Raw genomic sequence first — 57,671 nt, forward strand, 5'->3', positions numbered from 1 at the left:
GTGGGATGTTCCAATATCAACGAGGTTAAAACTCTTGCGAAAGAAGGGAGCGCTTCCAATCCGCTGTCAGAGGAAGAAATAGTTCATCTTAATGACATATTTAAGCCTGAAACAAAACGACTCGCCTTCTACCGTGGTATGGTATAATTAATAACCTATAGTTTCAGGAAGATTATAAAGAGAACATATGGAACCGACAAAAATAAAAATGGGAGAAGAGGTAGTAGAGATCCCTAAGATTCCCTATAGCTCTAAGATTGCCGGGAAAGACTACTGCCAGATAGAGATAGAGCTATAAAATCATGGCAAGCCTTAAAAAAACTCAGAAAGATAAAATAATTAAACCGCTAAAGGCTTTCTTCCAGGACCGTGACGAAGTGTCAATGGCATTTCTTTTTGGTTCAAGGGCAAGAGGGACATCATGCAGGGAATCAGATGTCGACATTGCCGTATATTTTACTCCCCGTGAAAAACGTATTGAGATTGAGGAACTTGCTTCCAAGTTCAAGGCTGAAGATGAAATATGGTCAGAGCTTGAAAAAATACTCAAAAAAGATGTTGACCTTGTAGTATTAAACCGCGCTTCGGTTACAGTTGCCGACCTTGCCTTGAAGGGGATTCCAATCCTTATAAAAGACAGAAAGACTTATCTTCATTTCATGCTCCGTGTCAGCAGGCAGGCTTCGGATTTGCGCGAATTGATCAAGGACTACTGGCGTTTGAAGGAGAGTATGCATTCATGAAAAAACTTCGAGAGGAAGACAAGGAGCTTTTTATAAGATATGTAGATTTCATCGAGGGAGAGATGGAAGACTATCCATCTTTTGCCGGGCTTGATTGGGAAACTTATGAGAGCAAAAAAGAGGAAAGAAGAAATGTTGAAAGATGGATAGAGAATATAGTCAACTCCTCAATTGACATAGCAAAGCTTATCCTTGTATTTGAAAAGAAGAGAATCCCCCAGACCTACAGGGAAATTCTTCATGGCCTTGGAAAGACAAAATATTTTGACAGCAAATTCGGCGAGAGGATTTCCAAGTGGTCCAAGCTTAGAAACATCCTGGCACATGAATATCTTGATATAAAATGGGATGTCATAAAGGAATTCATTGATGGAAGCGAACCTGACTACAAACATCTTGTCAGGGTTGTAAAACACAGCCTCCTTGATAATAAGATAGATAATAAAATCGATAATAAGCTTGATAATAAGGATAATAAGCAGGATAAATAATCGTGGGATTGAGAGTCTAAGGCATTAACAGGCACTGTTTAAAGCGTTTTACTGTTGTTTTCCCTTTTTCTTCCTGATAATAAAACACCCTCACAGTTAAAAATTTAAAAAAGAATAATGATATGCATAAGATTGTTGTAAATTTAAAAGACCGAACCTACCCGATTCATGTCGGCACCGGTATATTGAGCCATGCAGGAGAGATAGTTGCCTCCTTTTCACCGCACAAGGTTATGGTAATAACTAATCCTCTGGTGCAGAGTCTTGTCGGAAATAAGCTTCAAGCATCACTGCAGAAAGCAGGATTAAAGTTTTGCAGGACTGTTGTTCCTGATGGCGAGCGCTACAAAACACTTTCCACGGCAAAGCGTCTCTATGATGAAATGATAAAAAACGGAATCGAAAGAGATTCCATGGTAATTGCACTTGGCGGAGGGGTTATCGGAGATCTTGCAGGTTTTGTGGCATCTACATTCATGCGCGGCATACCTTTCATACAGATACCAACAACACTTCTTGCGCAGGTTGATGCAAGTATCGGGGGAAAGGTTGCTGTTGATCATCCGGCAGGGAAAAACCTTATAGGTTCTTTTTACCAGCCAAAGGCTGTAATTATAGACTGCTCTGTTCTTGATACGCTCAATATAAAGGATTTTAAGAACGGGCTTGCAGAAGTTATAAAGACTGCCGCTATCAGGGATGAAGGACTTTTTTCATTAATTGAAAAAAATCTTGCGCTGGTTATTTCAAGAGATTCAGAGATGCTTCAGGACGTGGTAAGGCGTACGTGCAGCCACAAGGCGAAGGTTGTTTCAACTGACGAGAGAGAGGGAGGGATTCGTGCCATATTGAACTACGGGCATACATTCGGACATGCCCTGGAAACTCTGGGCGGCTACAGCCGTCTCAAACATGGTGAGGCTGTGATGGCCGGAATGATACTTGCTGCAAGGTTAGCTTTACAAACCGATGTTTGCAGCCATGAAACTGCATTCAGGCAGGAGAACCTCATAAGGCGCGTGGGATTAAACAGAAAAGTTTTTTCATTCAAAGCCGGTGATGTAATGGGGACAATGTCCACGGACAAAAAGAAGAAATCAGGAAATATCCGGTTTATATTGACAAAGAAAATAGGCTCTGCGATTATCGCCGGAGATATACCGGCAAAGGAAGTCCTTTACGTACTTAAAAATTTCACAAAATGATGAAACCATTACCGATTGCAAGCGACATAAATCTCCAGATTGAAGCCATTAAAAAAGGTTCTGTTGAGATAATTGAAGAGCCTGAATTAATTGAAAAGATAAAAGAGTCCATCCGTACCGGTGTACCTCTCAATGTTAAGGCCGGCTTTGATCCCACATCAGCGGATCTCCATCTTGGGCACACAGTTCTTCTCCATAAGCTTAAAACATTCCAGGACCTTGGCCATGTAGTCACATTCATAATCGGAGATTTTACTGCTACGATAGGTGATCCGTCTGGCAGAAATGAGATGAGAAAGCCCATTACGGCCGAGCAGATAATGGAGAATGCAAAGACTTATAAAGAGCAGGCTTTAAAGATTTTACGGCTCGAAAGTACAAATCTCGTTTATAACAGCTCATGGATGGATAAGCTTACATCAAGAGACCTTATAGAGATTGCGGCAAAGCACACCGTGGCACGCATGCTTGAACGCGATGATTTTTCCAAACGCTTTGCCGAGCAGCGCCCCATAGGGATACATGAGCTGATGTACCCGATAATTCAGGGTTACGACTCGGTGGCAATAAAGTCTGACGTTGAGCTTGGCGGGACAGACCAGAAATTCAATCTCCTCGTGGGCAGGAATCTTCAGCGCTCGTATGCGCTGCGTCCGCAATCGATAATTACCATGCCTATACTTGAAGGGCTTGACGGTGTAAACAAGATGAGCAAAAGCCTCGGCAATTATGTGGGGATCACCGAGAGCCCAAAGCAGATGTTCGGCAAAATCATGTCCATATCAGATGAGCTGATGTTCAGGTACTATGAACTGCTTTCAGACATGAGCATTAAAGACATTGAAAAACTAAAAAATAGTATCTCTTCAGGGAATATACATCCCATGCAGGCAAAACAGGATATTTCCCGCGAAATAGTGAAACGATTCCACGGCGAAGATGCTGCTACTTTTGCAGAACGCGAGTTTATCACCCAGTTCCGTGAAAAGAAAACCCCTGAGGAGGTTCCGAGGGTAATCATATCTTCGGCCGGAAGCGAGGGGATAGGGGTTTGCAAGTTATTAAAAGAATTAAATGCGGTCTCATCCACATCAGAGGCAAGAAGAAAAATACAGGAAGGAGCTGTCAGGATTGGCGGAGAAAAGATAGAGGATGAAAACCTCATACTCCCCTGTAAAAATGAGATACTGATTCAGGTTGGTAAAAAAAGATTTTACATGGCAGTATTTGAGGGATAAAATATCTCTTGCATAAATAGGCAGTTATCAGATATTGGTGAAAAAAAAGCTTAACCTTATTTTCTATGAAAAAAATTGAAGCAATTATAAAACCTTTCAAACTTGATGAAGTTAAAGAAAGCCTCGGAAAGATAGGCGTCAAGGGAATTACTGTTACAGAAGTAAAGGGATTTGGAAGGCAAAAGGGGCACACTGAGCTTTACAGGGGTGCCGAATACGTAGTTGATTTTCTTCCCAAGGTGAAAATGGAGATGGTGGTAAGCGACGATGTAGTTGATAAAGCCGTCGAAGTGATAGTTGCCGCAGCAAAAACCGGAAGAATCGGTGATGGGAAAATATTTATAATGCCTGTTGTTGAAGCTATAAGAATCAGGACAGAAGAAAGAGGGGACGACGCCCTTTAAAGGGGACGCAACCCTTTTTTTCTGTAAGATCAAAAAAACATAAAACTCACTGATATAATTTCATGGCCTAAAAAGGGTTGCGTCCCCTTTTAGTTTTCATCTGAGTAAGTTCGTTAAGAAGTGATGTTCTATTATCTGCACGCATCAGCAGTTCCCCGATCAGAAAACATCTTACTCCGGAATTTTTAAGCCTTTTTATGTCGTTTATTCCCCTTATTCCGCTTTCGCTTATTATTATTTTGTCTCTGGGTATGTAGGGGACAAGTTCTTCAGTTGTTTTTAAATCAACTTCAAGGGTTTTAAGATTACGGTTATTTATTCCAATTATTTTTGCCCCTGAGTGGAGAGCCTTGTTAAGCTCGTCTTTATTGTGAACTTCTACAATTGAGTCCATTCCCATTCTTTCACCTATATTCCTGAATCGCTCAAGTTCCTGCAATGATAGAAGCGCTGCAATAAGAAGGATAGCGTCAGCCCTGTATGACCTTGATTCGTAAACCTGGTATTCGTCTATTATAAAATCCTTTCTAAGTATTGGAAGGGTGATTCCCTTTGCTACAAGATGCATGGTATTTAGGCTGCCCTGAAAATATTTTTCCTCGGTAAGAACAGAAATGGCGGCGGCTCCTCCTTTTTCGTAAGAGCGGGCTATCTCAAGAGGGCGGAATTCCCGTGATATTTCCCCGGCGCTGGGCGATGCCTTTTTTATCTCAGCTATTATCCTTACAGGTGTTTTAGTGGAAGAAAGCGATGCGGAAAAGCCAAAAAGAGGATTACACTTATCGATGAGCCTTTCAATGCCATTAAGAGGGACAGAACGTTTTTTCTCCTCCAGTTCAGCTTTTTTTATTCCCTTTATTTCCTCAAGAAAATCCAAGCAGAAACTCCGTGGTGGTTAATGACAAGTAGAGCAGTTAGATGACGGACATCCTGTGCAGGAAGGGCCTCCTGAAGAGCCTGTAAATTTTCCGCCACATGACATTCCGCATACCGACATCTTTTTATTTATATTACTCCCTTTACAATGGGGGCACTCTATTTTGCTTCCGCTTCCCATTACAAGCTGTTCGAAGTCTCGCTTGCAGTCAAGGCATTCAAATTCATATACAGGCACTTTAATCCACCTCCCATTACTTCTTTGGAATTTTTTTCCAGTCCGACAGGAATTTTTCAATACCAAGATCTGTCAGTGGATGTTTGAAAAGCTGATCTATTACCGCAGGCGGGATTGTAGCAACATCACATCCTGCAAGCGCCACATCTATAACATGGAGGGGATGCCTGATACTTGCTGCTATTATCTGGGTCCTGAAGCCGTAGTTATCGTAGATTGTCCTGATCTGTTCAATGATGTCAGCTCCTACATGGCTTATGTCGTCAAGCCTCCCAATAAAAGGAGAAACATAGGTTGCTCCTGCCTTAGCAGCAAGCAAAGCCTGGGAAGCTGAAAATATAAGGGTCACATTTGTCTTTATTCCCTCTGCAGTAAGTTTTTTAACCGCCTTCATCCCTTCCCGTGTCATAGGAATCTTTACTACGATGTTTTTATGGATTTTTGCGAATTCCCTGCCTTCTTTTATCATTCCCTCAGCATCTTCGCATACAGCTTCTGCGCTTATTGGTCCGTCAACTTCCGCTGAGATTTCTTTTAACACTTCGACATAGTCTCTTCCTTCCTTCGCTACAAGGGACGGATTTGTCGTTACCCCATCAAGAATACCGATGGCATTTGCTTCTCTTATTGCTTTAATATTTGCAGTATCTATGAATATTTTCATTAAATAGTCTCCACTATTTTAGTTTTCTGTTATTGTCTCTACAAAAATTAGTTAAGCCAAACAACACAGCATGTCAAGGATATTTAAAAACACTATTCCTCATCCTTGACTTTCAATTTGAGTGCTCCTATGTTGGTTTAAATTTCACCTTATTTAAAAATGACATCACAATTGAAATTAGTCAATGTAGCAGTGGATTTCCCGGTAAGGCATCTTTATACATATATTGTACCGGATGATTTGAAAGCTAAAATAGGAGAAGGGAGCCGTGTCATGGTTCCTTTCGGGAAGAGGGAGCTTACCGGATATGTGGTTAGCTTTGCTGATAATGAGGCAGCTGTCAAAGAGTTTAATCTGGACCATATCAAAGCTGTTTCTTCTGTCATAGATGAGTTACCGATAGTAAATAACAATCTTATTGCTCTGTGCCGCTGGGTTTCTGATTATTACATTGCACCTCCTGGTTTTGTATACAAGTGCGCTTATCCGGCAGGTACTAATATAGTTTCCCGCATGGAAGTTTGCATAAACCCCGAAGGGCAAGATAACAAATCTACTCTCTCCACTAATGAGAAATATCTACTTTCAACGCTTAAGGCTGATGGGAAGACAACTGTAGCTGCATTGAATAGCAAACTCAATATTAAGGACATATATCCGCTTGTAGCAAGACTTAAAGCAAAAAATCTTATAATAACAAGCTCACGGTTCTCGCATCCTAAAATCTCGGAAAAGCATGAATCTATAGTCCGTCTGAAGAGTACCGGCAGCATTTTCACAAATGAAGAAGAGAGAATCAGACTCACCGGAAAACAGCTTCAATTTATCAAAATGTTGACTGAATATGGTGAAACAGAGCTCAAAGAAGCCTGTAAAAGGTGCAAAGTGCAAAGTGCTACGGTGAAAAAACTGGCAGAAAAGGGGCTAATCGAAATATCAAGTCGTAGAGTTTTTCGTTCCCCACGCATGGAGCATGATCCTGATTATGTAAATGCCCATGAACTTATTCCAGCACAAACATCTGCAGTAAAAACTATAACAGAGGCAATATCTGCCAATTGCAGCAAGGTCTTTCTTCTTCACGGAATTACGGGAAGTGGAAAAACAGAAATATATATAAGATTAATAGAAAACGTCATAAATTCCGGGAAAACCGCTCTAGTCCTTGTTCCAGAGATATCTCTTACACCGCAGATTCTTTCCAGGTTTCATGCACGTTTTCCCGGGAAAGTGGCCGTTCTTCACAGTGCATTATCTTCAGGAGAAAGACTTGATGAGTGGTATAGGCTGAGCGAAGGTGCTGCAAGCATTGCAATAGGAACAAGGTCAGCAGTATTTGCACCTCTTAAAAACCTGGGGCTTATAGTTGTGGATGAAGAACACGACCCTTCGTATAAGCAGGAGGAATCCCCATGTTACAATGGTCGGGATATCGCCATAAAACGGGGTGAAATCGAATCTTGTCCTGTCGTGCTTGGTTCTGCTTCGCCATCAGTTGAGTCTTTTTATAAAGCACAGAGAGGAGAATATATCTATTTGCATCTTCCGGATAGAGCAACCGGATCTCAGCTTCCTTCAGTTGAAATCATAGACATGAGAAAAAAAAGAAAGAGCCTTATCTCCGAGGAGCTTGAGGAAAGAATCCGTAGTGCAGCAGAAAATAGAGAGCAGGTAATTCTTTTTTTAAACAGACGTGGCTTTTACAGAATTTTTCACTGCACCGAGTGCGGAATGGTTTTAATGTGCCCGAACTGTTCTGTCTCGCTTGTACATCATCTTCCAGATAACATGATTAGATGCCATTATTGCAATTACTCTGTCAATGTTCCCGCAACATGTTCTTTCTGCGGTAAAAATGCCATGAAGGGTATTGGTCTCGGAGTACAGATGCTTGAGGAAGAGGTAAAAAGCAAATTTCCAGAATTAAGGATACAGCGTTTTGATAAAGACTCCACAAGAAAGAAAAATTCATTTTCAAATATCTTATCTGCCTTTAAAGCAGGGACTATCGATATTCTCCTTGGAACACAGATGTTGTCAAAAGGACATGACTATCCCCGGGTAACCCTTACAGGGATAATACTTGCAGATCAGGAAATTAACTTCCCTGATTTTCGTTCAAATGAGCGTGCATTTCAAACATTGCTTCAAGTATCGGGACGAAGCGGTAGAAGAGAGCTTCCTGGCAAAAGCATCATTCAGTCCTATAAACCGGAACACTACGTACTTCAGGCGCTAAAGGAACATGATTATAAATGTTTTTTTGAAAAAGAGATAGAATTCAGGGAAAAACTTGGATATCCCCCTTTTTCACATCTGATAAATATAGTTTTCAGCGGCAAAGAAAGGGAAGAGACAAGAAGATTATCAGAAAAATTCTCTAATATTCTTCTGCTTGAAAAAACAAGAGGAGATGTCTTAATAATTGGTCCTGCTGAACCTTTAAGGTGGAAAGTCAGAGGGAAATACAGATGGCAGGTAATTGTAAAATCTCAGGAAAGACTTTCAGGGGTTGAGTCAGTAAAAAGAGCCCTAAATAAATTCCCATTATCTATGAGAAATATTGGAATTTTTATTGATGTTGATCCGGTAAATCTAATTTGATGATCTTTTAAGCAGATAGTTTGTATAGCTCTGAATCAAGCTGCTGGAATTCAAAGGGTTTTAGAATAAAGGGGTTGGAATTATTTTTCAAAAATTCCAATGTTTTTTTGTTAACGCTGTCTCCGGTCATGAATATAATTCTTTGAGCAATTGGAGGAAACATTTCCTTGACTATGGAATAAAATTCTTCCCCTCCTATTCCGGGCATTCTCATATCGCTTATGACAAAATGATATTGGTTTTTCCCCAACATCTTAATTGCTTCCCTCCCATCATGCGCTTCGTCAACATCATAGTTTTTACGTGAAAGGTATTCTTTTACACATAAACGCACATCATCCTCGTCATCAACGACAAGAACTTTTCTCTTGGAATTGTTTTTTATAACTTCGTATGGGGTAGTCTCCTCGCTTGATTCGGCTTCTCCTTCCAGTATAGGGAGTTCCAGCACGAAAGTCGCTCCTTCTTTTTTATCATTCCTTGTGTATATTTTACCATCATGTTCGGATATTATTCCGTAGCTTATTGAAAGTCCAAGTCCTGTTCCTTTCCCTACTTCTTTGGTTGTAAAGAACGGGTCGAACATCCTTCCAGCTATTTCGCTCGAAATTCCAGTCCCGTTATCTGAAACTAATATTCTAATTTTGTTTTTTCCTGATTCCTGTATTACATCTGTACTTATTATAATATTTCCAGAATGACGTTTTGCCTCTGCTATTGAGTGTTCAGAATTAACCATTAGATTAATAAGTACTTGCTGAATCTGTATTGGATCTACTACCGTCATAGGGAGGCTTTTCATAAGTTCAAGATTAACTTTTATATTGTTAGCTTTGAAATCGTATTCACGCAACTCAACTGTCTTTGTAATTATATTATTTATATCTGTAAAAACTCTCTCAGGTTTCTTTTTACGTGCAAAGGTAAGCAGATTGCCTACTATCTTGGCAGATCTTTGTGCCTGATCCAGTATTCTTTCTATTTTCTTTTTGACCACGTTATCCAAGTTTGATTTAAGAAGCAGCTGTGAATACCCTACAATCCCGGCGAGAGGATTATTTAGTTCATGAGCAACCCCTGAAACAAGTTGACCTATGGAGACCATTTTTTCTGATTGTATAAGCTGATTCTTAAGTTTTTTCTCCTCAGTGATATCTCTTGTAATATGAAGAATGGCAGTTGTTTCGCCTTCTGCATTTATAATTGGAGATACGGAAATGAAGAAATTTTTGTCAAGTTTTTCGTTGTATATTTCAACAGTTTCAGTTTGTTTACTTTCCATCATTAAACTTTGTGGACACGATTTATGATAGTTTGAAATTTGATGGAAAACTTCATGGCATTTTTTCCCTATAATTTCTTTAGGGTCTTTCCCAAAGAAATCAGCCAATGATTTATTAACCTTTATAATCACTGAATTTAAACTTATGATAGCAACATGGTCACTTACCGCATCAAAAGTCATTTCCCATTCTTCACGTGATTTTTTTATTTCTTCGAAGAGCATGGAGTTTTCTATTGCTACACCTATCTGTTCAGCAATAGGCTTAAGTTTTTCAAGATCTTTGTTTGTATAAAAATTTGCAGTTCTATGCCCCAGGTCTATAGTACCAACTATTTTACCTTTACTCCTGACAGGATACGTAATGTAAGATCTCACTCCTTTTTTTAAGAGCAGAGAATCTTCAAGGAAAAAATGTTCTTTTTTTGTATCTCTTCTTAAAAAAGGTTGCCCGGTTTCAATGACTACGTCCATAGAAGTATTTTTTCTATCAAATAACTGTTCACTGTTTATTTTGAATGAATTTTCAGTCACTACAGCAAGAACTTTGAGCATGAGTTTTTCTTTTTCAGATGGAATGACTAGCGCCATCCTCTCGAAATCAACTATATTTTTAATTTCCGAAGAAAGTTCACTGAATACATCCCTTACATCGAGACTTGATGCAAGGATTCTTGTTATTTTAAAAATAGATGATATCTGTTTCCTGCTATCGTTAAGCGATTTCATCAATTTGAAATTCTGGATACTGATACTTATATTTTTACACAGAAATTCTATTGATCTTACATCTTCAGTTGTAAAGTCATCTTCATATTCAGATCCAATGGTCAAAACTCCAATGATTTTTGACTCAAACCAGAGAGGAATATATAAAATCTTTTTTACGCCATGCTCAAATAGAAAGCTATCTTCAAGATACAATTTGTTTTCTTCTTCTCTTATGTCCCTTACAAGAAAAGTACCTTTCGATATTACATGTTGCAGAGATGTCTTTTCGATTGGAGTATTTATTTCACTTCCGGTTTCAGGGCTAATTCCAATGCCATTGAGGCAATATACGTCTGATACAATTTCCCCTTCATCATTCAATACCCAAACCGCTCCACCTTTATAATTTATTAAGCGGTTTAAATATTTTCCTAAGTACCCCACTATCTCTGTCAAATCAGTACATCTATTTATGCAACCAAGGAACTCGTTTATGTATTCAAGGCCTTTGTTTTGCTGGAGTATTTTATTTTCTTTACTGATTATATTTTCATTTAATTCCTTAAGTTTTTTTATAATCAGTTTATTTTCCCCAGTAGTTTTAGAATATCCTGATTCCCTGCATTCTCCTTTTTTCATTTTTTCAATGGAATCCAAAACCTCATTTAGTTCACTTGATGAGATTTTTTTCATAACCAAAACAAATATGATATTAAGCATGATGAAGAGGAACATCGTTATGGCTTTTTGAATGGTGAAATATCCTTTTGAGAAAATGCAAATAGCGGCTATTGAAAACATAAGAAGAAAGAAGATTGTCATTCCATATGAGCTAAAGAAAAAATCCCTTAGTTTTTTCCAATTATTTTCCATTATCTCAGTTAATAGTTTGATTATAAAATATAATTTATTTGCCGGAATTTATGGTCAGGTGGCCTTTTTTTCTCGGATGGGAATATATCTGCTTGACTATTATTTTCCTATCAATATGATTTCCAGCGAAAATACATTGAGATAAAGGATAAATGATGAACTCTAAAAAAGATCTTATCATCATAGGAGGCGGACCCTCCGGGCTCATGTCAGCGCTGACAGCTTCAAAGATTGGACTTTCTGCTGTACTTATTGAGAAAAAACATGATATTGGAACATACAAGCGTTCATGTTGTTCAATGCTCCTTACTGAGCCGGGAATGCATGGAGATTATCTTGCATTTAGAGATAATACTATATGTTTTCTAAAAAATGATTTCTCCGTAAAGTATACGGGACGTTATGCTGACCTCTGGCAGAGTATTAGGATTTCTCCATCGGGTAATACATTGAAGCTTGGCAAGCGGGCATATCCAATCGCAAAAGTAATAGACAAAGCGCAACTCCAAAAGGATTTATTCAATGATATTGATACATCAAAAGTAGACATTATTACAGGTACGGTTGCGAGCAATCTTGAACAGGATGATAAAGGGGTAAAAGTAAAAATAACTAATAATGGAAAACAGAGCTGGATTGAAGGGAAAATAGCGCTTGTATGCGATGGTGTTAACTCACCAATTGTCAATAACCTTGGATTAAATAAAGAGAGAAGACACTTCTTTACCTCTAAAGTGGTATCGTATGTCCTTGCTAATACCCACATACCTTATCCAAATTCATGGATAACATTTATGGGAAAATCAGCTTCACCTACTGGTGCAATATATATGCTTCCAAAGCCTATTGGTAATGGTGAGAGCGATGTATATGAGATTAGTCAAGGTTTACCTCTTCTTGGTAAACTTGATTACAGCGCAAAATGGTTATTAGACAATTTTCTTAAGAATAGCAGATTTAAAGAATGGTTTGCTGATGCTAAGATAATTGATGTTCACGGTACAACACATATCATGCGTTCACCTTTAAGTGATCCGAGATATGGTAAAGCACTTTTTGTGGGCGATAGCGCTTCCTTTATGGAGGTTGACAACCAGGGAGCCTTGATGTGCGGATATCGAGCAGCGCATTCAGCATTGTCAGAAATTGAAGGGGGAAACGGCTTTGAGCAATATAAAAAGTTCTGGGAAGCTTCTTTTGAATTTAATAATGAAGCTCTTCTTAGTCCTATAATCAAAGGTTTTGGATTAAGCGCCTTTAGTGATGAAGAAATAAACTATCTCTTTTCTCTAACAGAAGGGGAAAGATACGACGGCTACGTAAATCATTTTACGATTGGTAAACTTATCCTTGGGATTTTTGTTGGGAAAATGAATAAAATAAAAGCTGAACGACCTGATATAGCTGAAAAGTTCAACAAGTTTCTAAAGCAAATAAATGAATGATTAAATTAGTGTTCACTTTGAAAGCATTTTAAGACAAAGATTAGTTGTTAACATAGTAACCTGAGAAAGAGGTTTTAAATTATTCCCTATAAGGCGGCTTCTGCATATTTCCCTTACCATTCCAAACATGGCTCTTATGACAAGCTCATCATCCAGGTCTTCCCGGAAAATCCCTGATTCCTTCCCTTCCCTGATTATTTCTTTTGTTGTTTTGTAGAGTGTTCCTGTTTCACCATATTCAGGCCTCATAAGTATATCTACTTTTTCAGGGAGATCTTGGAACACTATCTTAAATAGAGATTTGTTTGCTTCCAATTCCATAAAATGAAATTCTATAATTTTTTTAATTTTTTCTTCCGTGGTGCGACAATTTTTTAAAGTATTTAGAAACTTCTTGATAAAACTCTGCATTTTTTCTTCAAAAGCCTTAAGAAAAAGTATCTCCTTGCTCTCAAAGTAATGATAGATAGTTCCTTCTCCAACACCTGCTTCAGAAGCAAGATCTGCTGTTCTTGTTTCATGAAACCCTTTTTCAGCAAAAAGCTTTATTGCACTTTCAATAATTTTTTCTCTTTTCGTCTTCACCCTGTTCATCCGCTTAAAATTTCTGAACAAATAATAATTGCTATTCAGACAAAGTCAAGAATTTAACAAATAATACCTAATTCACTCGCTTATTACATGCATATACTCGTTGACATCTCATTTTTAATTGATAAACAAATCGCTAAAAGTATATATGATGAATGGACAAATAAAAAGATTTAAAATGGGAGATGTATAAAATGTACGGATGGACAGGAAATATTTTAAGGGTAAATCTTACCACTGGCACATTGACAGAGGAAAAGCTTGATCCGAAAATTGCGAGAGACTATATTGGCGGCCGCGGGCTTGGAGTATATTACTTGAACAAAGAAATGGATCCTCGTATTGAGCCCTTTTCCCCTGAAAATATGATGATAATGGCTGTTGGGCCCCTGACCGGAACCAAGGCACCAACGGGTGCAAGATATATGATAATGACCAAATCGCCCCTTACCGGTTCTCTAACTTGCTCAAATTCAGGGGGAAAATTCCCTAAGGAGATGAAGAAATCCGGATTTGACGCTTTCATATTTACCGGGCGAGCTGAACAACCGGTATATCTCTGGGTTGATAATGGTAAATATGAGCTTCGCCCTGCAAGCCACCTCTGGGGGAAGACAGTGAACGAGACAACAGACATTTTAAATCGCGAAACAACATCTGATGCTAAGGTTGCCTGTATCGGGCCAGCCGGTGAAAGACTTGTTCTGTTTGCCGCTGTAATGAATGATAAGGACAGGGCAGCTGCGCGTTCTGGAGTGGGAGCCGTAATGGGTTCAAAGAACCTGAAAGCCGTCGTGGTAAGAGGTGAGAATGATATTCCTATCTATGATGAGGTAAAATTCAAGGAGCATCGCGCAGAAGTCCTTCATAAATTTAAAGAAGCCAACAAGGATTCTCCCCCAGTGCTTCGACTGTATGGAACTTCATATGGAGTTGCTTCAAACCAGAAGGTTGGAACTCTTCCTACTAAGAATTTTCAGCAGGGTATATGGGAAAAGTGGGAAAAGGTTAGCGCCCAGACAATGGTTGACAATTTCCTTGAAAAACCAAAATTCTGTGCAGATTGTCCAATTGGATGCGGCAGGGGAACAAGGGTAAAAGATCCTGAATTTGAAGGTGAAGGAGAGGGCCCGGAATACGAAACGATTTATGCTTTCGGACCGGATTGCCTTAATGACAATCTTGCGGCAGTGATTAAAGCAAACTATATCTGCAATGACCTGGGAATGGATACTATTTCTATGGGCGCAACTATTGCCTGCGCTATGGAACTTTATGACAGGGGGTATCTGACTGAAAAGGATATTGGACAGCCGCTGAAATGGGGTGATGCTAAAGCAATTGTTGAATTTACCAGGAGGACAGGATACAGGGAAGGGTTTGGAGATATTCTGGCTCAGGGCAGTTACAGAATGGCAGATAGGTACGGTCATCCCGAACTTGCAATGGTGTCGAAGAAACAGGATTTGGCAGGGTACCATCCAAACGGGATCCAGGGAATGGGACTTGCCTATGCAACCTCACCCATCGGTGCATCCCATATGCGCGCCCAGACAGCCTATTTTGAGGTATTCGGAGTGCCGACCGTTATCGATCCTCAGAAATGGGAAGGCAAACCAAGGCTCGTGAAGATACACCAGGACATGGCATCAGTCCTGGACTCTACAGGAGTATGTTACTTCTTTGCGATTCGCTATTATGTACTGCCTGTACTTGAGGTAACTCCGGAGGGGTTTTGCAATTTCCTGAATGCTGCTACCGGTGCCGGATACACAATAGAAGAAGTTGAAAAAGCAGGCGAACGTATCTTCAACGCCGAGAGGCAGTTCATGGTGAAGGCCGGATTTTCGCGCAAGGATGATTCGCTACCTGACCGGCTCGTCAAGGAACCAATGCCTGAAGGACCAGCCAAGGGGCTCGTGGTTCACCTCGATGAAATGCTTGATGAGTATTACAAGCTTAGAGGATGGGACCAAAACGGCATTCCCACTATTGAAAAGCTAAATGAATTGGGGCTAGCCTGACTCCAAATCCTCAGTTTGGACAGGAATTAACGACATGAAGATAAGGGTTCATCTTTTTGCATATCTTGCAAAGTATGCGCCAGAAGGTGTGAAGGATTTCACTATAGAGCTTAAGCCCGGTGCTTCTGTGGAAGATATTATTAAGTATCTTGGCATACCACCCACAGAAGGCAAGATTATAATCGTAAATGGAAGACATAGTGGTGAAGATACACCTCTGAATGAGAATGATGAGGTTGTGTTCATGACTCCCGTAGAAGGCGGATAACTAAAATATTCAATTAGAATTTAGGATTATAAAACTTAAAAGGAAAGTTCCCATGATTAAAGAAATAGTTCAAACCTACGCCTGTTCGAAATGTGGTTTATGTATTGCCGCTTGTCCTGAAAAAGCTATCTCCCTTAGCGGAGATTATTCTCCCTATGTTGATGAAAAATGCACTAATTGCAGAATTTGTCTTGAAGTCTGCCCTAGGAGTGAACTTCCTTTTAACGAAATAAAGAAAAATCTCAATACTGTAAACTTCCCTAAGTTTGAAGAAGAACTTTTGGGTCCTTATAACCGGATAGTACTTGCAAAGACCTGCAACAATGAAATACTGAAAAGATGTTACAGCGGTGGAGTGACAACAGAGTTCCTGTGTTTCCTTTTAGAAAAGGGATATATTGATTCAGCACTTTTGACTGACCGCGAGCATGATCTTTCCTTTTGCGGACATCCTGTCCCATTCATAGCAAGAACCCGCGAGAATATAATAAAATGCGCAGACACAAAACCCTGTGTTAATCCCATTTTAGCTTCATTGCCAGTTGATGGTGATCGAGTAGCATTTGTCGGAGTATCGTGCCATACGGAGGGGATTAGAAAAGCGCAGTGGCTTGCAGAACATGGAGATAAATCCAAGGAAATATGCAAGCATTTAATCGGGAATATAAGCTACGTCATAGGATTGAACTGTTTTTTCTCCTTCGGTAGAAACGGAGTAGATCGCCTGCTTGCAAAGGTTGGTCTCAAAGAAGAAAATATTGAGAAGTTTTTTAACTGGAAAGGAAAACCTGTTGCAAGAATGCATGGCGGAAAAGAAATAGTTGATTTTGGAGATGAAGGAGATTTTTCAAACTCAAACTTAGGATGTTTTCTCTGTTATCCTTCATATTCTGCAAAGCTTTCTGATATAACTTTTGGGAAATGCATCAGCGAAGAATGGGGCTGGAACGATGTTATAGTAAGAAGCGAAAAATGTGACAGTATTATTTCTGAGATGGAAGAAAAAGGCCTCATTACTATCAAAGCAGCTGGAAATGAAAAAAGTGAGATTTTAGAAGCTCTTCTTGAAGCAAATGTTTTTGAGGTAGATGCAGTTGGTTACGGAGGTTTCTTAGACACCGGAAAATTTGAAGGAAGTCTTCCAGGCACTTCCCCTATGCCTCAGCAGGAAGGAAGCTCTATAAAGGGAATCAATAGAATAAGACTAATCCAGGCAGTAAGGCGAGATTCCTTCTATAAAATAGCAACAACAGAAAGAAAAAAAAGGGGAATTCTAAATCCTATTTTAAAGTAAGCCTAAATCCTCAGGGAGATAACCATGATATTGCTTGCAGGTGCTACGGGACAGCTGGGAAGTGCTGTTTATAACGCTCTAAAAAAAGAATATGGAACTAATTTCAAATGTCTGGATATAAACGCTGACAAACTTGAGGTCTATAAAAATGAAGGAATCCCGGTCTTCTGTAACGATCTTTCTGATATTGAAGAGATCAAAAAGATTCTCCAAGATGTTGACTCCGTAATAAGCGTTGTCGGGCTTCAACGGGAGACTGAAACTCTATCACATATGGATGTAGACTATGGAAGAAATAAAAATTTACTGCAGGCTGCACTAAAAACCGGCGTCAGGCATTTTGCTTATGTAAGCGCGCTGCAAACGCGCGAAGATGCACCGCGGAAAGTACACAAGGCAAAATGGCTTATGGAGGAAGAACTTAAAAAAAACGGGATGGATTATACAATTTTCAGGCCTTCAGGTTTTTTTACAGATTTCATCCATTATTTCGGGAAGAAATGCAAGGATAGTAATTCATTTACTCTTATAGGAAGCGGCAATATGAAAATTCAGCCAATAAGCATTGACGACCTAGCCATGTGTCTTGTCATGTCATCTAAAACCCCTGCTGCAAAAAATAAGATATTTGTTATCGGCGGACCGGAAGTTATGACTCTGAATGAGTTAATAGAATACTATGCTGAATTTTTCAGCAAGAGGATAAAAATCCGACATATCCCGATGGGTCTTATGAGATTTTTTGCAGCTTTGACTTTTGACAAAGTAATTTCAAGAGATTTCTTAAAAAGACTTGAAACTGACAGTATCTGCGATGTAACGGCAGTCAAAGAAGCATTTAAAATAAATTTTACATCGTTACGCGATTATATAAGGAACTTTGACTGGTCAAAAATATGATTTATTGTTTTAATAAAAAGATTGGCTAATGAATCAGTATCGGATTTTTAGGATAACTGCAGTGATCATCATCCCTATAGAATCTATAATGACATCATGATAGTTTCCCTGCCTGCCTTTTATGAAGAGTTGATGAATTTCATCGCTTGTTGCTAACAGTAGAGAGATTATAAATGAAAAACAAATGGTGTGACTAATGCTGTTATTTTTTCTCTTTTCAGGTTGTTGAGATTTGTAAATCGCATTAAAAATGAGGAAAGAAAGAATTGCAAATTCTATCATATGAGCTCCCTTGCGCAGTATAAAATCGTAAGGAAGATCTGATTTCAGGCTGGGCTGATTTGAAAGAAAGAAAATTACTTCGTACCAGATTATCACCGGACCCCAAAGCCTTATAAAATTCCAAAATTTATTTTTCATTAAAGACTTTCTTTATATTGTATGGCATCCACTTTGTCCCAGTGATCCTTCTGTAAGTTTCAATATGAAAGAGAGCCTCGTTTTTCCTGCCACTTTCAATATAAATAAGCGAGAGATTAAAATGAGCAGCTGGGTTGTCCGGAGACAGATAGAGTACTGATTTAAATATTTCTTCACCTTTGATTATATCCCCAGATTTTCTATATGATATACCCAAGGCAATCATACCTTCTAAAGACATTGGAAAAGATTGATGATAATTTTGGAACGCATTGATTGATGCCTTTAAATTTCCAACAGTCTGATAATTCAAGCCGAGATTGAAATAATAGACTGGGTCGTATATAGCTGCTTTTGTGTAATAGGTTACAGCTTTCGTAAAATCAAGTTTACTTTCTTCTATTTCCCCAAGGTGAAAATAACATTCAGCACAGGATGGATTAAATCTTGTTAACTGTAAAAGAATTCTGCTTGCATTATCCCAATCTCCCCTTTGTTTCAGAATCATTGCATTAGCTAATGTTTCATCAGCAGCATATACATTCCAAGAGCTGAGCAGCTGAGCGAGCAGGAATCCCATAATAATCAGTTTTACATTGCTAAGTTTTTTTTCCAGGTTCCCTCCTCCTCATTATTACACATTCCCTGTTTTCTCCTACTTTAACAAGTTTAGACTGTATCAACTCATCAAGATCTCTATCAAAGTCCTTTTTTCTGAAGATATAATATTCATCATAATTATTATTTGTATGATATAGCCTGTATGTAAGCTGAAATTTGTGATCAATCCTTAATATCCTGCGTTGCGAGTAAAATACGAATGAGGGTTTAAAAAACTTAAAAAAAACTATTTCACTTTTCCCAATAGCAGAACTTTTAAGTGTAAGAGCTAATTTCTTGTTAGATTTGAATTTTTCAAAAGCATCAACATTTATAACAGCTCCTAGAAAAATAAATACCACGAGAAAAACCTGCATATAAAATATAGCCACTTTTTTATTCTTGTATGTCAGAAAAACTAAAACAATAAACCAGATATTGAGACTTATCAATGTCCATATCAAAGCGGTTAAACCTATTGCGTCTAAAACAATTACTACTATATTAGGAAAAAATTTAAGGATTATCAAAGCAGATATATCAAAACTTAGAAACAATGCAAAAATGGCATATATTCCCAAGGTTATTCCTTTATCTTCTCTGCGCTGAAAACAATCTTTCCAGCACTTCCCGGCTATCATAGCAAGAGGTGGATAAATGGGAAGTATATAGTTTGGCAGCTTTGACTTTGAAAGAGAATAGAAGACAAATATAGCACAAGCCCATGCAATGAGAAATTTAAGTTGCCTTGAGTCTTCGGTCTGATTACTTATACTTTTTGTTGCCTGAAAAGGCAGAAAAAAAATCCATGGGAAAAAACCACCGATAATTACCGGTATATAGTAAACAATGCTACCGCTTCTTTCATGGACATCTGTAAAATACCTCATGATATTTTCATAAACTATATTTTCATACAAAAAACCCGGAGTTTTAATTGAAGAAGCTACGTACCACGGCAGGATTACTAACAGTGTAATCAGTATCCCTGTTGGTTTAAAAAAAACTTTTATTGATTCGAATTCTTTGAAAATCAGTATATAAAAAAAAATTATAATTCCAGGGACAATAATTCCCAGAGGTCCCTTTGACATAAACCCTAATCCAAGTGAGATAAATAATATTACCCGATGTATTTTACTATATGGAGAATATTTCCCAGTTGTATTAATAAATGAAAAAACAGAAAGGGTAATAAAAAAAGCAAGAGTCATGTCTGTTACTATTGAGTGAGAAAGCGCAATAAACTCTATACTGGTAAGAAGGATGATAAGGGAAAGTAATCCAGTTTCAAAACAGAAAAAATTTTTTCCAAGTGCGAATACAAGATATAGTAATCCGGCTCCAAATAGTGTCGTAACATAACGTGGAGCATAATCAGCCATTCCAGTTAAATTAAAGGCAATTGCAGAAAGCCAGAAATAAAGAGGAGGTTTTTTATTATATGCTTCATAGTTTAGATGCGGAGATATGTAATCCCCTGATTCAATCATTTCCCTAGCTATCTCCGCATATCTCGCTTCATCAGGGTCCCATAAGTCACGGGATGACAATCCAAAAAAAAGGAGAAATATGGCAAATAATATTGTCCCTGATAGGAAAAGTTTTTTTTGTGAAGACGTCATTTATCTTTTTTTCGCTAAGCGATTAATTGTTAATTTTAGAAGTAAAGGTTATTTAAGATTCTGCGAAATCTAAGATAAAATATTATTACCGTCAATGTAAATTAACTTAAAAAGTTTTTCGTCATGACATTGACGTTGTTGTCAAAAGATACCCGTAAAAAATTGCCGCAAACTATCAATATGTTCCTATTAACAATTTGTTATCCAACGAATGGAAGAAGGTCTGGCTGTCAATATATTTTATATCTTTCCACAATATATCTTAGTAAATCAGTAAGTTAAAGATTGCTATTCAAATTTTATTTATCTCGTTGCTAAAAAACTGATTCTCTCTGGCATAGTAATTGCGTAATCAATAAAGATTTTTTTAACAACTATGAACAGGAGGCCATGTAACCATGAAGATTATGATAGTAGACGATTCATCGGTTATGCGAAAAATAGTAACACGAACAATCAGACAAACCGGTTTTGAAATAGAGGAAATAGTTGAAGCATCTGATGGACTGGATGCATTGGAAAAACTGAAATCTTACACAAGCGATTTGATTCTCTGTGACGTTAATATGCCAAACATGAATGGGTTAGAATTTGTAGAGAAGGTAAACGCTGAAAAAATCGCACCTGAGAGTGACATTATTATGGTCACGACTGAAGGAGGAATAGACATCGTAAACAAGGCTGTGGAAAACGGCGCCAAAGGATTCATAATCAAGCCATTTACTCCAGAAGATTTCGTCGCCAAGGTAAAACATTTATGCAAGAGGTGGTAAAATTCACGCTGCCGATGAAACCCTTAAAAGAAAGCGCATAATATATGGAATCAATTATATCGCTTATGTCAGAAACTGCAGTTGAGGTGCTTAAAAAAATGGCTTTTTTAGATGTAGAACACATAAGGAATGATGAACCCATTTCAAAAGCTATAGAAAATGTCCACATGTGTTCAATGATCATGCTCGACGGTACGTTAAAAGGCTCTATCGTTTTTCATTGCTCTGATAAACTTGCGAAACAGGTGACATGCGCTCTTTTAGGGGAAGATATGGCAAATGACATAGCAGATATGGATATAAAAGACGCAATAGGTGAAGTTACAAATGTAATTGCAGGAAATGTTAAAAACAAGATTTCGAATTTAGGTCATAGCTTTTCTCTTTCTTCTCCTAAAGTTTTGGAATGGGGAGAATATGTGATCGAACTTAAGACTAAAGCACGCCAGGGGATTATGGAATTTACCTCGGGAAAAGAAACTTTTTTTATTGAGTTGTTATCAAGTAATGGGTCTCACGATTAGATAAACAAAACATGTGAAAAGTGACATGGCCAATCCTGTTGAGAAAATAAAAGAAACTATTGATGAAATCCTTGACTCTGTTGAGAATGAAATAGTTACTATTTTCAATGCATTGTTTGGAAAGCTTGTCAGTTGTTTTCTAGCAGGTGTGTCAGTTACAACCGCCAAGGAATTCCTCGATCCACGAAAAGGTAAAAAAAGCTTCCTTATAGATCTTAATACTAATGAAGAAATAAAGGGAGATATCTTTATCTGTCTCGACCACAAAGAAGCTTGCTGGGTTTCAGCAATTATGAATGGCCTTGCTGAATCAATGGCAGATGAAAAAGAAAAAAGCGGCCAATTTGATGAAAATGATATTGATGCTGTTTCAGAAGTTGGCAATCAATTAGCTGGAAAATTGAATTTTGTCCTCAAGCCTATTGCCAAGAAAAAACTACATTTTATTAAAACCAGGCATTTTTTGACTGAAGAGATGCAGGGAGAAGACAATAAAATACCTCTTGATGAAGAAGAAACTGTAATTATCCCTAAATTCTCTTTTTCCTCTGAGGGGAAGGAAATAGGATTTATTTATGTAATGTTCCCGGTAAACTTTGCTTCCCTGATGGTTGGGATACCTCTCAGTGGCGACACTCAAGAAAAAGATAATGAAAGTGAATCTGCTAAATTAAGAAAGATAATCCTCCTTTGCCAGCAAATTGATAGCAAGGAAGAAGCACTTTATAATATGGTTGCAGATAAGTTTTCGGCAAGCTTTATTACCTGTAAGCTTAACTCTGCTCTTGAGGAAAACCCAGAAATTAAAGAAGCAGATCTGATTTTCGTCGACTCCTATGATGATCCAAACAGTGGGATAGACATATGTAAACAGCTTATAGCGTTAAAAAGCAGTAAAAAAAAATCAATAATTCTCAGTTCAAAAAATATAACAAAAGATCTTTTGCTCCAGGCTATATCTACCGGAATTTGTGACATCATAGTAAAGCCCGCTTCTACAAAAACAATTATGCAGAAAGTACAAGCGAATATAGGGTGAGGTTATGGCATTAAATATAGAAAAAATAAATGAGATTGTTAATCAGCTTTCAATATCTTTGATTTCTGAAAACGGCAATTTTTTTTCTATTCCGCAAGTTAAAGCAGAAATAATAGAACTTCTAGAGTTACTCAATGCAGGCACTACCCCTGAGCTGTCAAATATATGCAATGAGATTAACGCAGTTATTCAGAAAGCTTCAGAATGTAAGAGTAATAAAAATATAGGTGATCCGACAAAAAGAATTTCAGAACTATTAATAAGTCTTCAGAATCTGATTCTCTCAACTCCACACCGGTCAGACAGCGATATATCTAAAAAGAACACTCAATCATCTGGAGAGCCACATTTTGCCGTTCCAGAACATCAAAAAAAGGATGAAGAGATGCTTAATATACCTGATGACGAAAGAGAAATTTATGGAGATTTTGTTACAGAGAGTCTTGAACATATCCAACAGATAGAAAAAGGAATATTGGAACTTGAGAACAACAGTGCTGATGCAGAGATAATCAACAGTATGTTCCGTTGTTTTCATTCCATTAAGGGAAATTCCGGTTTTTTAAATCTTAAAGTGATGAACAATTTATCTCATAAGTGTGAGGGACTCCTTGACAAGCTCAGAAGCAAAAAAATGAACTATACTGAAGAGATTACAGATATTGTTCTTGAAGCAATTGACATTCTCAAGGGTATGCTCGGTGATATTGGTGCTGCGGTTCGCGATAAGCAACCGCTTAATTGTCACTATGAAATTGAAACATTTCTACAAAAAATAGAAGATGTTAAAAATCCTATCATTACTAAGGATGTCACTAAACCATCAGATGTAAATAAATCTGATTCTGCTGAGATTAAACAACCCCAGGAGGCCACTTGTGATGAATTCAATGTTAACTCTTTAGTTAATAGGGAAGAGGAAGAGTTTATTCATCTTCCAGAGGACTCTGATATTAGCCTGATTGGTGAATTTATAACAGAAAGCAATGATAATATAGCTGGTGCTGAGGCCGCTCTTCTTTCTCTTGAAACTCAACCTGACGACATGGAAGCAGTTAACACATGCTTTCGAGCTTTTCATACAATGAAGGGAACTGCCGGTTTTATTGGCATAAAACCTATGGCAGAATTTGCTCATCACGCTGAATCACTTCTCAGTCGTATCCGTGACCGCAAAATCTCCTATACTCCCGGATATGCAGATCTGGCACTGCGTTCGATAGATATGTTCAAGGAATTAATACAATCCCTACAGACTGTCTTAGGAGGAGAAACTGCAAGTAAACCTTCAGGCTACACTGAATTAATTCATGATTTAATGAACCCTGAATCTGTCACTGCAAAGAATTCTATGCCAGAGATTGTCACTCCAAGGCTCGGAGATATTCTTGTTGCTGATGGAAAGGCTGACCGGAATGAAGTCGAAAAGGCTGCGTCATCTAAGAGCGAAGAACCAATAGGAGTAAAATTGGTAAAAAATGGCGCTGCATCCCTTCAGGATGTTGCAGGTGCCATACGTAAACAACAATCTACTGCTGCTGGTGACAGCAACATTTCGGATACATCTGTACGAGTCAGGACAGACCGTCTTGACCGTCTCATAGATATGGTGGGTGAGCTTGTAATATCTCAGTCTATGGTTTCGCAGGATATAAGTGTAGCAGGCAATGGCTATCATGAGTTGTCAAAGAAAATTTCTCATACAGGAAAAATAGTAAGAGAGTTGCAGGATCTAACTATGTCAATGAGAATGGTGCCTCTTAAACCCACTTTCCAGAAAATGACACGACTCATAAGGGATCTTTCACGTAAGAGCGGAAAGATTGTCAATTTCATTACACAGGGTGATGATACCGAGATAGACAGGAATATGGTTGATGTCATTAACGATCCTCTTGTACATATGCTTCGCAATGCTGCGGACCATGGTGTTGAGTTGCCGGAAATCAGGGAAAAGAATGGGAAAGCAAAAGAAGGGACTATTTCTCTCTCAGCATACCATTCAGGCGGAAATGTTGTGATTGAAATTAAGGATGACGGCAAAGGAATTGACAGGGAAAAGGTAATTAAAAAAGCTGTTGCTGCCGGTCTTATTGACCCGGGGAAAAATCTGTCTGACAGCGAGGTGTTTAACCTTATATTTGAACCAGGCTTTTCTACAGCAGATAAAGTAACGGATATTTCGGGCAGAGGAGTTGGGATGGATGTAGTTAAGCGAGGAGTAGAGTCATTAAGGGGAAAGATTAATCTGACATCAGTTGCAGGCAAGGGAAGTACTTTTTCCATGTATCTGCCGCTCACAATGGCAATAACTGACGGTATGCTTGTTAAAGTAGGAAGCGAACGCTATCTCATTCCTACAGTGAATATTTCCATGAGTTTTAGACCTGATGCCAAACTCCTTTTTACGGTTGGTGAAAAAGGAGAAATTGTAATGCTTCGCGACAATCCTGTTCCAATATTCCGATTGCACAGTCTGTTTGGGATTAAAGGCGCAGTTGAAAATCCTTTAGAAGCATTGCTTGTTATCATAGATGACGGAAATCAACAGAATGCACTTCTTGTTGATGAATTATTGGGTCAGCATCAGGTTGTGGCAAAACCGCTGGGTAACTGGTTAGGACAGATCCCCGGAGTATCTGGTGGCGCAATCCTGGGAGATGGACATGTCGGATTAATTCTTGACTCATCAGATCTTATTGCGGCGGCAAAACAAAATAGTACTGCAAGTGATTGCAGATATGCAGCATAGATACTTTTTAAAATGACAAAATTTAAAGAGGGAAAGAAACATGTTAGGTGGAAATGAAGGGATAAATGAAAACCGAGATAAGGGATTTAATTCCGAAAAGGCTGCTGGCAAGTCTGGCGAAACAAAGAAATTTCTCAGCTTTTTTCTTGGAACAGAAGAATACGGAATAGACATTGTTAGTGTCCACGAGATCATTGGTGTATTACCCATAACTTCAATTCCATACACTTCAAATTTTATCAAGGGTGTAATTAATCTTCGTGGGAAGATAATTCCGGTAATTGACTTAAGGCTCAAGTTTGAAATGAGTGAAGCTGAATATACAGAAGAAACATGCATAATAGTTACCCAGTCGGAAAACTTACAAGTTGGTGTCATCGTAGACAAAGTATCAGAGGTTCTAGATATTTCACCCTCTCAAATTGAGGATGTGCCATCTTTTGGAATAAGAACAAATATTGATTACCTTTTAGGCATCTGTAACATCAGGGGAGGAGTCAAACTTTTGCTTGATATAGATAATGTACTTTCAAGCAAGGCAGCTTCAGCATAAATACATCGAAACATCTATAAAGAATAATTTTGGCAATGAATAAAAATGAATAAAATGGAGGGGAATAGTTATGTTGAATAGAATCAAATCAAGTCTGTCTATTAAAATTTGTACTCTCGTTGCCAGCGTTTTGACCATAGTGCTCGCGACAACCGGTTATTTCCAGATTAAGGACAAGGAAAGTATGTTTATGAACGACTTAATCGAAGAGTCCTCTAACATGACGTCAGTTTTAGATTCATCCCTACATCAGGGAATGATGAAGGCTGATATGGAAGGAATTGACGATGTGTTAAACAAGACAGGCCAGATAAAAAAAATAAAAAGGGCCTACATACTTTCATCCTCAGGCAAAGTTTTCAAATCTTCAGATAAAACACTGGTTGGGAAAACTGAAGGACAGTCAGCGATTGAAAAGATTAAAGGGACAAGGCAGAATTTTTTTGAACTAATGAAAACTTCTGACGGTAATCCTTATGTAATGGGATTAAGCGCAATTTCGACTGAAAAAGGGTGCATCGAGTGTCACGCAGAGTTTAAGGAAGGGGAAACAATCGGCTACCTTGGGCTTGATACATGGGCTATAGATAATTTCAAAGATCTTGAGGCGAGCACAACAAAGACCGTTCTTTCTTATGCGATTGCCGTTATGCTTCTCCTCGCTACAATAATTTTTATTATCAGGAAGTCTGTAAATCCTATTGTCAATATTTCCAGGGCCGCCAGCTTAATTTCAAAAGGTGACTTAAATCAGTCAGTAGATTTTCATTCTGATGATGAGGTAGGAGCTCTTGCAAATTCTTTCCGTGAACTCATCGATTACATCAAGAAAGTGAGCGATGCAGCAGATCAGTTAAGCAAGGGGAAACTGAAGATTGATATTGAGATGAAAAGTGACAAGGATGAATTAAATAAATCCTTTCAGCAATTACAGATAACCATGAATAATCTTGTTACAGAAATTGATCAGATGATCCAATGGGCTAAGGATGGAGAACTTCAAAAACGCGGTGATCCATCTAAGTTTGAAGGAGGTTATCGCAAATTAATAAAGAGCACAAATGAAATGCTTGATGCGGTAATCGAGCCTGTGAACGACGCCTCCAATGTTCTGGAGCGAATAGCAGAAAAGGATCTTACGGCGCAGATAACCGGAGACTATAAAGGTGACCATGCTAAGATCAAAAATTCTCTGAACAGAGCTGTTTTCAATCTAAGCAACGGGCTTGAACAGGTTGCTGTAGGAGCAGACCAGGTTTCATCCGCATCTTCAGAGATAGGAAGCGGAAGCCAGTCGCTGGCTCAGAGTGCGTCTGAACAGGCTGGTTCGCTTCAGGAGATATCGAGTAGTTTGCATGAGATAGCATCAATGACAAGACAAAACAGGGAAAATTCCAAAGAGGCAGAAGCCCTTTCTAGTGCAGCCAAGTCCAGTGCCAATAAGGGTGTAGAAAGCATGAAGCGACTCTCCGATGCCATTAACAAGATTAAGGCATCTTCAGACGAAACTGCAAAGATTGTAAAAACCATTGATGAGATAGCATTTCAGACAAATCTTCTTGCCCTAAATGCTGCAGTTGAGGCTGCCAGAGCTGGAGATGCAGGAAAAGGATTTGCCGTAGTTGCTGAAGAAGTAAGAAATCTTGCAATGAGAAGCGCTGAAGCTGCGAAAAACACTGCTGCCATGATTGAGGGTTCAGTGAAAAAGTCTGAAGATGGCGTTGTGATCAATAAGGAAGTTTTAGCCAATTTAGAAGAAATAAATGGGAACGTGACTAAAGTCAGTGAGGTTATGTCTGAGATATCTGTCGCATCAGAGCAGCAAAGTCAGGGGATAGAGCAGCTAAACACTGCTGTGGAGCAGTTAAACCAGGTTACCCAGCATAATGCGTCATATTCAGAGGAATCTGCAAGTGCAGCACAGGAACTTTCCGGACAGGCATCTGAAATGAAAAATTTAGTTAATAGCTTTAAACTTGGAAAGTTTAGCAACAACGATAGTACTGATATGGAAAATAATAGTAGAAGACTACGCACAACAGGGACAAGAACTGTAAGCGCAATGCCGGAACACCGAAAAACAGGAAGCTCTGCCAGCTCATCTGTTGACTTTTCTTCAGCAAGAACCAAGCACAGACTCTGGATTACAAGACTCAGGTCTTTTTTAGACGGCAAGGAATCGCTTACTGAGCAACAGATTGTCTCACATAAGGACTGTGACCTTGGAAAATGGATCTATGCGGAAGGCATTAAAAAATATGGAAACATTGCCCAGTTCCAGCAGCTTGAAAAAATACATGAGGATTTTCATTCAAAGATAAAGACTGTTAAACAGCATAGAGATTCAGGAGATATTCAGCTTGCTGAACAGGCTTTTGATAAAATGATGCCAATCTCTGAACATGTAATTTCTCTGCTTAATGATATTGAGCAGAAATTAAAATCTCCCAATTCAAGTACTGTTTCTCAACAGGGAGAGATGGAATCAGATGGTTTAGGAAAAATAGTTCCCATGCGTAATGATATGGAAAAAGCTTTCTTGCAGTCTTTTTAATGCTTAACGCTGTGTAACTATTTTGACTGGAATATTTTTCTGGGGACTTTTGGAGGAAAAAAATGAGCAATATTTCCGCAAACGAAACTGCACACAGTATTGCAACTTTTCATCTCAAAGAAGCCGAGTTTAAAAAAATTTGCAGGATCGTATACAGTGTATGCGGAATAGATCTGCACGAAGGGAAGGAAGAACTGGTAAAATCGCGCCTTTCTAAGCGCCTCAGGGCTTTGAATATAAATAGCTTTGAGAATTATCTTACTTTTATTGAAAAAGAGCCTTCAAAAAAAGAATTAAATTATATGGTAGATATATTGACTACCAATAAAACATATTTTTTCCGGGAATCTCAGCACTTTGACCTTCTTAAACAAAAAGTCATTCCAAAACTTGATCATTCAAAAATCAGGTTCTGGAGTGCAGGGTGTTCGTCCGGAGAAGAACCATACACTCTTTCCATTCTTTTAAGGGAAGAAATACCTGATATTGATAAAATTGATGTAAAAATTCTTGCTACAGATATATCCTCAAGGGTTCTCGAAAAAGCAAATTCAGCAGTTTATGAAAAAGAAGCCTTCAATGATCTTCCTCAGGCATATTTAAGAAAATATTTCACCAGCGTTGGATCTAACTCGCATCAGTCTTTCCGTGTAAATGAGAACATAATGAAAACAGTTTATTTTGCACAGCTAAATCTCATGGAACAGTGGCCCATGGCAGGAAAGTTTGATGTCATATTTTGCAGGAATGTTATGATTTATTTTGACAGACCTACCAGAGAAAAACTGATTAACCGTTTTTGGGATTACTTAGTTCCCGGAGGATATCTTTTTGTAGGACATTCTGAAAGCCTCACAGGACTTTCGCATCAATTTGGTTATGTTCAGCCAGCGGTTTATATTAAATCCAATTAAAATAAAGATATGAGGTTTTGTAGTGATATATACTGTTGGCATTGCTGATATGAAGATTTCGACTCAACATTCTGACATTATAATTACCTATGCTCTTGGAAGTTGTCTTGGAATTACAATTCATGACCCTGTGGCCTGCGTAGGTGCTATGCTTCATATCATGCTACCTACTTCTTCAATAGACATACAAAAGGCAGCACAGAATCCCTGCATGTTTGTAGATACAGGAGTGCCCAAACTTTTTAATGATTGTTACAAGTTTGGAGCGCGCAAAGAAAGACTTGTCGTGACAGTTGCCGGAGGCGCAAGTCCATTAAGCGTATCCGGGAATGATCATTTTCAGATTGGCAACAGGAACTTTATAACATTAAGAAAACTTCTCTGGCATAATGGAGCGCTGCTTAAAGCATATGACGTCGGTGGAACAGTTGCTCGTACCATGTCTCTTGAGATAGGGACGGGCAAAGTAGTTGTGAAACATAGTGGCGGCGAAACAAAAGTAATTAACATTGACGTCGAAGATTGCAACGTCGGAAGGAGAAATTAACCTTTATGCTAAACATACTGATTGTAGACGACAGCGCAGTTATGCGTGCAATGATAATCAAGACATTTAAGCTTTGTGGTATTCCCTTTGGTGAAATAATGGAAGCTTCAAACGGAAAAGAAGGGATAGATGTTATTGACACCAAGTGGGTTGACCTCATTCTTGCTGATATCAATATGCCGGTTATGAATGGCATAGAGATGATAGATAAAATACAAAAAAATCCTCAAACTGCAGATACTCCCATAATAGTGATATCAACGGAAAGCAGCCAACCCAGGATAGAAGCCCTCAAAAACAAGGGCGTACACTTTGTAAAAAAACCATTTACTCCTGAAATTCTGAGAGAAACCATTACAAATATTATAGGAATAAAATTCAATGGAAAAGATTGAAAATATATTACTGAATGCGGCTACTAATGCTTTTGAACAGTTATGCTTCATGTTTAGTTCTCCTGATGATGAAGATACTGAAAAAAATTTACGTACCTGGGTAGCGTCGATTGTGAATTTTTCCGGCCCATTTTCTGGTAAATTAATTGTAAGAGCGCACAAAGGGTTGCTTAATGTAATTGCTTCAAACATGCTGGGGGAAGAGGCATCAACAGCCAAACAACAGATAGATGCGCTTGGGGAAGTTTCAAATGTCATATGCGGAAGCGTTCTCCCTCAGATTGCCGGAGTAGCAGAGGTTTTTAATCTTGAAGCTCCGAAAATTCTTCAAAATTCTGAACCTGTATCACCTCAAAATGGAGAAAAAATGGTCTTTGTCAGCATGACTTTGGATGAGGGACGAGTTGAATTACAACTTTTCATTAAAGAGGGATTAGAGCTTTTAAAGGAGGTCTAATGTGATCCGTGTACTGGTCGTAGACGATTCAGCGGTTGTAAGGAAAGTATTGACTGAAGAACTTTCCAAATATGAAGGGATTGAAGTTGTCGGAAGTGCAATAGATCCATATATTGCTCGTGAAAAAATCATCAGCCTTCGTCCTGATGTCATAACCCTTGATTTGGAAATGCCAAGGATGGATGGCTTATCGTTTCTTTCAAAGTTAATGAAATTTTATCCATTACCTGTCATAGTTGTAAGTTCTCTTACACCTGAAAACAGCGCTACCGCGATTAAGGCTCTTGAACTTGGAGCAATTGATGTAATATGTAAACCTGGTTCTGCTTATTCCATACCCAATGTATCTCATCGTTTAGTAACTGCCATACGTGCTGCCGCAACTGCCAAAGTTGTCAAAATGCAGGATGTTAGCGAGAGCCAATCTTCTGTTGCATCGATAAGCGGATTTCAGCTTCAAACTACACATAGAATTATAGCTATTGGAGCATCAACTGGAGGAACAAAGGCAATAGAAGCTGTTCTGACTAAATTGCCTCCTACAACGCCAGGTATAGTTATAGTGCAACACATGCCTGAATATTTTACCGCAGGATTCGCAGAAAGACTTAACCAGATATGCAGAATGGAGGTAAGGGAGGCCAAGAACAATGACCCTGTTGTACCGGGCGTTGTTCTGATTGCACCGGGTAATTACCATATGGTTTTGGAAAAATCAGGTGCTCGTTATTTCGTAAAGATAAAAGATGGCCCCTATGTCCACTATCAGCGTCCAAGCGTGGATGTACTGTTCCATTCTGTTGCAGCTAATGCCGGAAGAAATGCAGTCGGCGCCATTTTAACAGGAATGGGGGCTGATGGAGCTCAGGGACTTTTGAAAATGAGAGAAAACGGAGCACATACTATTGCTCAAGATGAACAATCATGTGTTGTCTTTGGAATGCCAAAAGAAGCTATAAATCTTGGGGCAGCTGATGAAATAGTTCCACTGCAGGACGTAGCACAGGCATTACTAAATGCCCTGGTTGATAACGATAATATAAGACAGGTTAAGACAGCCTGAGAAGTAAAATATGTTTAAAAACTACAATAATGCGGAATGTAGCATGTATACCACTATATTCAAAGGAGGTAAAAAACCATGAGCAGACTTGATGAAATCATGGAGAAAGTAGATAAGTTACCTCCTTTTTCGAATGTTGTTGGCAGGGCAGCAGCCTTATTCAGCAACCCTGAAATAGAGCCAGAAGAAATAGTAGATGTAATTAAATTTGAACCTGCCATTACTGCAAACGTCCTGAAAATATGTAATTCTGCTTATTATGGCCTTATGAGAAAAGTAAGTTCCCTCAAGGAAGCAGCAACATATCTCGGGACCGAAGAACTCCTGAAAATTGCACTGGCAAACGGCATGGCTGATGTATTGAAAGACAATATAAAGGGCTATGATCTTAAAGAAGGGGAACTCTTTAAACATTCTATCGGATGTGCAATAGCATCCCAGTTGTTATCAAAAAAACTTTTTGTTCAGAATTCGAATATACTTTTTACAGGATCTCTTTTGCATGATATCGGCAAGCTCATCTTAAGTGAATTTGTAAATGAGGAATACAATAATATACATAGGATGGTTGTTGAAAAACAATGTTCATTCATAGAGGCTGAACGAGAGATACTTAACACAGATCATGCGGAGATAGGTGGTTTTTTAGCTGATGAGTGGAAATTTCCTGAGGAGCTCAAGGCAATAATAAAATATCATCATGAGCCTGCAAAAGGCCCTGAATCGCAGCAACAGAATATCGAAATAGTTCATGTAAGCGATCTGTTGTGTCTTATATCCGGGATAGGGATAGGATCTGATGGTATGGCTTACAGGGCATCGCTCCAGCAAATTAACATTATAAAGCTTATTGACAGTAGCCTTGAATCACTTATATGCGACCTTATTACAGAACTTGAGAAAGTGAGTACTTCATACAATCTCAGCAATTGAGCTGTTAACCGGATTTTTTTACTCTGGAAATCCCTCTACTTCTCTGCAGAACTCGTTGGCTCTTAGTCCCTGGGTCCTTACTAAATTTATCATATCAATTCTTTTTTGCGTAAACCATGCTTCACGCAAAGGCCTGTCGGATATGTTTGAGACCGGATCCACCCATGCTCCAGCTTCACAAGGACAAAGTATAATATTCCCGTCAGTGGTAATTGACATTTCGTTTTCTATGAAATAACAACTTCTGGAATCAGGTACGCAGGGAATTGCCTCTTTGTCTAAATCACCGCCTCTTAAACGATATGAAGGGAACTGTACCTTTTTTATCCCCAGCTCGTTAAAGAACTTTTTAAATTCCTCCCATCCTTCTGAAACCGTAATGGGAAGCTGTATTTTGGAAATCCAGACCTCTGCCGTTGAACCGGTCTTATGTTTGATATCCATAAACCTTTCTACATTCTCCAATACCACACTTAACGGCAGGCCTCTTATGTATTTATATAACTCGTGGTTTAACGTATCAATGGAAAAAACTATTATGTCTGTATTACTTTCGAGGAGCCTGTAAGCTCTTTCCTCGTTGAGCAGATAACCTGTTGTTGTTATCCAGTTTGCAATCCCTTTGCTATTAGCCCTTTTCATAAAGCCGTATATCCTGTCGTCACAAAGGGGATCGTTAATCCACTCCCAGTTTATAAAACACTCCCAGTCAATCTCGTCCAGGATCTTATCGATCATCCAGTCAGGCATCAGCTTGTTCTTGCGTGTTTGAAGAACCTTGCTTCTGGGGCACATTATGCAGTTAGCCGGACACTGAGTTGTCGTCTCAATGGAAAAGTATGCCGGAAGATGAAGTCCTTCCCATACGTCCTGACCTGGGTAACGGAGAATAGCGTTCTCAGCCAAAGCAAACTCCCTTTTCCAGTATTCTGTTCATGTCTGCTAACTCTTCATGCCTGTTAACCTGCTTATGCCCCTCATACCAGTATCCAAGCGTATTCCCTATCTCGGAAGCAACAATCTTAAACAATGCTTCTGAAAAATCTTTTTTTCCTATTTTTAATGAGTTATGATTTTCAAGAATATATTTCATGAGATTTTTCATTTGCTCATTAAAGTTAGAAAACATGTGGTTGTATTTGAATGGGTTGCCGCTGCCTTTATGTCCATTGGTACAATTAATTTCAAGGAGCAGATTTTTTAGACTTGCTTCATCACAGGCAGTACCATTGAATTTTCTTACCTTGTCATAGAAATTTTCTGTTGATTCATTTAACAGTTGAAGAAATGCCTTGAAATCATTGGGTGTTATGTTTGCCTGCGGTTCCCACTCAGAAATTGACATCTTTATTGTGTCATAGAGAACCCATGATTTATGGGCTATATCCCTAAGTGAAGATATATGGAGAGTTTCAAAATTGGGCACCTCATTTCCGAGAAGCTCTGTAAATGCCTTCATGCCATTGTAATTCCTCTTAAGGAAATAATCAGCATTCTTGTAGTGCCAGTGATATACCCCGCAGGAATAAAGAAATCCAAGGTGCTCTCCGTTCCGTGCCATTCTCATCCCTGCCTCGATGTCCTCGGCGTTTGATATTTTTTTAAATCCATATTTAAGGAGAGATTTCTTTGAATAACATGCACAAACATTGTCAATAAATGAGACTTTTCTCTTTAATTGCTCCGGCAGACAGTCAAAAGATTCTTTGTCCTGTAAATAGTATTCTACGTCCCTGTCAAATCCGTAGGAGTTATATGTTATATCGGTAATCCATCTGCTGTAAAGGTCGGCATCAGAATTTACCATCTGCCTTATTGAGAGAGCTGCAAGCTCAGGAGATGCCTTAAAAGTTTGAGCTATCTTGTATAACAGATAATCGCTGGCAGGAAGGGCATCATGTACCGTATAGAGGACATAATCGCCGCTTGCGTGTTCCGCTGCCAGCTGCCTCGTCGCACCATGATTAAAAGATTCCCTTGGTATCTGAACAATCTTTGCTCCATTCTTTGCAGCAACTTCCAATGTGCCGTCAGTGGAACCTGAATCTATAATAACTATCTCAACATCCTTCACCTTCTTTTGTTTTTTTATTTTATCCATAAGAGCTATAAATTGCTGCCCACCGTTCAATACTGGGATTACTATTGAAAATTTAGCATCAGCACAGCTGGCATCAGATATATTGCTTTTTATGGGATTGAATGTCATCAACTTGCTTAATGTCTTATTCAAAGTGGCACTTCTATTGAGGAATTTCTGATTTGTATGGTCCAAAAGATTATTCAATTCCCTGTTCTTTTCAAGCTCGCTCTGATAGCGTTTATGCATCATATCTATTATGCTTACAGTCCCATCAAATGCTTTAGCTTTAAAGATATAGTCGTCACTGTCCGCAGTTGACTGGCCATTTGCAGGTTCAACAGAATTAGATGTTTCTTTTTTATCCATTTTATCATCAGCGGCAAAAACAGAATCATCTACCATGATTTTTTCAAGAAATGAGTAGTCGACACCTTTTACCTTTGCAGCCATTTTCCCGCGGTTTGACATATCTTCCACAGAACCATCGCACATGATAAGGTTGTTTTTCTTATAGAAGTCAAAAAGAGTACTTCCCGGGACAGGAGTGTAAAGGGCCGGCGAATAATGGATAGGCTTGACTTTTAATACTCCAGCCACTGTCATTATATCATCTTCTTTATGCCAGCCTGTATCAGTGGGGATGCCTAAAATATAATTTGCCCAGATCTTTACACCATACTTGTGTAATATTTCTGTAGCCCTGAAATTGTCCTCGGGAGTTGCCTTCTTGTTAAACCATTTTAATATCCTTGGGCTGAAAGACTCAAAGCCAATAATAAGAAATGCAAGGCCAGAGCCTGCCATTTTTTCTATTAAATCCTCGTTCTTGCAAATTACATCTGCCTTAGAAGATGTAACCCATTTGAAACCGCTCTTTACAAAGCCTTTATCATGAAGAGCCTGCGTGAATTCTTCCACCCACTCGCGGGACATTATAAACTGGTCATCATGAAACATGGCAGACCTGATACCATACTTATCCCTAAGCATCTCTAACTCTGCAATCACATTTTCAACACTTCTTCCCCTGATATAGGAAATGCGTTTGCCATCCTTATCAAGCCTTGTGTAAAGTTGATGTTCTCCGGGTCCGCAGCAGAATGTGCAGTTAAAGGGACAACCTCTGGTATTCATAAGTTCAGCCATAGGGAGAGGGAAATGAAATTTTTTCAAGCCAAAGGGCTCGCAGTTCATTCTTACATCATAATCCGACCAGATCTCCCTGTCAGGAAACGGGATCTGGTTTAAATCAGGAGTTTTCCCCCAGGAATATTTCGGGAACTTTGATGGGTTTTCAATAAGCTCTGGAAAACTTATTTCACCTTCTCCCTGTATTACATAGTCAAAGGCGCCTGTCTTAAGACATTCCTCGGGAAACATAGTAGGGTGAATGCCACCCGCAACCCTCATAGCTTTTGGGAGGATGGCAGAGGCTATTTTTCCTGCTTCTACAGCTATTGAAAATTCCACAGAATGGATTGAAAATCCTATTACGTCAGGAGAATTTTTCTTTAACAAAGTCTTATATTCATCCCAGCCGGAAAGCATCCTGAAGTCCACAAGGAAAACCTCATGTCCTTTAGATTTAAGCGCTCCCGCCAGATAAGCTAGTCCAAGACGTATGAAAATACTGTCAGGAGATGGTTTTTTTAAATCAGCATCCCACGAACTATAGGCTAAGGCTGGATTGACTAAAAGAACTTTTGCCATTTTCCTCTCCAATATTTATAAAAAATTATTTTATCTGCGCGACGCTCACAGGAAGCATACGTGTTCTTTGGGTCTTGTGATATTCCATAATACCTGATTAAATGTGTTGCACCTGCACAATGGGATACAGTCATCAAAATCTATTTTTTCGCAGGCCTCTTTCCGTTCTTCCGAATTCCAAACCTCTGCAAGACTTTTTTCCTTGAGATCCCCGATACAATACTTTTCATAACCTCTGAGATGGCAGCAGATGTACATCTTGCCGGTTGCGGCAATAACCGTAGCAAACTGGTGGCCATAGCATTCCTTGTAATTCCTTCCATAATCTTTCGAGTTCATCATGTCGTATTTATGTTTTGAATGGAGGACATCAAAGGCATTGCCGCTGTATTTTATACATTTCGCAATTTCCCTCGTAACATCTTCCCAGTTGTATTCAAAATTTCCGCCGCGATGTATCTGCATTGGACGAAACTGGATATAGTCAACTCCCATATCTCTGCAAAGGATAGTTGCTTTTTCCAAATCACCGCTTGTCTCCCTGCTGGTCAGGTATCCTACTCCCACTGTGGCGTTGCTTTGTAATTCCTTTTTCATTCTTGTCAGCATTCGTATATTCTCTACAACCTTGTTAAAAGCATTTCCGTCCCTTCCATGCGTTTTCAAGAATACTTCAGGGGTTGCAGCATCAAGAGAAACCCTTATCCATGTGCAATTTTTCAGAAGCTTCTCTGCTGACTCTTCTTTTAGAAGCTGGCCATTTGTGATAAAACCGACATCTATACCTCTTGATTTTGCACGCTCGACTATATCAGGAGTATCAGGATGGCATAATGGTTCTCCGCCGCCGGTAAAAATCAATCCCCTTGCTCCTTCTTCGCCTAATTGATCTATAATTGATTCTGCCCTTTCCCTTGAAAGGGAATTACTGTCTGTAAGCTGGTAATAACTTACAACGCACTCCGGGCACTTGTGATTGCATACATTTGTCATATCTATTTCAACAGTAATAGGTGGAGGATTATCTCCATCTATCCATGCGCTGACCCTGTCCAAATGTTGCAGAATTTTCTCAGAACTGAACTGTTTTACATCATTAAGCTTTTCCTTAAGGTCGGGGATAAATTCTATGATGTTTTCTTTTTTTGGTGCTGCAGCGCCCTTCATAAAAAATCCTCCTTTTAATAAATAAAAATGCTCATAGATAAAAAATACCAAGCCTCTTTAAGCAATAATCCTGCCAAAGGTTTATTAGAAGGAGAAGGGATTATTATCAGACAATAACCATTTGATATTTATATTTTTTTTGAAGCGGTGCCTTTTTTCTCAATAGAGCATTCTTAAACAATTATTGTGGAAAAGATTGCCCATTGAGGAGAAAAATTAGCCTGGTGAAATGATTATCAGGAAATTGATTTCATGCTGAGTACTTCTTAAGATAGGGGAGCAAATTTACTTCTTCAGGATTTATCAACAAGGTACTGAAAAGAGTATATTTGAAGGTTTTTTATAAGGTTTTGCTCGACCTCCTTGCATACGGTATGTATGGGGCATGTTGCCTTCCTTTTGCATACATCTTCCCCGTTTACGCATATATTTATAAGTGGTAATGCTTCCATTGCTTTAACAACATCAAAAACAGTCAACTGACTAGGTGTTACGGCCAATGAATAACCGCCGCCTTTACCCCTCTGGGATTGCACGATTCCTTGTTTGTTCAGACGGTGCATTATTTTGGCAACAAATGGGCGAGGTATTTCTTCGTCGGCAGACAGGGCATCTATCCTGGAAAACCCTTTTTCCTGTTTTGACAGGTTTAAAACGCACCTTATTGCATAATCTGTATCACGCTTAATACGTAACATATATTATCTGTAAATAGCTAAAAAAACACAAAGTCAATATTTTTTTTAAAATATTTATTATTTTAGCCATTAATTCTTTTTGCCATACGGTCAAGATACCCGGAAAGCTTTAACTTTATAGACTGAAGAGTATCGAACTCATTTACAACTATGCGCTTAAGCATTAACCTGCTGTCACTGAAAGTATTCAGACCGAAAACTGTGGAACAGGTATTTTCATAGCCTGATGATGAAAAAACCTGTGCGTTAATATTTCTGAAGTATTTTTCTCCTCCAAAAGGCATGGCGAAGGACAATACTTTTTTTGATGTGACAGATTCGAGGTATTCCCTTGAATGAGTTAATTCTTTTTTGATCTCATCCTTTCCGAGCATGCTGAAATCAGCATGGGAATGACTGTGTGAGGCAACTTCAATAAAAGGAGAGGAAATATGTCTGACATCCTCTGCGGAAAGAAAATTCCTTTCAATATAACCGAATAGCATATTTACATTAAGAATCTTTTCAACAAGACTTCTTGTTTTTCCCTGATTATTAGAGGCAAGTATTGAAGTAATTGATCTTTTTAGCAGGAGATGATTTTTACTTTTAGTGATATGCAATTCATTAAGAAGCATTTCGAATGAATCTTTGTTGTTTAATGCAGCCTCAATATATATATATAATGGAATCGCATCCCCTGAAAGTATTCCCGTAGGAAGAAAAAATGTGCAGGGTATATTGCTTTTATCAACTAGAGGTATCACATTGCTGATTAATGATTTGTAGCCATCATCAAAGGTAATGGCAACAAAGGGTTTCCCCCCTTCTGAAATTTTGCAATTGGCAATATGATCTGCCACTTCAGAAAGCGGAACTATCCGGAAATATTTTTTAAGGAAAAAGATATGCGATTCAAAATCTTTTACCGTGCAGCTTACAGTCCCATCGTAATAAAAATTTTCATTTGAATCCTCGTCATTTTCATCAATTATCCTGTGGTAGGCAAGTATAGGAAAACAGCTCTTCTTGAGCTTTGAGAGAGAAGAATCAAGCATTTTCTGCTGCGTTTTCCCTTTGAGAAGGAAAGATAGTGCAGATGTAAGAATCCGTTCATTGTCTCTTAAGAATTTTGAAAATATCTCAATAGTATGTCCTTCCCATTAATTTATTTATTTTTTTTATGGTTTCAGCGCTTAAGACATTGTCATCTTTCCTGACAGCCTGTATTTTTTTTATACCATGAACCAATCCCTTTAAGTAATGCTTTAATGATGATGTACGCATACTTTCCAAAAATACAAAAACGCTCCATAAAAGACTATGGATAATGGCATAGCGGAGAGGCAGATATTTAAAAGCAACGTTAATTCTATTTTTTATGAGATAATATGAACGCTGACCCTCTGATTTTCCTGATGGCGACATAAAGTGTTTTATTTTTACGTCCGGTATAAAGAAAATATCTATTCCCTTTTCCATCAGTCTGAACGAGAAATCAAGCTCTTCGCAACCAAAGAAATATTCTTCAGGGAGTAGGCCTATATCTTCAAATATTTTTTTTCTGAAAGCGCAGGCTCCCCCGAAAAAATAGGAGCATGCTGTATCTGAATCAAGTCTTTTCCCGCGCCGGACAGGATAACCACCATGGTCTATATTCTTCCCTCTGCTCTCAGGTTTTATATCTTCAATCTTGAAACTAAGAGCACCGGCAGAAGGGTATCTGTCAAAAGATCTGATGATGTTTTGTATATCTTCATTAGAAGAAAAGCATGCATCATCATCAATAAAAATGACAAACTTTCCTGAAGAGTTTTTTATACCAATATTTCTTCCACCTGCAACCCCGGTGTTTATTTCAGATTTTACCTGTTTGAGATCCATTCCATTGAAAAGTGCAATCTGTTCATTGCTGCAATTAACACCGTTTTCAACAAGGATTATTTCAAAATCCTTAAATGTCTGGATTTTGAGGCTGTCTGCAAGGGAGTGGAGTTCTTTTTCCCGTTCCATAGAAGATATCACAACGACTATACTGATTAAAGGCATGGTATTCTTCTTTAAAAAAGTGAATAAAATACTAATAAAAGATTTTTATTTAGATTGCCAGTCCAAAGAGACATGGTAAACTTGTTTTTATTATTAATTAATAGCAATAGATATTGGCATCTTTAACATTTTATTGAAATGAAAACACAGACTAAAATTATTATCTTATTGTCCTTTCTAATATTTATCTTTATTTGCGGTCTGGTATCGCTGCAGTATTTTCAACTTCAGAAGGCAGAGCACATTTCTAATGAAAGTAAAATCTACAGAGAGAAGATGTTTGATAAAATCATCGATATTAAAGGCAAGACACTGGAAGGCTTTACCAATGATTATAGCTACTGGGATGGGATGGTAAGTCTGGTTTCACAGCCTTTGGATAAAAAATGGGCGTATGAAAATATAGATATTGTAATTCATAATTACAATGTTCAGGTGGTCTGGGTTTATACGAAAAATTTTTCCAATGTATATTCTACGAACAGTTTTAATGATGAAAAACTGAAGGGAAACCTCCTGTCTGAAGAAGCGCTGAAGAAAATCTTTAAAACAAATCTTTTCCCACATTTCTTTGTTAACACAAGCCGCGGACTAATGGAAATCAGGGGAGCCCCGATTCAGGCTACTGCCGACAGCAAAAGGGAAACAACTCCATCAGGATTTCTTATTGCCGGACGTTTATGGGATAGCATTTATATTAATGAAATTTCGGAGTTGGTGGACGGTTCTATAATACTCTCTGATTTTGCAGGTAATAAGAAGCAGGATGCTGACCATCCCAATGAACAGGATGTTATCGAATTTTCAAAAATATACAATGGATGGGATGGTAAACCCCTGGTATTCGTTAATGTATCTGCTAATTCCCATATAATGACAGAGATCAACCAATGGTCCAAAAATGTGTTTTTCATATTCATGGTCTTTTCTCTGGCTATTTTAATTATTATCCCTGCATTTATTATCCGCTGGGTTACAACCCCTTTGAATAAAATATCGCAGAGCTTGAATCAAGATGCCCCTGATGCAATTGAGAGTCTGAGGGAAGAAAAATCAGAATTTGGCAATATAGCAAAACTGATTGCAGAGTTTTTCAGACAAAGAAGCGAACTGAAGGCAGTTGTTAACGAGATGGAAATAAGAGTTCAGGAGAGAACATCTGAGATAGCGAAGGTAAATGAAAATCTCCGTTCTGAGATCATTGAGCGGGAAAAAGCAGAAGAGTTCATTAAAAATATCCTTGAAACCGTTGACGAAGGCTTCATCGTTGTAGACCGCGAGTACAGGATAATATCTGCAAACAATGCTTATATAAAACAGGCAAATATACCTTTGAAAGATATAATAGGCAGGCACTGTTATGAAGTATCCCATAATGTAAGCAGACCATGTTATGAGGAAGGTGAGGATTGTGCCGTCAGGCATACTTTTTCTTCGGGCAACCCACATACTTCCATCCATACCCACCGGGACAATGATAACCGCCCTGTTTATGTGGAAACAAAAACTTATCCAATGAAAAACGAGTCAGGAGAAATAATTTCTGCAATAGAAATTGTTAATAATATTACTGAAAAAAAGAAGCTTGAGGCTCAGTTGCGTCATTCTCAAAAGATGGAAGCAGTGGGCCAGCTTGCAGGAGGTGTGGCGCATGATTTTAACAACATACTTACTGCCATAATCGGTTACGGCACTATGCTGCAGAGGAAAGTTGGAGATAACAACACGTTAAGAACATATGTAGATACCATTCTTTCCTCAGCTGAAAGAGCAGGTAATCTTACCAAGAGCCTTCTTGCATTCAGCAGAAAACAGATAATGGAGCCAAAACCTGTAAACCTCAATCAATTAATAAATGAAGCAAAGAAACTTCTTTCAAAGCTCGTAAACGAAAAAATAGAGTTTAAGGTGACGCTTTCAGATCAGGATATGGTTGTCATGGCAGATAGCGGCCAGATAGAGCAGGTGCTGATGAACCTTGTAACGAATGCAAAGGATGCGATGCCTGACGGAGGCACTTTACAGATTACTACAGAGATTGCAGAAACTGAAGATGAGTATATTAAGTTCCCAGCCTTTATGAAACCCGGCAGATATGTTCTAATTTCTATTTCGGATACAGGTATTGGAATGGATGATGATACAAAGGAAAAAATATTTGAACCATTTTTTACTACAAAAGACCCAGGGAAAGGCACTGGACTCGGGCTGGCGATAGTTTATGGCATAGTAAAACAGCATAACGGTTATATAGAAGTTAACAGCGAATTTTCGCAGGGGACTACTTTTAAAATATATCTTCCGCTCATTGAATCCATTGCTGAAAAAAAAGGAGACAGTGCAGCATTATTACTGCCTAAAGGGAATGAAACAATATTGGTAGCAGAAGATGAACTCTCTGTAAGGGAAATTGTAAGAATGCTCCTCGAAGAACAGGGATATAAGGTAATAGAAGCTGTTAACGGCGAAGATGCGGTGAAAAAGTTCACTGCTAATAAAGACAGCATCGAGCTTATTCTCCTTGACCTTATGATGCCTCAGAAAGATGGCAGGACTGTTTATGAGGAAATAAAGAAGATAAGGCCGGGAATTAAGGCGATTTTTATGAGCGGTTATTCTGAAGAGACTGTCAGTATATCAGGGATTATTAAGGATAAACTGCACTTCATCCCGAAGCCGATTTCGCCGGAAAAACTTTTATTTAAGATACGAGAGGCAATTTCTGGTGATGGTCACCCTGCCTGATAGGTTTGCAGTTTCCCGGGCATAGCTTATCATTTCCTGACACTTCGGTTTAGTTTTTTACAGGTACGAAGAATCTTGGTTTTACAGGACCTTTTTCCCCTTCAGGAGTCTGCCAGACAAGCATGAATCTGGCGCTTCCGGACTTTTTTATTGATATATCGATCAGGTGGAATCCGGCATCAGCCTGTACGCTGTAAGTGCTGATACTATTTTCACTGCTTAAAGGATGTATCTTGGATTTGTCTATTGAAAATTCAATGTTGCCTTTGGACAAGAGAGCGAATCTGTATGTCCCGCTGGCAGGGAACAACAACATGGTATCTATGGATATTGATCTTATTTTTTCCGGTACAATCGGATTATCCCAGTAGCCTGTCATGGCAAGCCATATTTTTTCCGGATTATCGCTGTATTCTCGCTGTATTGACATTAATACTGATTTGCGTGAAGGTACGATTCTCCTCTCTTCGTCACGGATAATGTTCTCAATTGATTTGTAAACAGAAATAAGCTGTACCCCTTCGGATGAAACTGTGTAGTCAGGAATCATGTAATCATAGCAGAACCATTCAAGGCTTTTAAAAACTCCCTGTCTGCTGTTGAGCACCAGATAATCATAAGACTTGTTGAATGAATAGGCATCAGTCGTGCTGTATCCGTTTTCTATGAACGAACTGTCAATATATCCATTTTTATTATAAAATTTGAGCTGTCTTAATTCATCAGGCAATGCGCAATAAAGGATCTTCTTCCCTTTGTAACGCTCTTTGAGAACATAAAGAAAATCCTTATTGAAGGTATCTCCCCAGTAAGTAGTTTCAAGCTTTATCTTCTGCGCGCCACTTAACCCTCCGATCAAAATGTTATAGTATGAAAGTTCGTAGGGATGTATCATCAAGAGCGAGACAAAAGGGAATATGAGGAATAAAGAACATGCTGCTATTCTGTGCCATACTTTTTTCCCATAGCGGTCAACAATCATAGCGGCACCTATTCCGCTTAGTCCTGCAATAAAAGTAAATGCCGGAAGGAAAAGCCGCACACTATCATATTTTGGAATACCCGGAGACGATGCTGCGCCGAGCATCACTGCTGCATTGACGAGGAAAAGCAACATCATACTCATTTTCTGATCTGTAATTTTTCCTGATCTTTTCCCTTCTTTTATTATGTTTATAATACTTGCAATTGCCGCTATAAGCATTAATGGCGGAACAGTAAAAATGACCATGACAGGTACATAGTGCCACGGGATATCCCAGGATTTTAATTCGCCGAGATAATAGGTGAATTTAAAATTTGTTGAAAGATCTCCTATCTGGTCTTGCTCAAAACCCATGGCACGATTAAATGTATTGTGCCAGAGCCATGGCCATGAAATAATGAATACAGGGAACGTAAAAAAAGTCATTGAGAGGAAATTCATCTTTGCCCGTCTGTCGCGGGTAAGTATATACCAGATTACTAAAGCTGCCGGTATAAGAAGTGCATGGATCTTTGTAGAAAGAGAAAGCCCAAGCAGTATCCCTGTTGCAAGCGCCCACCGCCTGCTTTGAAGTCCGTAAACAAATGAGAAAACCGTTAGAAACCACATAGCTGAGATTGGGGTATCCAGGGCAAAGATATGCGCGTGCCCGAAGACATGAGGCATAAGTATTAAAGAGACGCTTGAAAGAAGGCCTGCCATTGCGCCAAAATATTTTGAAACAAGGAGAAAAAGCAGCATGCTCTCGATGGCAAAAAAAACTGCGGAAGGGAGTCGATATGCCCTGTATTCACCAATTACGTCTTTGAGGGAATACCATGAAAGCCCCCCCATGAACCTGGCAAGAGGAGGGTGCCAGTTTACCCTGTCTCCACCTTCTACAAGTGCGCCAAAATATTTGTCAGCAACCTCCTTAGAAGCAAAACTTAAATCTCCTCTTTTAATATCGTGCACTGCAAGTTTTAGCCAGTCTGTATAAAGCTTAGCCGCATCATCATTAATGTAGACCTCATCCCAGGATATTCCTATGTCAGTCAGGGTAAAAAGCACCGGCAGAAAGGAAAAAATAAAAACCAACAGTCCCGATATTTTCCTGTTTTCCCTTAACATGGCAGCAAGACTCTTCATTTCAATTTTATAATAGCGCCGTAGGGTGTAGCCTCAATCTCTTTATAGTTTTTGTCTCTTCTAATCTTCTCTGCTTCTATTGAGGCAACAAGCACTGCTCCTTTTTTTTGGAGGACACCGATGTTGCCAGATGTTACATCCTCTATATCAACATACCAGCCTCTTCTGCCTGAAAGGTAAAAAAGCGACGGTACTGGGGTGACAGCTTCTGTTCCTGCAACTATGATAAGATCATTTTGGCTGGTCGCTCCGGCTATCTGTTCAGAAGTTTTGAGCAGCCTTTTGTCAACCTTGTAAAATCCATTTTCCATGTACATTTTCCCTTCGAGTGTATAATAGCCTGAAAAAAGAATGGCAGAGGCAAATATTAAAACAACCGCTGCTTTTGCAATCACAGATGTTCCACTGGATTGCAAAACAGGCATCATCCCCTTTCCTGCAATTATTGAGAATGGTACAAGAAAGGGCAAAAGATAATAATCATGGGAGTAAAATCCTTTAGCAACAAGGATTGCAACAGCAGGAAGGAGAGTGAGCCAGATATAAATCCAGTTTCTCTTTGAATCTTTTTCTTCGATTAGCAAACCTGCACAAAATGTAATCAGTCCTACAGGAGTTATCATAAGCGTAAAAAGCCGTTTAAAAATTTTTTCATAAAATAAAACACTTCTCCAGTCATAACCTGATGTGAATTTAAGAAACCCGCCGGAGAGTATTCCGAAGGTGAGGCCTGTTTTCTGATAAATAAAATATGCATACACATACCAGAAAATCGGAGGAAGCAATGCTATAGAACTGAAGACCGAGATATCTTTCCCAAATTTTTTTAAATTGGACGAGTTCCGGTATATGATGAATGCAAAGACAACCATCAGATAAAGTACAAGGACCTTGACAAGCAGGGCAAGGGCAAAGAATAGCGCCGAGAGATGAATATAATATTTTCTCCCTCCTTCCTTCCACAGCAGCAGCATATAAAGTGACAACACAATAAAAAAGATGAGAAGCATTTCAGGCATGAAAGTCCTCGAATAATAGATAGAGAGAGGAGAGAATGTGAAAAAGAAAAGGGAAGCACAGGCACAATCTTCCCCATATAGTATCCGGACTATCAGGTAGAATACAACCGCAGACAAAGAAAACAGAAAGACAGAGAATAATCTTCCTAAAATGTCATATTCCCCTGCTATCCTGTACAATAAAGAAACTGAATACTGAAAAAGCGGGAATTCGGATTCAACAAGACCGGAAGAATCTCCTCCCCAGTCTATCTGGGGTGAAAGGATAGAAGTTCCGTTAAGATAAAAATTCCTTGCCATTGACGCGGTGTCGCACTGTCTCCAGTTCTGATGGTCGGCAAGAGGAGAATCTATTTTATAGAGTCTTACAGCTATGCCGGAGCCAATTATTATGGCAGCTAATAAAAAATATATCCGGACTTTTTTCAGATTAGTTTTACTTTTCATAAAAAGTTAAAAAAGATATAGTCAATCTACTTATACTACAAATCATTGAAGTGATATTACATAAAATTTAAATGAAGATTGCCTATATAACCCACGAGACTTTCTTTCCTCCAAAAGGAGGCGGTGCCGTACGGGTACTGAATATAGCAAAGGCTTTTGCAAAAAAAGGGCATGAGGTAAAATTATTTGCGCCCTATGGGGATTTATATAGCGGAGAAAAGGAAATAATCCCGGATGTAGCTTTCATCCCTGTCTCTAAGATTGAAAGGTTTAAAACAAAAAACAAGGAAACTGCTTATATAAAATTTCTGTTCAGTTTGACTTCTCTTCTTATTAAAGAGAAGTTTGACCTTCTCTTTTCTCATATTGCAGTAGCAGGAACCTCCGGAGCCCTTGTTAAGACCATAAAGAGGAAACCCGCAGTAATAGACCTTGACGATATAATATCAGGACTTTCCGGAATATCTTTTGTCCAGAGATATGGACCTCCTTTTGAATTTTTTATTCCGGTTTTTTATGACAGAGTCATATGCATGTCTGAGTCTCTCGCCAAAAGGGTCTCCATGGTAAAAAAAGACCATGTCTTTGTAGTCCCTCATGGCGCAGACTTTGGGCTATTTTATCCGGGGGGAGAAAGCAGGAAAGAAAGACACTTTGTTTTTTCAGGCGGCATAGAAAAACATGACGGAGTTGATTTGATTCTCATGGCAGCAAAGGAGCTGATTGATAAATATCCTGATATGAAGATCACTATTTTAGGCGATGGGAGCGAACTTTCACGAAATATGGAATTAAGCAGGGAGCTTGGACTGTCCAGCATTGTAGAGTTTAAAGGCTGGATAGAGCATGAGCGAGTCCCTGAATATCTGAGGCACGCGTGTGCCGGGATTGTTTCTGACAGAAGGCGGGCGGCGACTGAAGTAGCCCTTGTAGTAAGAGGCGTCGAATATATGGCATCAGGTATCCCTGTAATAGCTCCTGACCACGGCGGAACACGCGAGCTGCTGGGTGATGACGGTGAAAGAGGCATTATATTCAGGAGCGGTGATTATCCGGACCTTGCTTCCAAAATGGCATGGGTTATGGATAATCCTGACGAAGCTTATAATATTGGAATAAAAGGACGCAAGTATGCAGAAGTCAATTATTGCTGGGAAAATAATGCGGAGCGCATAGTTAAGATATGCGAAGCAGTATATAGAGAGAAAAGCTCTTAGAAAATGTATATCCTTATCACCATTGATTGTGAAAATACTTACCGGCAATTCCCATTCAATGACTTCACATTAGTAAATATGGATGGGAAATCATATGGCATCCCCATGATAATGGAAGCTCTTGACAAAAGGGGAATAAAGGGGAATTTTTTTCTCGATACCTGCGCGGCAGAATATTACGGAAATGATACTGTTGCCTCTGTAGCTTCTCTTATTTCTGAACAAGGACATGAAGTTGAACTTCATACACACCCTCTTGACGGGGATTTCTGCCGGATAGGCCGGGAAAAGCAAAAAGAGATAATCGAGAGAGGAATTGCCCTTATAAAATCTGTTGCCCGAAAACCGCCATACGCATTCAGAGCAGGAAGCTATATGATGGATGAATCAGGGCTGGCAATATTGAAAGAATATGGAATAACGGCAGACTGCAGCAACTATTATGGCGTTTCACCCTTGTCAGTTACCAGGAATGCAGTAAAAAAAATAAACGGGATTTATGAGTTCCCTGTTTCCTTCTTCAGACTACATATTTCCCCGGCAATAAGCACTTTCAATAGAATTGCAGGCACACATTTGTTGTATAACGGGAACTGCAAACTCGACATAAACTGGATGAACATTTCAGGGCTTAAAAGAGTTATAGATACTTTTGCACTTAATGGAACAGCTGTCCTTGTAATATTCCTGCACAGTTACAGCTTTGCAGATGAAAAAAAACTGGCTCAGGGGAAACGCGGCAAAGATGTAATCAAAGGCGAAGTAATAAAAAGGTTTAACGGTCTTCTGGATTATTTTAGTTCAGAAAATGAATTCGAAGTTGTTACGATAAAATGGCTTCTTGAAAAAATGAATGAGGATAACAACTTTAGCGAAAAAATCCTCTCTGCCCCTGATTATGTTCCCCATGATATCTGGGGAATTGATGTCAGTCATCTAAGGTTAAAAAGATAGCATTGAGCGGGAAATTATTTCTCTTTCTTCTCTGAAAAGTACTCAACCACCATTTCTCCCAAAAATCCAAGCGAGATTACCTGCACCCCAAGTATCATCAAGGCAACACCTAAAATGAGCATCGGAATATGTTCCTTGATGTCGTAAACGCTGAGCATGTAATCAGATATTACCTGGAGCATATTGATAAGAAACCCAAATGAGAAAATAGTTCCTCCGGTGGCACCGAAAAAATACATTGGCTTCTTCATGAATGACAGGCGGAATTTCACGACGACCAGATCTATTATGCCTTCAAAAAGCCTCCTTGCACCAAACTTAGATTTGCCTGAGTTTCTCTCATACCAGTTTGTTTCAACTTCTTTGACTTTGAAACCTTCGTGGTAAGCAATTGGAATAATATAACGGTGCCAGTTTGCCCGGAGAGGCAGTTCATTTATTACCTCTTTCCGGAAAGCTTTTATCCAGTTCTGGTCCTTTGCTTTTACTCCGAAAAGAAGGTAACAGACAAAATTATAAAGCCTTGATGCCAGTACCTTGAATTCTTTTCTCCCTACCCGGCAGCCAACTGCTAAATCATAACCTTCATTTATAACACTTAACAGTTTCGGAATGTCTTCCACCGGGTCAGACTGCATGTCGGACGGTAAAAATATAATAATGTCTCCGTCTGCATGACTGAATCCTGTAACAAGGGCACTTGTAAGTCCTGTTCTTTTTCTGTGGTGAAATACTCTAATATTTTCATTTTTTCTCTTTAGCGATTCTGCTATCTCTCCGGTCTTATCACTGCTCCCGTCATTGATTATTATTATATTCCCCTTGAGGGATTCCTGGTGGAATGACTCATTAATCCTGCCTACAACCTTTTCAAGATTTCCTTCTTCATTGCATGCCGGAAGTACAACGCTTATTAGTGTGTCCATCACCTGTATTCCACTTCTATCAGATGTTTCCCTTGTTCAAGTATTATAAGCCCTTTTTCCCTGTAAGAATCAGAACTTAGAGAATTGCCATCAACTTTTATCTCTACTATATCACTGCTCTGCTGTAATTTCAAAGTTTGCCCCTGAGCTAATGCTTCTGCATCAATTTTAAGGCTCTTGCCTGTCCTGTATGAGAATACCCTGCTTTTTTTCCGTATATTGAAATAATCGACGAGATTGTTTATCCCTGTTTTCCATATCCTGTCATCCCCTGATATAAAAGCAGTTATTCTTTCCAGTTTTTCCTTTGATTTTGCATTTGTAACACAGTAGTGAGGATGGAAGAGAAGGACTACCGGAGAATTGAATTTTTCCGCTGAATCCCTGATTATAGATTCAATCTGCTCAACTGAAAGCTTCCCGTGCGGTTCATGAACCTGAAACGGCAGTTCGTAAATCTGTGCGGGTGTCCCGTTATCATTTTCCGGGTTATATGGGAACCCTGTGCCAAATATATATCCACCCATATTTCTGCCGGGGCCGAATGAAGAGTCTATCTTGATCCCTGCCTGTTGAAGAATCAGAAATATCTTTGCTGGATCACTTTCTGCAACAAGGTAGTGTATGCGCGAAACAGAGGCTGGTTCTGATCCGCTTATTTCACTGAGCTTCTTTATTTGTGATGATAAAGACTTCTCTTTCTCCATGTGCATCCCTGTAACAGTTGCATGTAAATGAAAGCGGTTCCAATGAATACCTGTTCCAAGTCTGCGGTTTCTTAAAAGTTCAAATGTTGAATGTCTGGCAGGAGTGGAAGACATCATAAAGAACATAGGATTCAGTTTTGATACATCTCCCATTGAAAGAACGTCTGCTGCCTCGTCACCGCAGTAATCCTCATCAAATGTAAGAATAGCTGCGGAAGATTTTCCATCAGGGTAATACCACCATGTAGGCACTTTTTCACATTCTGCCGCAGTCAAAATTATGGAGCGTTCGAAAATATCGAGGAACGGCATTGCCTCATATCTTTTATTATTGAGACAACTGGAATCACTAGTCTGCCTGTGGCTTAGACTGATAAGGGAAATCGCTTTCGATATAATTTGTTTTTTACTCTTTTCCCCGCCCTGAGAAAGCAGAAAGCGCCAATCTGAGATTTTGAAAAATATGCTTACCACTATTCCTTTCCCGGACCGGCATCTCAGGATTATGGGAAGGCCATCAACCTCTGATATTATTTCTTCATTTTCAACCTGCGATGTAATCTGTCTGCATAAGAGCTTGGGCAGTCCAGTAGGAAAGAGGCTCTTGTCGCTGCCGCGGCTGGAGAACCTAATCCCGTTCAGATTTATGTTAATTAAAGGACCTGTTGAAACCCCTGTTAAAAGCTCGATCCTGTTATCAGGACATTCGAGAAGAACAGTTCTCCCTGTTTCCCTCACCAAACCCAGGAGTTTATTGATTCTTTTTGAAGAAGAGGATATTTCTTCAACTGCTTCAGCAGTAAATATTATGACCCGGCCATTCTGAGGGATAAAGTTTTCATCAGAAGTAAGCCTGTACATACCAAAAAACCCGCATTCTTTTGAAAGTATGTTGAGCCACTCCATTTCATGGCTATCTTTCCTGCTCCCTGTAAACGAAGAAATAACCAATATGAAATCTGCCTCTGTGTTTTGAACTTCCTCGATATTTGAGGCTGTCATCTGAGCCGGATTCTCTTTGATCAAAAGGGGAAGAAGAATAAAAGCAATAATAGCAACAATTACAGCAAATGCGACCGGCACAATTATCGGTAAAACTTTAAGGAATGGAGAAATGACTGCAATAAACAAAAAAAGGTAAAAAAAGATTTTAAGTATATTTCTTCCCATTTTGCCCAGTCAATCTTGATATAAGAAATTGAATTTAGTATTTAGAAGTATAATGTATTAAAATAAGTTTTGTTAAATAAAAATAAAGGAATTTATATGAATTGTTATCAAGAGACCTTATATGGATGATGTTGTACAACAAAGGACAAAATGTCCTGACTGTGATTATTGCCTTAATTGCCCTGTCAGCAGGTGCAATTTGTGCAGAGCGCAGAAGAAGAAAAGCGAGATGAAAAAATGCTGCAAGAAAGAACAACCCGAAACACCTGAGGTTAGCGAGCCTTAAATATGAAAGAGGCATACCTTTATGAAAAACTTGATGATCTGATTGTCGGCTGTTTTCTGTGCGAACACCGCTGTAAGATAAACGAAGGGAAGAAAGGAATATGCGGAGTCCGTGAAAACAGAGGTGGGATTCTCTATTCCATTGTATATGGCATTGCATCTGCGCTTAACATAGACCCTATAGAAAAAAAACCTCTCTATCATTTCTATCCCGGATCACAGGCACTCTCTATCGCAACAATCGGCTGTAACTTTGTGTGCCGGTTCTGTCAGAACCATGATATCTCTCAGGCATCAAGGGGTGAATTTAAAAGTAAATCTGACAAAAAAATTCTTCCTGAAGATATAGTACGGATTGCAGCTGATGCCGGATGTAAAAGCATATCCTATACATACACTGAACCTACAATTTTTTTCGAATATGCCTATGATACGTCGGTGCTTGCCGTAAAGAGGGGGATAAAGAATAATTTTGTGACTAACGGTTTTATGACTCCTGAGATGCTGAACATGATTAAACCATATCTTCATGCTGCAAATGTGGATATCAAGTGCTTCAATGACAGGACTTACAGAAAACTCATGGGAGGGAGGCTGGAGCCGGTTTTAGATTCCATAAAACTGATGAAGGAGATGGGAATTTGGGTTGAGGTGACGACTCTCATAATCCCCGGAGTAAACGACTCTGATGAAGAGCTTGAGCAAATCGCTGATTTCATAGTTTCAGTGGGAAATGAAATCCCCTGGCACGTGAGCCGCTTCCACCCTGACTATAATTTTAATGATTCACCTGCAACTCCTGAAGAACGAATCATCTCAGCCAGAGAGATCGGTATTACAGCCGGACTAAAGTATGTCTATACTGGAAACATATTCCATAATGAAGGTAACACCACGTACTGCCATGCCTGCGGAGAAACCCTTATCGAACGGGTCGGTTTGTCAGTAACCCGGTACAATGTAGTCAACGGAAAATGTCCCAAATGTAATGCTCCTCTTTCAGGAATAGGAGTATAATTTTACTTTCCGAACTTTTCCACCACCTGCTTCATCATATCAGGGATGGGCAGATCATAAGGACACCTTGTTACGCACTCTCCGCATGCTACACATTCTGAAGCCGGGACAAGTAATCCTTTTTCCACCCCGTCAGAGTAAGCTTTTTTCTTTTTCTCAAAGCTCAACACGCCTGCGTTCAGGAGATCTATAAGCCCGTAAATCCTTATATTCTGAGGGCATGGGAGACAATAGCCGCATCTGTGGCAGTAAAGTTTTCCCATTCTTTGTGCAAACTCGCTCAACTGTTCCTTTTCAGCCTCTGAGAGCTCTTCATTCCTTCTCGCAATGTTGATGTTCATTTTCAGCTCATCAATGGTTTTTGTTCCGGGTATTATGGTAGAAACTGGTTTATGGAGAAGCCATTTAAGCTGGGCCTCAGCTATGTCTCCGAATTGCCCTCCGCCTAAAGGCTTCATTACGATCGTCCCGATGTCCATTTTATTTGCGAGAGGAACCAATTCTGTATCAACATCCCGCTCTATCACATTGAAAGGGAATTCCACTATGTCAAAAGCACCTGTCTTTATTGCTTCTGCAAGAATCGGATAGTTATGCCCTGCTACAAGAGTATAGTCTATCAATCCCTGCTTCTTTGCCTCAAGGATTGCCTCGATTCCCCCGTCAGGCTCGCTTACCTCCTTTAAAACATCATCGTAGTCGATAAATGCAAGCTGGAATATGTCAATCACTTCCCTTGAAGTGCCTTTGAATATTAAGTTTAGCGCCTTATCTATGTCTTCCAGCACTTCTGACTTTTTTCTTCTCATGGTTTTTACACCCACATACACTTCGCTTCTCCGCTCTTTAAGAACTTCCCCTATTTTTTCCTGGCTGTCTTTGTATACAGCTTCCTGGTAAAATTGTTTTGGGCCTTCGTCGAGATCAAAATAGTTTACTCCTTCATCTATTGCGGCATTGATAAGCTCTATGGCATCTTTTGTAGGTATGAATGTACTCGGAAGACCTCCGAATGATATAGAAGAAACTTTAAGCCCGGTTCTTCCAAGTCGTCTGTATTCCATCTTATCTCCTTTCTATTGCTGTTTTGTCTACCTGCAATCAGATGTTGTTAAAATATTTTCAATCCTTTTTTGTCTAAATTATTTTTTAGCACACTTCAATATGAAAATAGGTGTATAATTTTGTAGACTATGCAATAATATGTAATAGAATATGAACATAAGAATATGCAAGAAAACTACAATCCTCTATCATGATAAAAAGGTATGGTAAGGGAAATTGAGCTTTTAAAGAATGTTCCTATTTTCTCTGGTATTTCAGACAAAGAAATAGGCTTGGTTACAAGTATCCTCCGTAAGAGGTCTTTTCCGAAGAGCAGTGTCGTTATTCATAAAGGTGATGAAGGAGAAGCTCTCTATATTATTCTTTCCGGTAAAGTAAAGGTCACCTTAATAAGTGATGCAGGAAAGGAGATAATACTCGCAATATTAAGAGAAGGAAATTTCTTCGGAGAGATGTCTCTTCTAAACAACGAGCCAACGTCCGCAAATGTAGTAACTGCAGAGGATTCTGTTTTTTTAACTATCTACAGGGATGACTTCAACTACATTTTGAGAAAGGACCCGGGGATAGCCCTTAATCTTCTTAAGCATATGTCCCTGAGACTGAAGATTGCCGACAAGAAGATAGGAAGTCTTGCCCTGCTTGATGTTTGCGGCAGAATAGCAAACCTTTTCATCGATATGGCAAAAGAAGAAAAACATGAGATATATATAGTTGAAAAGATTACTCACGCAGAGATTGCCCACATGATAGGCTCCACAAGAGAAGTGGTAAGCCGTGCCATAAAATGCCTTAAGGATAGCGGTTATATCAAAGTGCTAAGAGACAAAATTATCTTAGATAAGGATCTGAAGCTCAAGATAGATGATTTTTAACCGCAAGTGATAAATAATACAGCATCATAGTGTGTTAAGTCCTATCTTTTGATTAATGAATTACTATAATTAATATATGCCAATATTGGGTTTTCGAAAAAGGCAAACTCCGTGTAAGCGGAAGACGCAAAGCCAACGGATCCTAAAAAGTTAGGATGGCCGGGTCGCCGAAGAAACCGGGAGAATATGATAACCTGTTTCTTCATAAACCGAGAAATGGGTTATATTTTTTTGATAAGGAGGTGATTAAGTTCAAAAGAAAATTTAGTATTAACAAAAAAATTTAATAAATTTTTTTATAATTTGGAGGAAAAATATATGAAGCAAAGAATTACAATAATGGCAATAATAGCGGTTTTTGTAATGGCTTTTTGCCTTGGAGAGATTATCAATGCCAAACAGCCGGGAGGACAACCTTCAATAAAGTCCGTAAAAGTTACGCCTGTAAAAGTTAAAGTTAAAACAGATAAAACTAAGAAATTTAAAGCTGTAGTAAAAGCAAAAGGAGGTGCGGATAAAAGTGTCAGTTGGTATGTCAATGACGTACTCGGCGGAGATAGTTCCGTAGGAACTATAACACAAAGCAATCCGGCTGTTTACACTGCTCCGGCAGCACCCCCAAATCCAGCGACAGTAACTATTAAGGCTGTTAGCACTTCAGACACTTTAAAATATGCGACATCAAAGGTTAAAATAGAACTTTCAACTAAGAAGAAGGCAAAAATAAAAGGAGTCGCAGCAACGGGTGCTCCTATAGCCAACGGAACAGTTGTAATAACTGATGCGACAGGAAAGGAAGTAGGAACAGATGAGACATCTGCCGATGGTTCCTATTCCGTAAACTATCAAAAAAAATACCAGCTTCCATTTCTTATTAAAGTTACCAGTGAAGATGGTACTGTTACCCTTTACAGTGTAACCAATGATCCAACACAACCTGCAAACATAACACCTTTTACGGACAAGGCTGTTGAAACACTGGTTGTACAAAATGGAGGAGATGTCAGCGACGGCGAAGTTGAAGACGATATTGAAGAACTAGCGGGCCAGACTGCAGACATGGACAGCGCCATATCCAAAGCGCTTGAAACAATCAAAAATGCGTTGGGGCTTTCAACTGTAGATATCAATTTTGTAACTTCCAAACTTGATACTGAAGATCCCGATGATTTTTATGATGATCTGCTTGATGCTGTTGAATCCTCGATTGAAGACGCAGGAAAAGATGACATTGACGATCTGATCGAAGTAGATGACGATTATATCAAAGTCGATAAGACAATAACTTTAAAATATGGCGAATACGGGGTTAAAACAGATGATGGTGAAGAACTCGAGGACGAATCTCCGGAAGACCTATCTGAAGATGAGCAACCTGAGATAGAGGGAACTATCAGCGCTGTTGATCCAATCAGCATGACCATAACAGTAAACAGCAATACAATAGGGGTTACAGACACAACCGTGATAAAAATGGAAGATATTGACGGCAATGATACGGTTGTAACTTTTAGCGCATTGGCAGAAGGCCAATTTGTAAAGATTGAGGCAAAATTTGAAGGAGATTTATTGGTTGCAGCAAAGATCAAGATAAAAAATGAATCAGAAGATGATGATGAGGATGAATTCGAGGCGGCAATAACACAGAAGAACGATGAAGCTTCGACCATTGTTGTCGACAATGCCCTGATATATGTGACTGTTGACACAGTGATAGATATCAATGATACCAGCGGGGCTTTTTCTGACCTCGCTGTGGGACAGGAGGTTGAAGTTAAAACCCAGCTTGTAGATTTTAAACTTGTCGCTGTTAAAATAGAAGTAAAAGATGAAGACAGCAACTAATTTTTAAATTTTTTCAATTGTAGAAAAAGGGGCTCAAATCGAGCCCCTTTTTTTGTCCGTTGACCTTCTTAGCATATCTTTATTATAATAATATTATAAAGATGTTTTTCCCCAGATGAGAGAATGAAGAGAATATGGATATTGCAATAGCTCACAACTTGGGTTCAGAAGACTATAGGGTCCCCCTTACCCCAGGCGCAGTCGGAAGCATCACAAAAGCAGGAAATAATGTCTATCTTCTTCAGGGAGCAGGAGCTGCAAGCGGTTATAGCGACCGTGAATATGAGCTGAAAGGTGCAAACATAGTTTATTCTTCTGAAGAAATCTATAAGCGGGGAGATCTGTTAGTTTCAGTATCTTCGCCATCCCTGGAAGCCCTGAGCGTTATTAACAACAAAACAGTAGTTATGTCTTTTCTCCATTTAGCTGTGGCTGGTGAAAAATACCTTGACCTTCTTATTGAAAAAGAAATTACGTCAATAGGCTTTGAAGTTATATCGGATGAGAATTGTGAGCTTCCTCTTGAAGTATCTACCGGAGAAATAGCCGGAGCTCTGAGCGTGCAGATAGCAGCTAACTATCTTCAGAGCAACATGGGAG

51 protein-coding genes and 1 riboswitch (2 of these 52 cut by a window edge) are annotated in these 57,671 nt (G+C 39.0%); of the genes, 32 read left to right on the forward strand and 19 right to left on the reverse strand.

What is annotated here, in order from left to right:
- The 6 genes from HZA77_02755 to HZA77_02780 form a co-directional block, all read left to right on the forward strand.
- Positions 1 to 147, forward strand: the 3' end of a protein-coding gene (locus HZA77_02755) for an aldo/keto reductase (GenBank protein ID MBI5374325.1). Its footprint begins 711 nt before the window's first position; 147 of the gene's 858 nt are visible here — the last part of the coding sequence; its start codon lies beyond the left edge, outside the window; the stop codon is at positions 145 to 147.
- 155 nt (positions 148 to 302) lie between these two features.
- Complete coding sequence (locus HZA77_02760; GenBank protein ID MBI5374326.1) at positions 303 to 743, forward strand: nucleotidyltransferase domain-containing protein; 441 nt, start codon at positions 303 to 305, stop codon at positions 741 to 743.
- Positions 740 to 1,234, forward strand: coding sequence for a DUF86 domain-containing protein (locus HZA77_02765; protein MBI5374327.1), 495 nt, complete (start codon positions 740 to 742; stop codon positions 1,232 to 1,234). The genes HZA77_02760 and HZA77_02765 overlap by 4 nt, the downstream gene beginning before the upstream one ends.
- Positions 1,235 to 1,356: 122 nt before the next feature.
- Positions 1,357 to 2,439: a 3-dehydroquinate synthase gene (locus HZA77_02770; GenBank protein MBI5374328.1), complete on the forward strand. Its 1,083-nt coding sequence runs from the start codon at positions 1,357 to 1,359 to the stop codon at positions 2,437 to 2,439.
- Positions 2,439 to 3,677, forward strand: coding sequence for a tyrosine--tRNA ligase (locus HZA77_02775; protein ID MBI5374329.1), 1,239 nt, complete (start codon positions 2,439 to 2,441; stop codon positions 3,675 to 3,677). The genes HZA77_02770 and HZA77_02775 overlap by 1 nt, the downstream gene beginning before the upstream one ends.
- Positions 3,678 to 3,742: 65 nt before the next feature.
- Positions 3,743 to 4,081 (forward strand): P-II family nitrogen regulator, encoded by a 339-nt coding sequence (locus tag HZA77_02780; GenBank protein MBI5374330.1) that lies wholly within the window; start codon positions 3,743 to 3,745, stop codon positions 4,079 to 4,081.
- A 67-nt stretch (positions 4,082 to 4,148) separates the two neighbouring features.
- Here the strand turns inward: HZA77_02780 and trpC are convergent, their stop codons facing one another.
- Genes trpC through fsa form a run of 3 tightly spaced genes read right to left on the reverse strand, consistent with a single transcriptional unit; the run spans position 4,149 to position 5,859 of the window.
- Positions 4,149 to 4,958: an indole-3-glycerol phosphate synthase TrpC gene (trpC, locus tag HZA77_02785; protein MBI5374331.1), complete on the reverse strand. Its 810-nt coding sequence runs from the start codon at positions 4,956 to 4,958 to the stop codon at positions 4,149 to 4,151.
- 18 nt (positions 4,959 to 4,976) lie between these two features.
- Complete coding sequence (locus HZA77_02790; GenBank protein ID MBI5374332.1) at positions 4,977 to 5,195, reverse strand: zinc ribbon domain-containing protein; 219 nt, start codon at positions 5,193 to 5,195, stop codon at positions 4,977 to 4,979.
- 16 nt (positions 5,196 to 5,211) lie between these two features.
- A complete protein-coding gene (gene fsa / locus HZA77_02795) occupies positions 5,212 to 5,859 on the reverse strand; it encodes a fructose-6-phosphate aldolase (GenBank protein ID MBI5374333.1) in 648 nt (215 codons plus the stop codon).
- A 171-nt stretch (positions 5,860 to 6,030) separates the two neighbouring features.
- Between fsa and priA the strand changes: the two genes are divergently transcribed.
- Entirely contained in the window at positions 6,031 to 8,463 is a 2,433-nt protein-coding gene (priA, locus tag HZA77_02800) for a primosomal protein N' (protein MBI5374334.1), read from the forward strand.
- Positions 8,464 to 8,470: 7 nt separating this feature from the next.
- Here priA and HZA77_02805 read toward each other — a convergent pair whose 3' ends face one another.
- Positions 8,471 to 11,329 (reverse strand): GAF domain-containing protein, encoded by a 2,859-nt coding sequence (locus HZA77_02805; protein MBI5374335.1) that lies wholly within the window; start codon positions 11,327 to 11,329, stop codon positions 8,471 to 8,473.
- A gap of 152 nt (positions 11,330 to 11,481) precedes the next feature.
- Here HZA77_02805 and HZA77_02810 point away from each other — a divergent pair, with 152 nt between their 5' ends.
- Complete coding sequence (locus HZA77_02810) at positions 11,482 to 12,774, forward strand: NAD(P)/FAD-dependent oxidoreductase (GenBank protein MBI5374336.1); 1,293 nt, start codon at positions 11,482 to 11,484, stop codon at positions 12,772 to 12,774.
- Positions 12,775 to 12,786: 12 nt separating this feature from the next.
- Here HZA77_02810 and HZA77_02815 read toward each other — a convergent pair whose 3' ends face one another.
- Entirely contained in the window at positions 12,787 to 13,359 is a 573-nt protein-coding gene (locus HZA77_02815) for a TetR/AcrR family transcriptional regulator (GenBank protein ID MBI5374337.1), read from the reverse strand.
- A gap of 200 nt (positions 13,360 to 13,559) precedes the next feature.
- Between HZA77_02815 and HZA77_02820 the strand changes: the two genes are divergently transcribed.
- From HZA77_02820 to HZA77_02835, 4 genes are read left to right on the forward strand one after another with little or no spacing between them, the layout of a single operon-like run.
- The gene (locus tag HZA77_02820; protein ID MBI5374338.1) at positions 13,560 to 15,389 is read left to right on the forward strand and encodes an aldehyde ferredoxin oxidoreductase family protein; all 1,830 of its coding nucleotides are present in this window, start codon (positions 13,560 to 13,562) and stop codon (positions 15,387 to 15,389) included.
- Positions 15,390 to 15,423: 34 nt separating this feature from the next.
- On the forward strand, positions 15,424 to 15,657 hold the full coding sequence (locus HZA77_02825; protein MBI5374339.1) for a MoaD/ThiS family protein: 234 nt from the start codon (positions 15,424 to 15,426) through the stop codon (positions 15,655 to 15,657).
- A gap of 52 nt (positions 15,658 to 15,709) precedes the next feature.
- Positions 15,710 to 16,951, forward strand: coding sequence for a Coenzyme F420 hydrogenase/dehydrogenase, beta subunit C-terminal domain (locus HZA77_02830; GenBank protein MBI5374340.1), 1,242 nt, complete (start codon positions 15,710 to 15,712; stop codon positions 16,949 to 16,951).
- A gap of 24 nt (positions 16,952 to 16,975) precedes the next feature.
- Positions 16,976 to 17,851: an NmrA family NAD(P)-binding protein gene (locus HZA77_02835; GenBank protein MBI5374341.1), complete on the forward strand. Its 876-nt coding sequence runs from the start codon at positions 16,976 to 16,978 to the stop codon at positions 17,849 to 17,851.
- A gap of 33 nt (positions 17,852 to 17,884) precedes the next feature.
- On the opposite strand, the gene HZA77_02840 is transcribed toward HZA77_02835, so the two are convergent.
- From HZA77_02840 to HZA77_02850, 3 genes are all read right to left on the reverse strand, one after another.
- On the reverse strand, positions 17,885 to 18,271 hold the full coding sequence (locus tag HZA77_02840; GenBank protein ID MBI5374342.1) for a VanZ family protein: 387 nt from the start codon (positions 18,269 to 18,271) through the stop codon (positions 17,885 to 17,887).
- Entirely contained in the window at positions 18,261 to 18,779 is a 519-nt protein-coding gene (locus tag HZA77_02845; protein MBI5374343.1) for a tetratricopeptide repeat protein, read from the reverse strand. The genes HZA77_02840 and HZA77_02845 overlap by 11 nt, the downstream gene beginning before the upstream one ends.
- Positions 18,780 to 18,870: 91 nt before the next feature.
- A complete protein-coding gene (locus tag HZA77_02850) occupies positions 18,871 to 20,496 on the reverse strand; it encodes a glycosyltransferase family 39 protein (protein ID MBI5374344.1) in 1,626 nt (541 codons plus the stop codon).
- Positions 20,497 to 20,894: 398 nt separating this feature from the next.
- On the opposite strand from HZA77_02850, the gene HZA77_02855 reads away from it, so the two are divergent.
- The 12 genes from HZA77_02855 (at position 20,895) to HZA77_02910 (ending at position 33,000) form a co-directional block, all read left to right on the forward strand.
- Positions 20,895 to 21,269: a response regulator gene (locus HZA77_02855; protein ID MBI5374345.1), complete on the forward strand. Its 375-nt coding sequence runs from the start codon at positions 20,895 to 20,897 to the stop codon at positions 21,267 to 21,269.
- A 44-nt stretch (positions 21,270 to 21,313) separates the two neighbouring features.
- A complete protein-coding gene (locus HZA77_02860) occupies positions 21,314 to 21,793 on the forward strand; it encodes a chemotaxis protein CheX (protein ID MBI5374346.1) in 480 nt (159 codons plus the stop codon).
- Positions 21,794 to 21,818: 25 nt separating this feature from the next.
- Positions 21,819 to 22,832 (forward strand): hypothetical protein, encoded by a 1,014-nt coding sequence (locus HZA77_02865; GenBank protein MBI5374347.1) that lies wholly within the window; start codon positions 21,819 to 21,821, stop codon positions 22,830 to 22,832.
- 4 nt (positions 22,833 to 22,836) lie between these two features.
- Positions 22,837 to 25,584 carry an Hpt domain-containing protein gene (locus HZA77_02870; protein ID MBI5374348.1) on the forward strand — a complete coding sequence of 916 codons (2,748 nt, stop codon included), beginning with the start codon at positions 22,837 to 22,839 and terminating at the stop codon, positions 25,582 to 25,584.
- Between the two features lie 40 nt (positions 25,585 to 25,624).
- On the forward strand, positions 25,625 to 26,137 hold the full coding sequence (locus tag HZA77_02875) for a purine-binding chemotaxis protein CheW (protein MBI5374349.1): 513 nt from the start codon (positions 25,625 to 25,627) through the stop codon (positions 26,135 to 26,137).
- A gap of 70 nt (positions 26,138 to 26,207) precedes the next feature.
- A complete protein-coding gene (locus tag HZA77_02880; GenBank protein MBI5374350.1) occupies positions 26,208 to 28,691 on the forward strand; it encodes a HAMP domain-containing protein in 2,484 nt (827 codons plus the stop codon).
- 62 nt (positions 28,692 to 28,753) lie between these two features.
- Positions 28,754 to 29,605 (forward strand): protein-glutamate O-methyltransferase, encoded by an 852-nt coding sequence (locus HZA77_02885; protein MBI5374351.1) that lies wholly within the window; start codon positions 28,754 to 28,756, stop codon positions 29,603 to 29,605.
- Positions 29,606 to 29,627: 22 nt separating this feature from the next.
- Entirely contained in the window at positions 29,628 to 30,152 is a 525-nt protein-coding gene (locus HZA77_02890) for a chemotaxis protein CheD (GenBank protein ID MBI5374352.1), read from the forward strand.
- A 5-nt stretch (positions 30,153 to 30,157) separates the two neighbouring features.
- The gene (locus HZA77_02895) at positions 30,158 to 30,547 is read left to right on the forward strand and encodes a response regulator (protein ID MBI5374353.1); all 390 of its coding nucleotides are present in this window, start codon (positions 30,158 to 30,160) and stop codon (positions 30,545 to 30,547) included.
- On the forward strand, positions 30,534 to 31,004 hold the full coding sequence (locus tag HZA77_02900; protein MBI5374354.1) for a chemotaxis protein CheX: 471 nt from the start codon (positions 30,534 to 30,536) through the stop codon (positions 31,002 to 31,004). Before HZA77_02895 ends, HZA77_02900 begins: the two co-directional genes overlap by 14 nt.
- A gap of 1 nt (position 31,005) precedes the next feature.
- Positions 31,006 to 32,067: a chemotaxis response regulator protein-glutamate methylesterase gene (locus HZA77_02905; GenBank protein ID MBI5374355.1), complete on the forward strand. Its 1,062-nt coding sequence runs from the start codon at positions 31,006 to 31,008 to the stop codon at positions 32,065 to 32,067.
- 78 nt (positions 32,068 to 32,145) lie between these two features.
- Positions 32,146 to 33,000, forward strand: a complete 855-nt coding sequence (locus tag HZA77_02910; protein MBI5374356.1) for an HDOD domain-containing protein — start codon at positions 32,146 to 32,148, stop codon at positions 32,998 to 33,000.
- Between the two features lie 18 nt (positions 33,001 to 33,018).
- On the opposite strand, the gene HZA77_02915 is transcribed toward HZA77_02910, so the two are convergent.
- From HZA77_02915 to HZA77_02940, 6 genes are all read right to left on the reverse strand, one after another.
- A complete protein-coding gene (locus HZA77_02915) occupies positions 33,019 to 33,906 on the reverse strand; it encodes a radical SAM protein (GenBank protein ID MBI5374357.1) in 888 nt (295 codons plus the stop codon).
- Positions 33,899 to 36,793, reverse strand: a complete 2,895-nt coding sequence (locus HZA77_02920) for a cobalamin B12-binding domain-containing protein (protein ID MBI5374358.1) — start codon at positions 36,791 to 36,793, stop codon at positions 33,899 to 33,901. Before HZA77_02920 ends, HZA77_02915 begins: the two co-directional genes overlap by 8 nt.
- A gap of 45 nt (positions 36,794 to 36,838) precedes the next feature.
- Positions 36,839 to 37,960 (reverse strand): radical SAM protein, encoded by a 1,122-nt coding sequence (locus HZA77_02925; GenBank protein ID MBI5374359.1) that lies wholly within the window; start codon positions 37,958 to 37,960, stop codon positions 36,839 to 36,841.
- 293 nt (positions 37,961 to 38,253) lie between these two features.
- Positions 38,254 to 38,658 carry an Rrf2 family transcriptional regulator gene (locus tag HZA77_02930; protein ID MBI5374360.1) on the reverse strand — a complete coding sequence of 135 codons (405 nt, stop codon included), beginning with the start codon at positions 38,656 to 38,658 and terminating at the stop codon, positions 38,254 to 38,256.
- Between the two features lie 62 nt (positions 38,659 to 38,720).
- The gene (locus HZA77_02935) at positions 38,721 to 39,695 is read right to left on the reverse strand and encodes a polysaccharide deacetylase family protein (protein ID MBI5374361.1); all 975 of its coding nucleotides are present in this window, start codon (positions 39,693 to 39,695) and stop codon (positions 38,721 to 38,723) included.
- Positions 39,696 to 39,780: 85 nt separating this feature from the next.
- Entirely contained in the window at positions 39,781 to 40,686 is a 906-nt protein-coding gene (locus HZA77_02940; GenBank protein ID MBI5374362.1) for a glycosyltransferase, read from the reverse strand.
- A 276-nt stretch (positions 40,687 to 40,962) separates the two neighbouring features.
- On the opposite strand from HZA77_02940, the gene HZA77_02945 reads away from it, so the two are divergent.
- Complete coding sequence (locus tag HZA77_02945; protein MBI5374363.1) at positions 40,963 to 43,431, forward strand: response regulator; 2,469 nt, start codon at positions 40,963 to 40,965, stop codon at positions 43,429 to 43,431.
- Positions 43,432 to 43,480: 49 nt separating this feature from the next.
- Here the strand turns inward: HZA77_02945 and HZA77_02950 are convergent, their stop codons facing one another.
- Entirely contained in the window at positions 43,481 to 45,544 is a 2,064-nt protein-coding gene (locus HZA77_02950) for a glycosyltransferase family 39 protein (GenBank protein MBI5374364.1), read from the reverse strand.
- Positions 45,541 to 47,010 (reverse strand): glycosyltransferase family 39 protein, encoded by a 1,470-nt coding sequence (locus HZA77_02955; protein MBI5374365.1) that lies wholly within the window; start codon positions 47,008 to 47,010, stop codon positions 45,541 to 45,543. The genes HZA77_02950 and HZA77_02955 overlap by 4 nt, the downstream gene beginning before the upstream one ends.
- A gap of 71 nt (positions 47,011 to 47,081) precedes the next feature.
- Here HZA77_02955 and HZA77_02960 point away from each other — a divergent pair, with 71 nt between their 5' ends.
- Together HZA77_02960 and HZA77_02965 are read left to right on the forward strand one after the other, a co-directional pair.
- Positions 47,082 to 48,227 carry a glycosyltransferase family 4 protein gene (locus HZA77_02960; GenBank protein ID MBI5374366.1) on the forward strand — a complete coding sequence of 382 codons (1,146 nt, stop codon included), beginning with the start codon at positions 47,082 to 47,084 and terminating at the stop codon, positions 48,225 to 48,227.
- Between the two features lie 3 nt (positions 48,228 to 48,230).
- Positions 48,231 to 49,181 (forward strand): polysaccharide deacetylase family protein, encoded by a 951-nt coding sequence (locus HZA77_02965; protein MBI5374367.1) that lies wholly within the window; start codon positions 48,231 to 48,233, stop codon positions 49,179 to 49,181.
- A gap of 14 nt (positions 49,182 to 49,195) precedes the next feature.
- Here HZA77_02965 and HZA77_02970 read toward each other — a convergent pair whose 3' ends face one another.
- Together HZA77_02970 and HZA77_02975 are read right to left on the reverse strand one after the other, a co-directional pair.
- Entirely contained in the window at positions 49,196 to 50,107 is a 912-nt protein-coding gene (locus HZA77_02970) for a glycosyltransferase family 2 protein (GenBank protein ID MBI5374368.1), read from the reverse strand.
- Positions 50,107 to 51,984 carry a hypothetical protein gene (locus HZA77_02975; protein MBI5374369.1) on the reverse strand — a complete coding sequence of 626 codons (1,878 nt, stop codon included), beginning with the start codon at positions 51,982 to 51,984 and terminating at the stop codon, positions 50,107 to 50,109. Before HZA77_02975 ends, HZA77_02970 begins: the two co-directional genes overlap by 1 nt.
- 121 nt (positions 51,985 to 52,105) lie before the next feature.
- Here HZA77_02975 and HZA77_02980 point away from each other — a divergent pair, with 121 nt between their 5' ends.
- On the forward strand, positions 52,106 to 52,270 hold the full coding sequence (locus HZA77_02980) for a hypothetical protein (GenBank protein ID MBI5374370.1): 165 nt from the start codon (positions 52,106 to 52,108) through the stop codon (positions 52,268 to 52,270).
- Between the two features lie 2 nt (positions 52,271 to 52,272).
- Positions 52,273 to 53,286, forward strand: coding sequence for an AmmeMemoRadiSam system radical SAM enzyme (gene amrS, locus HZA77_02985; GenBank protein ID MBI5374371.1), 1,014 nt, complete (start codon positions 52,273 to 52,275; stop codon positions 53,284 to 53,286).
- Positions 53,287 to 53,288: 2 nt separating this feature from the next.
- Here amrS and HZA77_02990 read toward each other — a convergent pair whose 3' ends face one another.
- Positions 53,289 to 54,350, reverse strand: coding sequence for an aldo/keto reductase (locus HZA77_02990; GenBank protein MBI5374372.1), 1,062 nt, complete (start codon positions 54,348 to 54,350; stop codon positions 53,289 to 53,291).
- 204 nt (positions 54,351 to 54,554) lie between these two features.
- Here HZA77_02990 and HZA77_02995 point away from each other — a divergent pair, with 204 nt between their 5' ends.
- From HZA77_02995 to HZA77_03005, 3 genes are all read left to right on the forward strand, one after another.
- Positions 54,555 to 55,226, forward strand: coding sequence for a Crp/Fnr family transcriptional regulator (locus HZA77_02995; GenBank protein MBI5374373.1), 672 nt, complete (start codon positions 54,555 to 54,557; stop codon positions 55,224 to 55,226).
- Between the two features lie 91 nt (positions 55,227 to 55,317).
- Positions 55,318 to 55,398, forward strand: a riboswitch (cyclic di-GMP riboswitch).
- Positions 55,399 to 55,544: 146 nt separating this feature from the next.
- Entirely contained in the window at positions 55,545 to 57,071 is a 1,527-nt protein-coding gene (locus HZA77_03000; protein ID MBI5374374.1) for a hypothetical protein, read from the forward strand.
- 134 nt (positions 57,072 to 57,205) lie between these two features.
- Positions 57,206 to 57,671, forward strand: partial view of an alanine dehydrogenase gene (locus tag HZA77_03005; GenBank protein ID MBI5374375.1) — the start only. Its footprint extends 647 nt past the window's final position; the window shows 466 of its 1,113 coding nt (coding positions 1-466); it begins with the start codon at positions 57,206 to 57,208; its stop codon lies beyond the right edge, outside the window.

The organism is Candidatus Schekmanbacteria bacterium (assembly GCA_016219965.1).
Lineage (GTDB): Bacteria > Schekmanbacteria > GWA2-38-11 > GWA2-38-11 > J061 > JACRJM01.

Coding starts and splice junctions, on each gene's coding strand:
- HZA77_02760 (MBI5374326.1), top strand. CDS start 303: ATGGCAAGCCTTAAAAAAACTCAGAAAGATAAAATAATTAAACCGCTA.
- HZA77_02765 (MBI5374327.1), top strand. CDS start 740: ATGAAAAAACTTCGAGAGGAAGACAAGGAGCTTTTTATAAGATATGTA.
- HZA77_02770 (MBI5374328.1), top strand. CDS start 1,357: ATGCATAAGATTGTTGTAAATTTAAAAGACCGAACCTACCCGATTCAT.
- HZA77_02775 (MBI5374329.1), top strand. CDS start 2,439: ATGAAACCATTACCGATTGCAAGCGACATAAATCTCCAGATTGAAGCC.
- HZA77_02780 (MBI5374330.1), top strand. CDS start 3,743: ATGAAAAAAATTGAAGCAATTATAAAACCTTTCAAACTTGATGAAGTT.
- fsa (MBI5374333.1), bottom strand. CDS start 5,859: ATGAAAATATTCATAGATACTGCAAATATTAAAGCAATAAGAGAAGCA.
- HZA77_02805 (MBI5374335.1), bottom strand. CDS start 11,329: ATGGAAAATAATTGGAAAAAACTAAGGGATTTTTTCTTTAGCTCATAT.
- HZA77_02810 (MBI5374336.1), top strand. CDS start 11,482: ATGATGAACTCTAAAAAAGATCTTATCATCATAGGAGGCGGACCCTCC.
- HZA77_02820 (MBI5374338.1), top strand. CDS start 13,560: ATGTACGGATGGACAGGAAATATTTTAAGGGTAAATCTTACCACTGGC.
- HZA77_02825 (MBI5374339.1), top strand. CDS start 15,424: ATGAAGATAAGGGTTCATCTTTTTGCATATCTTGCAAAGTATGCGCCA.
- HZA77_02830 (MBI5374340.1), top strand. CDS start 15,710: ATGATTAAAGAAATAGTTCAAACCTACGCCTGTTCGAAATGTGGTTTA.
- HZA77_02835 (MBI5374341.1), top strand. CDS start 16,976: ATGATATTGCTTGCAGGTGCTACGGGACAGCTGGGAAGTGCTGTTTAT.
- HZA77_02840 (MBI5374342.1), bottom strand. CDS start 18,271: ATGAAAAATAAATTTTGGAATTTTATAAGGCTTTGGGGTCCGGTGATA.
- HZA77_02845 (MBI5374343.1), bottom strand. CDS start 18,779: ATGATTCTGAAACAAAGGGGAGATTGGGATAATGCAAGCAGAATTCTT.
- HZA77_02850 (MBI5374344.1), bottom strand. CDS start 20,496: ATGACGTCTTCACAAAAAAAACTTTTCCTATCAGGGACAATATTATTT.
- HZA77_02855 (MBI5374345.1), top strand. CDS start 20,895: ATGAAGATTATGATAGTAGACGATTCATCGGTTATGCGAAAAATAGTA.
- HZA77_02860 (MBI5374346.1), top strand. CDS start 21,314: ATGGAATCAATTATATCGCTTATGTCAGAAACTGCAGTTGAGGTGCTT.
- HZA77_02865 (MBI5374347.1), top strand. CDS start 21,819: ATGGCCAATCCTGTTGAGAAAATAAAAGAAACTATTGATGAAATCCTT.
- HZA77_02870 (MBI5374348.1), top strand. CDS start 22,837: ATGGCATTAAATATAGAAAAAATAAATGAGATTGTTAATCAGCTTTCA.
- HZA77_02875 (MBI5374349.1), top strand. CDS start 25,625: ATGTTAGGTGGAAATGAAGGGATAAATGAAAACCGAGATAAGGGATTT.
- HZA77_02880 (MBI5374350.1), top strand. CDS start 26,208: ATGTTGAATAGAATCAAATCAAGTCTGTCTATTAAAATTTGTACTCTC.
- HZA77_02885 (MBI5374351.1), top strand. CDS start 28,754: ATGAGCAATATTTCCGCAAACGAAACTGCACACAGTATTGCAACTTTT.
- HZA77_02895 (MBI5374353.1), top strand. CDS start 30,158: ATGCTAAACATACTGATTGTAGACGACAGCGCAGTTATGCGTGCAATG.
- HZA77_02900 (MBI5374354.1), top strand. CDS start 30,534: ATGGAAAAGATTGAAAATATATTACTGAATGCGGCTACTAATGCTTTT.
- HZA77_02910 (MBI5374356.1), top strand. CDS start 32,146: ATGAGCAGACTTGATGAAATCATGGAGAAAGTAGATAAGTTACCTCCT.
- HZA77_02920 (MBI5374358.1), bottom strand. CDS start 36,793: ATGGCAAAAGTTCTTTTAGTCAATCCAGCCTTAGCCTATAGTTCGTGG.
- HZA77_02925 (MBI5374359.1), bottom strand. CDS start 37,960: ATGAAGGGCGCTGCAGCACCAAAAAAAGAAAACATCATAGAATTTATC.
- HZA77_02930 (MBI5374360.1), bottom strand. CDS start 38,658: ATGTTACGTATTAAGCGTGATACAGATTATGCAATAAGGTGCGTTTTA.
- HZA77_02935 (MBI5374361.1), bottom strand. CDS start 39,695: ATGCTTGATTCTTCTCTCTCAAAGCTCAAGAAGAGCTGTTTTCCTATA.
- HZA77_02940 (MBI5374362.1), bottom strand. CDS start 40,686: ATGCCTTTAATCAGTATAGTCGTTGTGATATCTTCTATGGAACGGGAA.
- HZA77_02945 (MBI5374363.1), top strand. CDS start 40,963: ATGTTTGATAAAATCATCGATATTAAAGGCAAGACACTGGAAGGCTTT.
- HZA77_02950 (MBI5374364.1), bottom strand. CDS start 45,544: ATGAAGAGTCTTGCTGCCATGTTAAGGGAAAACAGGAAAATATCGGGA.
- HZA77_02955 (MBI5374365.1), bottom strand. CDS start 47,010: ATGAAAAGTAAAACTAATCTGAAAAAAGTCCGGATATATTTTTTATTA.
- HZA77_02960 (MBI5374366.1), top strand. CDS start 47,082: ATGAAGATTGCCTATATAACCCACGAGACTTTCTTTCCTCCAAAAGGA.
- HZA77_02965 (MBI5374367.1), top strand. CDS start 48,231: ATGTATATCCTTATCACCATTGATTGTGAAAATACTTACCGGCAATTC.
- HZA77_02970 (MBI5374368.1), bottom strand. CDS start 50,107: ATGGACACACTAATAAGCGTTGTACTTCCGGCATGCAATGAAGAAGGA.
- HZA77_02975 (MBI5374369.1), bottom strand. CDS start 51,984: ATGGGAAGAAATATACTTAAAATCTTTTTTTACCTTTTTTTGTTTATT.
- HZA77_02980 (MBI5374370.1), top strand. CDS start 52,106: ATGGATGATGTTGTACAACAAAGGACAAAATGTCCTGACTGTGATTAT.
- amrS (MBI5374371.1), top strand. CDS start 52,273: ATGAAAGAGGCATACCTTTATGAAAAACTTGATGATCTGATTGTCGGC.
- HZA77_02990 (MBI5374372.1), bottom strand. CDS start 54,350: ATGGAATACAGACGACTTGGAAGAACCGGGCTTAAAGTTTCTTCTATA.
- HZA77_02995 (MBI5374373.1), top strand. CDS start 54,555: ATGGTAAGGGAAATTGAGCTTTTAAAGAATGTTCCTATTTTCTCTGGT.
- HZA77_03000 (MBI5374374.1), top strand. CDS start 55,545: ATGAAGCAAAGAATTACAATAATGGCAATAATAGCGGTTTTTGTAATG.